55 protein-coding genes and 1 riboswitch (1 of these 56 cut by a window edge) are annotated in these 55969 nt (G+C 74.0%); of the genes, 30 read left to right on the top strand and 25 right to left on the bottom strand.

The genetic code is table 11. The features are described 5' to 3' along the window. Positions 1 to 694: the final stretch of an NADP-dependent succinic semialdehyde dehydrogenase gene (locus BLS70_RS00275; RefSeq protein WP_091763550.1), read on the top strand. The gene continues 731 nt to the left of window position 1, outside the view; 694 of the gene's 1425 nt are visible here — the last part of the coding sequence; the start codon falls outside the window, past its left edge; the stop codon is at positions 692 to 694. A gap of 4 nt (positions 695 to 698) precedes the next feature. Here the strand turns inward: BLS70_RS00275 and BLS70_RS00270 are convergent, their stop codons facing one another. Further along, complete coding sequence (locus tag BLS70_RS00270; RefSeq protein WP_091763549.1) at positions 699 to 1277, bottom strand: hypothetical protein; 579 nt, start codon at positions 1275 to 1277, stop codon at positions 699 to 701. A gap of 191 nt (positions 1278 to 1468) precedes the next feature. On the opposite strand from BLS70_RS00270, the gene BLS70_RS00265 reads away from it, so the two are divergent. Then, a complete protein-coding gene (locus BLS70_RS00265; RefSeq protein ID WP_091763548.1) occupies positions 1469 to 3127 on the top strand; it encodes an FAD-dependent oxidoreductase in 1659 nt (552 codons plus the stop codon). Continuing rightward, on the top strand, positions 3124 to 4563 hold the full coding sequence (locus BLS70_RS00260) for an ATP-binding protein (protein ID WP_255362128.1): 1440 nt from the start codon (positions 3124 to 3126) through the stop codon (positions 4561 to 4563). Before BLS70_RS00265 ends, BLS70_RS00260 begins: the two co-directional genes overlap by 4 nt. A 5-nt stretch (positions 4564 to 4568) precedes the next feature. Here BLS70_RS00260 and BLS70_RS00255 read toward each other — a convergent pair whose 3' ends face one another. Beyond that, entirely contained in the window at positions 4569 to 5129 is a 561-nt protein-coding gene (locus BLS70_RS00255; protein ID WP_091763547.1) for a dihydrofolate reductase family protein, read from the bottom strand. A gap of 94 nt (positions 5130 to 5223) precedes the next feature. Here BLS70_RS00255 and BLS70_RS00250 point away from each other — a divergent pair, with 94 nt between their 5' ends. Genes BLS70_RS00250 through BLS70_RS00235 form a run of 4 tightly spaced genes read left to right on the top strand, consistent with a single transcriptional unit; the run spans position 5224 to position 9739 of the window. Beyond that, positions 5224 to 6048, top strand: a complete 825-nt coding sequence (locus BLS70_RS00250) for a hypothetical protein (RefSeq protein ID WP_091763546.1) — start codon at positions 5224 to 5226, stop codon at positions 6046 to 6048. 51 nt (positions 6049 to 6099) lie between these two features. Further along, entirely contained in the window at positions 6100 to 6633 is a 534-nt protein-coding gene (locus BLS70_RS00245) for a 2Fe-2S iron-sulfur cluster-binding protein (RefSeq protein WP_091763545.1), read from the top strand. Continuing rightward, complete coding sequence (locus BLS70_RS00240; protein WP_091763544.1) at positions 6630 to 7643, top strand: FAD binding domain-containing protein; 1014 nt, start codon at positions 6630 to 6632, stop codon at positions 7641 to 7643. Before BLS70_RS00245 ends, BLS70_RS00240 begins: the two co-directional genes overlap by 4 nt. Then, positions 7640 to 9739, top strand: coding sequence for a xanthine dehydrogenase family protein molybdopterin-binding subunit (locus tag BLS70_RS00235; protein ID WP_255362127.1), 2100 nt, complete (start codon positions 7640 to 7642; stop codon positions 9737 to 9739). Before BLS70_RS00240 ends, BLS70_RS00235 begins: the two co-directional genes overlap by 4 nt. Before the next feature lie 10 nt (positions 9740 to 9749). On the opposite strand, the gene BLS70_RS00230 is transcribed toward BLS70_RS00235, so the two are convergent. Both BLS70_RS00230 and pdxY read right to left on the bottom strand, forming a co-directional pair. After that, positions 9750 to 11369, bottom strand: a complete 1620-nt coding sequence (locus BLS70_RS00230) for a peptide chain release factor 3 (RefSeq protein WP_091763543.1) — start codon at positions 11367 to 11369, stop codon at positions 9750 to 9752. A gap of 112 nt (positions 11370 to 11481) precedes the next feature. After that, positions 11482 to 12333, bottom strand: coding sequence for a pyridoxal kinase PdxY (gene pdxY, locus BLS70_RS00225; protein ID WP_091763542.1), 852 nt, complete (start codon positions 12331 to 12333; stop codon positions 11482 to 11484). A gap of 150 nt (positions 12334 to 12483) precedes the next feature. On the opposite strand from pdxY, the gene BLS70_RS00220 reads away from it, so the two are divergent. After that, positions 12484 to 13335, top strand: coding sequence for a formate/nitrite transporter family protein (locus BLS70_RS00220; RefSeq protein WP_091763541.1), 852 nt, complete (start codon positions 12484 to 12486; stop codon positions 13333 to 13335). A gap of 6 nt (positions 13336 to 13341) precedes the next feature. On the opposite strand, the gene BLS70_RS00215 is transcribed toward BLS70_RS00220, so the two are convergent. After that, positions 13342 to 15009 (bottom strand): Na+/H+ antiporter, encoded by a 1668-nt coding sequence (locus BLS70_RS00215; protein ID WP_091764053.1) that lies wholly within the window; start codon positions 15007 to 15009, stop codon positions 13342 to 13344. Between the two features lie 231 nt (positions 15010 to 15240). Here BLS70_RS00215 and BLS70_RS00210 point away from each other — a divergent pair, with 231 nt between their 5' ends. Genes BLS70_RS00210 through BLS70_RS00195 form a run of 4 tightly spaced genes read left to right on the top strand, consistent with a single transcriptional unit; the run spans position 15241 to position 17750 of the window. Further along, complete coding sequence (locus BLS70_RS00210) at positions 15241 to 15876, top strand: sigma-70 family RNA polymerase sigma factor (RefSeq protein WP_091764052.1); 636 nt, start codon at positions 15241 to 15243, stop codon at positions 15874 to 15876. Beyond that, entirely contained in the window at positions 15873 to 16700 is an 828-nt protein-coding gene (locus tag BLS70_RS00205; protein ID WP_091763540.1) for an anti-sigma factor, read from the top strand. The genes BLS70_RS00210 and BLS70_RS00205 overlap by 4 nt, the downstream gene beginning before the upstream one ends. A gap of 23 nt (positions 16701 to 16723) precedes the next feature. Continuing rightward, on the top strand, positions 16724 to 17302 hold the full coding sequence (gene mug / locus BLS70_RS00200) for a G/U mismatch-specific DNA glycosylase (RefSeq protein ID WP_218122209.1): 579 nt from the start codon (positions 16724 to 16726) through the stop codon (positions 17300 to 17302). A 7-nt stretch (positions 17303 to 17309) separates the two neighbouring features. Further along, complete coding sequence (locus BLS70_RS00195) at positions 17310 to 17750, top strand: flavodoxin family protein (RefSeq protein ID WP_091763539.1); 441 nt, start codon at positions 17310 to 17312, stop codon at positions 17748 to 17750. Positions 17751 to 17820: 70 nt separating this feature from the next. Here the strand turns inward: BLS70_RS00195 and BLS70_RS00190 are convergent, their stop codons facing one another. Beyond that, positions 17821 to 18024, bottom strand: coding sequence for a cold-shock protein (locus BLS70_RS00190; protein ID WP_040339557.1), 204 nt, complete (start codon positions 18022 to 18024; stop codon positions 17821 to 17823). A gap of 199 nt (positions 18025 to 18223) precedes the next feature. Beyond that, positions 18224 to 19726, bottom strand: a complete 1503-nt coding sequence (gene mqo / locus BLS70_RS00185) for a malate dehydrogenase (quinone) (protein WP_091763538.1) — start codon at positions 19724 to 19726, stop codon at positions 18224 to 18226. Positions 19727 to 19965: 239 nt separating this feature from the next. On the opposite strand from mqo, the gene BLS70_RS00180 reads away from it, so the two are divergent. Continuing rightward, complete coding sequence (locus BLS70_RS00180) at positions 19966 to 20838, top strand: tryptophan 2,3-dioxygenase (RefSeq protein WP_091763537.1); 873 nt, start codon at positions 19966 to 19968, stop codon at positions 20836 to 20838. Between the two features lie 247 nt (positions 20839 to 21085). After that, the gene (locus BLS70_RS00175) at positions 21086 to 22429 is read left to right on the top strand and encodes an RNA polymerase sigma factor (protein WP_091763536.1); all 1344 of its coding nucleotides are present in this window, start codon (positions 21086 to 21088) and stop codon (positions 22427 to 22429) included. A 74-nt stretch (positions 22430 to 22503) separates the two neighbouring features. Here BLS70_RS00175 and BLS70_RS00170 read toward each other — a convergent pair whose 3' ends face one another. The 3 genes from BLS70_RS00170 to BLS70_RS00160 form a co-directional block, all read right to left on the bottom strand. Next, the gene (locus BLS70_RS00170) at positions 22504 to 23601 is read right to left on the bottom strand and encodes a hypothetical protein (RefSeq protein ID WP_091763535.1); all 1098 of its coding nucleotides are present in this window, start codon (positions 23599 to 23601) and stop codon (positions 22504 to 22506) included. Continuing rightward, positions 23598 to 24092, bottom strand: coding sequence for a SigE family RNA polymerase sigma factor (locus BLS70_RS00165; protein WP_091763534.1), 495 nt, complete (start codon positions 24090 to 24092; stop codon positions 23598 to 23600). Before BLS70_RS00165 ends, BLS70_RS00170 begins: the two co-directional genes overlap by 4 nt. A gap of 192 nt (positions 24093 to 24284) precedes the next feature. Continuing rightward, positions 24285 to 26129, bottom strand: coding sequence for a phosphoenolpyruvate carboxykinase (GTP) (locus tag BLS70_RS00160; RefSeq protein ID WP_091764050.1), 1845 nt, complete (start codon positions 26127 to 26129; stop codon positions 24285 to 24287). A 275-nt stretch (positions 26130 to 26404) separates the two neighbouring features. On the opposite strand from BLS70_RS00160, the gene BLS70_RS00155 reads away from it, so the two are divergent. The 3 genes from BLS70_RS00155 (at position 26405) to BLS70_RS00145 (ending at position 29185) form a co-directional block, all read left to right on the top strand. After that, a complete protein-coding gene (locus BLS70_RS00155; protein WP_218122207.1) occupies positions 26405 to 27253 on the top strand; it encodes an SGNH/GDSL hydrolase family protein in 849 nt (282 codons plus the stop codon). A gap of 128 nt (positions 27254 to 27381) precedes the next feature. Next, positions 27382 to 27544, top strand: a riboswitch (cyclic di-AMP (ydaO/yuaA leader). 286 nt (positions 27545 to 27830) lie between these two features. Then, complete coding sequence (locus BLS70_RS00150) at positions 27831 to 28733, top strand: VldE C-terminal domain-containing protein (protein WP_255362126.1); 903 nt, start codon at positions 27831 to 27833, stop codon at positions 28731 to 28733. A gap of 128 nt (positions 28734 to 28861) precedes the next feature. Next, complete coding sequence (locus BLS70_RS00145) at positions 28862 to 29185, top strand: hypothetical protein (RefSeq protein ID WP_091763532.1); 324 nt, start codon at positions 28862 to 28864, stop codon at positions 29183 to 29185. A 93-nt stretch (positions 29186 to 29278) separates the two neighbouring features. Here BLS70_RS00145 and BLS70_RS00140 read toward each other — a convergent pair whose 3' ends face one another. The 4 genes from BLS70_RS00140 to BLS70_RS00125 all read right to left on the bottom strand — a co-directional run bounded on the left by BLS70_RS00140 (position 29279) and on the right by BLS70_RS00125 (position 31941). Next, positions 29279 to 30250, bottom strand: a complete 972-nt coding sequence (locus tag BLS70_RS00140) for an NADPH:quinone oxidoreductase family protein (RefSeq protein WP_091763531.1) — start codon at positions 30248 to 30250, stop codon at positions 29279 to 29281. 77 nt (positions 30251 to 30327) lie between these two features. Continuing rightward, positions 30328 to 31197: a siderophore-interacting protein gene (locus BLS70_RS00135; protein WP_091763530.1), complete on the bottom strand. Its 870-nt coding sequence runs from the start codon at positions 31195 to 31197 to the stop codon at positions 30328 to 30330. A 153-nt stretch (positions 31198 to 31350) separates the two neighbouring features. Then, on the bottom strand, positions 31351 to 31713 hold the full coding sequence (locus tag BLS70_RS00130; protein WP_091763529.1) for a DUF1330 domain-containing protein: 363 nt from the start codon (positions 31711 to 31713) through the stop codon (positions 31351 to 31353). 36 nt (positions 31714 to 31749) lie between these two features. Next, positions 31750 to 31941: a hypothetical protein gene (locus BLS70_RS00125; RefSeq protein WP_091764048.1), complete on the bottom strand. Its 192-nt coding sequence runs from the start codon at positions 31939 to 31941 to the stop codon at positions 31750 to 31752. Between the two features lie 84 nt (positions 31942 to 32025). On the opposite strand from BLS70_RS00125, the gene BLS70_RS00120 reads away from it, so the two are divergent. Both BLS70_RS00120 and BLS70_RS00115 read left to right on the top strand, forming a co-directional pair. Beyond that, positions 32026 to 33675: a bifunctional 3'-5' exonuclease/DNA polymerase gene (locus tag BLS70_RS00120; protein WP_091763528.1), complete on the top strand. Its 1650-nt coding sequence runs from the start codon at positions 32026 to 32028 to the stop codon at positions 33673 to 33675. A gap of 180 nt (positions 33676 to 33855) precedes the next feature. Further along, positions 33856 to 34680, top strand: a complete 825-nt coding sequence (locus BLS70_RS00115; RefSeq protein ID WP_091763527.1) for a sulfite exporter TauE/SafE family protein — start codon at positions 33856 to 33858, stop codon at positions 34678 to 34680. 7 nt (positions 34681 to 34687) lie between these two features. Here BLS70_RS00115 and BLS70_RS00110 read toward each other — a convergent pair whose 3' ends face one another. The 4 genes from BLS70_RS00110 to BLS70_RS00095 form a co-directional block, all read right to left on the bottom strand. Next, positions 34688 to 35254, bottom strand: a complete 567-nt coding sequence (locus BLS70_RS00110; RefSeq protein WP_091763526.1) for a hemerythrin domain-containing protein — start codon at positions 35252 to 35254, stop codon at positions 34688 to 34690. A gap of 112 nt (positions 35255 to 35366) precedes the next feature. Further along, positions 35367 to 35654, bottom strand: coding sequence for a YciI-like protein (locus tag BLS70_RS00105; RefSeq protein WP_091764047.1), 288 nt, complete (start codon positions 35652 to 35654; stop codon positions 35367 to 35369). Between the two features lie 58 nt (positions 35655 to 35712). Beyond that, positions 35713 to 37557 carry a helicase-related protein gene (locus tag BLS70_RS00100; RefSeq protein WP_255362125.1) on the bottom strand — a complete coding sequence of 615 codons (1845 nt, stop codon included), beginning with the start codon at positions 37555 to 37557 and terminating at the stop codon, positions 35713 to 35715. A gap of 325 nt (positions 37558 to 37882) precedes the next feature. Then, positions 37883 to 38932 carry a zinc-binding dehydrogenase gene (locus tag BLS70_RS00095; RefSeq protein WP_091763525.1) on the bottom strand — a complete coding sequence of 350 codons (1050 nt, stop codon included), beginning with the start codon at positions 38930 to 38932 and terminating at the stop codon, positions 37883 to 37885. Between the two features lie 130 nt (positions 38933 to 39062). Between BLS70_RS00095 and BLS70_RS00090 the strand changes: the two genes are divergently transcribed. Both BLS70_RS00090 and BLS70_RS00085 read left to right on the top strand, forming a co-directional pair. After that, complete coding sequence (locus BLS70_RS00090) at positions 39063 to 39890, top strand: acyl-CoA thioesterase (RefSeq protein WP_255362124.1); 828 nt, start codon at positions 39063 to 39065, stop codon at positions 39888 to 39890. 26 nt (positions 39891 to 39916) lie between these two features. Further along, the gene (locus tag BLS70_RS00085) at positions 39917 to 40648 is read left to right on the top strand and encodes a dienelactone hydrolase family protein (RefSeq protein ID WP_091763523.1); all 732 of its coding nucleotides are present in this window, start codon (positions 39917 to 39919) and stop codon (positions 40646 to 40648) included. On the opposite strand, the gene BLS70_RS00080 is transcribed toward BLS70_RS00085, so the two are convergent. Further along, the gene (locus BLS70_RS00080; protein ID WP_091763522.1) at positions 40645 to 41649 is read right to left on the bottom strand and encodes a YihY/virulence factor BrkB family protein; all 1005 of its coding nucleotides are present in this window, start codon (positions 41647 to 41649) and stop codon (positions 40645 to 40647) included. The genes BLS70_RS00085 and BLS70_RS00080 overlap by 4 nt on opposite strands. Before the next feature lie 146 nt (positions 41650 to 41795). On the opposite strand from BLS70_RS00080, the gene BLS70_RS00075 reads away from it, so the two are divergent. The 4 genes from BLS70_RS00075 to BLS70_RS00060 are packed head-to-tail and all read left to right on the top strand — an operon-like array spanning position 41796 to position 44919. Continuing rightward, entirely contained in the window at positions 41796 to 42827 is a 1032-nt protein-coding gene (locus tag BLS70_RS00075) for an LLM class flavin-dependent oxidoreductase (RefSeq protein WP_091763521.1), read from the top strand. Beyond that, positions 42824 to 43633 carry an alpha/beta hydrolase gene (locus BLS70_RS00070; RefSeq protein WP_091763520.1) on the top strand — a complete coding sequence of 270 codons (810 nt, stop codon included), beginning with the start codon at positions 42824 to 42826 and terminating at the stop codon, positions 43631 to 43633. Before BLS70_RS00075 ends, BLS70_RS00070 begins: the two co-directional genes overlap by 4 nt. After that, positions 43630 to 44376, top strand: coding sequence for a PIG-L deacetylase family protein (locus BLS70_RS00065; RefSeq protein ID WP_091763519.1), 747 nt, complete (start codon positions 43630 to 43632; stop codon positions 44374 to 44376). Before BLS70_RS00070 ends, BLS70_RS00065 begins: the two co-directional genes overlap by 4 nt. A 9-nt stretch (positions 44377 to 44385) precedes the next feature. Next, complete coding sequence (locus BLS70_RS00060; protein ID WP_091763518.1) at positions 44386 to 44919, top strand: GNAT family N-acetyltransferase; 534 nt, start codon at positions 44386 to 44388, stop codon at positions 44917 to 44919. Between the two features lie 29 nt (positions 44920 to 44948). Here BLS70_RS00060 and BLS70_RS00055 read toward each other — a convergent pair whose 3' ends face one another. Then, positions 44949 to 46493: an ATP-dependent DNA ligase gene (locus BLS70_RS00055; RefSeq protein ID WP_091763517.1), complete on the bottom strand. Its 1545-nt coding sequence runs from the start codon at positions 46491 to 46493 to the stop codon at positions 44949 to 44951. A gap of 82 nt (positions 46494 to 46575) precedes the next feature. On the opposite strand from BLS70_RS00055, the gene BLS70_RS00050 reads away from it, so the two are divergent. Further along, on the top strand, positions 46576 to 47805 hold the full coding sequence (locus BLS70_RS00050; protein ID WP_091763516.1) for a saccharopine dehydrogenase family protein: 1230 nt from the start codon (positions 46576 to 46578) through the stop codon (positions 47803 to 47805). Here the strand turns inward: BLS70_RS00050 and BLS70_RS00045 are convergent. Next, positions 47792 to 48301, bottom strand: a complete 510-nt coding sequence (locus BLS70_RS00045) for a VanZ family protein (RefSeq protein ID WP_143030304.1) — start codon at positions 48299 to 48301, stop codon at positions 47792 to 47794. The two genes, BLS70_RS00050 and BLS70_RS00045, sit on opposite strands and share 14 nt — an antisense overlap. A 384-nt stretch (positions 48302 to 48685) precedes the next feature. Here BLS70_RS00045 and BLS70_RS00040 point away from each other — a divergent pair, with 384 nt between their 5' ends. From BLS70_RS00040 to BLS70_RS00030, 3 genes are all read left to right on the top strand, one after another. After that, positions 48686 to 49102 (top strand): hypothetical protein, encoded by a 417-nt coding sequence (locus tag BLS70_RS00040; RefSeq protein WP_091763515.1) that lies wholly within the window; start codon positions 48686 to 48688, stop codon positions 49100 to 49102. Between the two features lie 172 nt (positions 49103 to 49274). Then, entirely contained in the window at positions 49275 to 50438 is a 1164-nt protein-coding gene (locus BLS70_RS00035) for an acyl-CoA dehydrogenase family protein (RefSeq protein ID WP_091763514.1), read from the top strand. Positions 50439 to 50581: 143 nt separating this feature from the next. Next, on the top strand, positions 50582 to 52978 hold the full coding sequence (locus tag BLS70_RS00030; protein ID WP_176946209.1) for an ATP-binding SpoIIE family protein phosphatase: 2397 nt from the start codon (positions 50582 to 50584) through the stop codon (positions 52976 to 52978). Positions 52979 to 52982: 4 nt separating this feature from the next. On the opposite strand, the gene BLS70_RS00025 is transcribed toward BLS70_RS00030, so the two are convergent. The 3 genes from BLS70_RS00025 to BLS70_RS00015 all read right to left on the bottom strand — a co-directional run bounded on the left by BLS70_RS00025 (position 52983) and on the right by BLS70_RS00015 (position 54492). Continuing rightward, positions 52983 to 53432, bottom strand: a complete 450-nt coding sequence (locus BLS70_RS00025; RefSeq protein WP_091764045.1) for a nitroreductase family deazaflavin-dependent oxidoreductase — start codon at positions 53430 to 53432, stop codon at positions 52983 to 52985. Positions 53433 to 53630: 198 nt separating this feature from the next. Further along, positions 53631 to 53819 carry a hypothetical protein gene (locus BLS70_RS00020; RefSeq protein ID WP_091763512.1) on the bottom strand — a complete coding sequence of 63 codons (189 nt, stop codon included), beginning with the start codon at positions 53817 to 53819 and terminating at the stop codon, positions 53631 to 53633. 202 nt (positions 53820 to 54021) lie between these two features. After that, positions 54022 to 54492 (bottom strand): hypothetical protein, encoded by a 471-nt coding sequence (locus BLS70_RS00015; protein ID WP_091763511.1) that lies wholly within the window; start codon positions 54490 to 54492, stop codon positions 54022 to 54024. Positions 54493 to 54738: 246 nt separating this feature from the next. On the opposite strand from BLS70_RS00015, the gene BLS70_RS00010 reads away from it, so the two are divergent. Continuing rightward, positions 54739 to 55401 carry an alpha/beta fold hydrolase gene (locus tag BLS70_RS00010; protein WP_176946208.1) on the top strand — a complete coding sequence of 221 codons (663 nt, stop codon included), beginning with the start codon at positions 54739 to 54741 and terminating at the stop codon, positions 55399 to 55401. Positions 55402 to 55424: 23 nt separating this feature from the next. Here the strand turns inward: BLS70_RS00010 and BLS70_RS00005 are convergent. Further along, the coding region (locus BLS70_RS00005) for a DUF222 domain-containing protein (RefSeq protein WP_143030302.1) at positions 55425 to 55969 on the bottom strand (545 nt) is incomplete at its 5' end.

Below are 55969 nucleotides of genomic sequence, written 5' to 3'. Positions count from 1 at the left end.
GCACCTGGACCGCGCGGCGGAGGTTGCGGTCACCTCCCGGAACCAGAACAACGGCCAGAGCTGCATCGCCGCCAAGCGGTTCTTCGTGCACCGCGACGTCGCCGAGGAGTTCACCCGGCTGTTCGCCGCGAAGATCGCCGACCTCACCGTCGGCGACCCGATGGACGAGGGGACGCAGGTCGGCCCGCTGGCCACGGAGTCCGGGCTGGAGGACGTCGAGAAGTACGTGCAGGACGCCGTCGGCAAGGGGGCGACCGTGCTGGCCGGCGGGAAGCGGGTGGACCGGCCCGGCTGGTTCTACGAGCCCACACTGCTGGCCGACATCACCCCCGAGATGGACCTCTACGCCGAGGAGGTGTTCGGGCCGGTGGCCGCGCTCTTCGTCGTGGACTCGCTCGACGAGGCGATCGAGATCGCCAACAGCCACCCCTACGGCCTGGGCAGCAACCTCTGGAGCGAGGACGAGGACGAGCGCGCGCAGTTCGTCCGCGACATCGAGTCGGGCATGGCCTTCATCAACGGCATGACCACCAGCTACCCGGAGCTGCCCTTCGGCGGGGTGAAGCAGAGCGGCTACGGCCGCGAGCTGACCGAGCTCGGGATGCGGGAGTTCACGAACGCCAAGACGGTCTGGGTCGGCCCGCCCAGCAGCGAGCAGGGCGAGGGCGACACCGCCGGCGCTGCGGCGGAGTAGCGCGCTACCGGCCGTCGGCCGCCGGGCCGGCGGCCGGCGGTCGGTCGGGGGCCAGCTCGTCGGTGAGGCCCTGGAGCAGCCCGTGCACCTCCGCCGGGAAGCCCCGGCGGGGTCGGCGTGCCTCCCAGCGCACCACGGCCACCGCGCCGACGACGAGCAGCAGCAGGAGGATCCGAGCGACGTTCCCGTCGGTGTCCAGCCCGAACAGCGCGGTGAGCCCGGCGAACAGCAGCGGTACGCCGGCCACCGCCATGCCCGCGGTGGTGCGGACGTGGAAGCGCGACGGGCGGGCCTCCCCGACCAGGTGCACGGCGGCCGGCTCGGCCACGAGCCGGCCGGTCACCGTCGGGTAGACGATCGGGAAGCGCGAGTTCGCCTGGTGGGTACGGGTGAGCCGCACCTCGCCGGACCGCCGGACCGTCAGCTCGAGCAGCCCGTGGTGCCTCGGCCGCTGCTGCGCCAACCGCCGGGAGAGCTCGGTCAGCGTCGCCGTCGCCTCGGCGACGTCGGCGCCCGGCACGGGCAGCCGGACCGGCAGAGGAGGGCGGGCGGCGTCCGTCTCCGTGGTGGGCACGTCGGGCACGCCGAGCAGCCTGGCACAGGCGCCGAGGCGGGTCGGGCGATGCAGGGCGGCGCCCCCACCGGAGAGGTGCGCAGCAGGCATCCGTCGGACTAGCGTCATCGCCGGCACGCGAGGGACAGCCTCCTGCTCGCACCTCCGGAGGCCGGCCCGGCGGGTGGCCGGGACGAGGCCGGCGCGGGACAGGAGCGCACGTGGGCAGACCGGTCCTCCTCAGCGTGGACGACGACCCCGGGGTGTCCCGCGCCGTCGCCCGGGACCTCCGGCGCCGGTACGGCGAGGAGTACCGCGTGCTGCGCGCGTCGTCCGGGCCGGAGGCGCTCGACGCGCTGCGGGAGCTGAAGCTGCGCGGGGACACGGTGGTCGCGGTCCTGGCCGACTACCGGATGCCGGAGATGAACGGCATCGAGTTCCTCGAGCGCGCCATGGATCTCTTCCCGCGGGCACGGCGGGCCCTGCTCACCGCCTACGCCGACACCGACGCCGCCATCCAGGCCATCAACGTCGTCGACGTCGACGCCTACCTGCTCAAGCCGTGGGACCCGCCCGAGGAGAAGCTCTACCCGGTCGTCGACCAGATGATCGAGGCGTGGCGGGAGAGCCTCGAGGCCGTCGTCGGCGAGGTCAAGCTCGTCGGCCACCGGTGGTCGGCGCCGTCGTTCCGGGCGCGTGACCTGCTGGCCCGCAACGCCGTCCCGTACCGCTGGTACGGCGCCGACGAGGCGGAGGGCGAGCGCATGCTCGAGGCGGCCGGCGCCACCGCCGACGACGTGCCGGTGATCATCACCCCGGACGGGGTCGTGCTGAAGGCGCCGACGGAGAGCGAGCTCGCCTCGGTCGTGGGCCTGAGCGTCTCCGCCGAATCCGAGTTCTACGACCTCGTCGTCGTCGGCGGGGGGCCGGCCGGGCTGGGCGCGGCGGTCTACGGCGCCTCGGAGGGCCTTCGGACGGTGCTGGTCGAGCGCGAGGCCACCGGCGGCCAGGCCGGGCAGAGCAGCCGGATCGAGAACTACCTCGGCTTCCCGAACGGGATCTCCGGCGGCCAGCTGGCCGACCGGGCCCGCCGCCAGGCCCGGAAGTTCGGCGCCGAGCTGCTGCTCACCCGGGACTGCGTGGCCCTGGAGGCGCACGGCTCCAAGCGGGTGCTGCGCTTCGACGACGGCAGCACCATCGCCGCGCACGCCGTCGTCCTGGCCACCGGGGTGTCCTACCGGAGCCTCGGTGTGCCGGGCGCCGACGGGCTCACCGGCCGCGGCGTCTACTACGGCTCGGCCATGACCGAGGCCGCCGCGTGCGCCGACCGGGCGGTCTTCATCGTCGGCGGCGCGAACTCGGCGGGGCAGGCAGCGGTGTTCTTCGCCCGGTACGCCCGCTCGGTGCACCTGCTCGTCCGCGGGCCCTCGCTCGAGGCATCGATGTCCCAGTACCTCGTCGAGCAACTGGCCGCGATCGACAACGTGCGCGTGCACACCTGCACGACGGTGGCCGAGGCGCACGGCACCGACCACCTCGAGCAGGTCACCCTGCTCGATGCCGGGACCGGCGAGCGCACCACCTACGAGGCCAGCCACCTGTTCGTCTTCATCGGCGGGGAGCCGCGCACGCACTGGCTCGACGGTGCGCTGGTGCGTGACGAGCGGGGATTCATCCCCACCGGTCCCTCGCTGCTGGGCGATGGCCGGCGTCCGCACGGCTGGACGCTGGACCGCGACCCCTACCTGCTGGAGTCCAGCGTGCCGGGCGTCTTCGTCGCCGGTGACGTCCGGGCGGAGTCGGTCAAGCGGGTCGCCTCGGCCGTCGGCGAGGGTGCCATGGCCGTCACCCTGGTGCACCGGTACCTGGGGGAGCGGTGACCACGCCGGGCACGCCCCTGCCGCGGCTGGCGCCCGCCGAGCTGCGGGAGCTGTTCCTCTTCGAGGACCTCGACGAGGGGCAGCTGGAGTGGGTGGCCGGCAACGGCGACGTCGTCGAGTGCCCGGCGGGCACCGACGTGTCGGTCGAGGGCGAGCCGGCGGAGTGCTTCTTCGTCCTGCTCGAGGGGACGATGACCATGTCCCGCCTCGTCGGCGGCAGCGAGGTCGAGACGGTGCGGACGTCGCACCGCGGCGTCTACTCCGGCGCGGTGCAGTTCTACTTCGGCGACCGGCTGGAGCAGCGATACCCGGCCACGGTCCGCGCGGTCACCGACTGCCGCTTCCTGGCCCTGCCGGCCGGACCGTTCGCCGAGGTCTTCCGGCAGTGGTACCCGATGGCCGTGCACCTGCTCGAGGGCATGTTCGTCGGGCAGCGGAACTCGGCCGAGCTGGTCGGCCAACGGGAACGGCTGCTGGCGATGGGCAAGCTGACCGCCGGCCTCACCCACGAGCTGAACAACCCGGCGGCGGCGGCGTCCCGTGCGGCGGACGCGCTGCGCGACCGATTCGCCGGCATGCGCCACAAGCTGGCGATGCTGGCCGACGGCAAGCTCGACGGCGAGGTGCTGCGGTCGCTGACCGGCCTGCAGGAGGAGTTCGTCGCCCGCGTCGGTACCGCACGGGAGCTCACCGCGCTGGAGCGCTCGGACCTCGAGGACGGGCTCGGCGAGTGGCTCGAGGACCACGACGTCCAGCAGGCGTGGGAGATGGCCGGGGTGTTCGTCGCGGCCGGGCTGGGCCCCGAGGACCTCGACCGCGTCCCTGCGGCGGTGTCGGCGTCCAACCTGGAGCCGGCGCTGCGCTGGCTGGCGTACACCGTCGAGGCCGAGTCGCTGCTGGTGGAGATCGCCGACAGCACGCACCGGATCTCCGGCCTGGTCGACGCGGCCAAGCAGTACTCGCAGATGGACCGCACCCCGCACCAGCCCACCGACCTGCACGCCGGGCTGGACGCCACGCTGGTGATGCTCAACGGGAAGATCAAGCCCGGGATCACCGTGGTCAAGGAGTACGACCGGACCCTGCCGCAGGTGCCGGCCTACGCCGGCGAGCTCAACCAGGTGTGGACCAACCTGATCGTCAACGCCCTCGACGCGATGGACGGCGAGGGCACGCTCACGGTACGGACGGGCCGGGACGGCGACTGCGCGCTGGTGGAGATCGCCGACACCGGCCCCGGCATCCCGGAGGAGCTGCGATCGCGGGTGTTCGAGCCGTTCTTCACCACCAAGCCGGTCGGTCAGGGCACCGGTCTCGGTCTCGACGTCTCGTGGCGGGTCGTGGTCAAGCGGCACGGCGGTGACCTGCGGGTGACCTCGCGACCCGGCGACACCCGCTTCCAGGTGATGCTGCCGCTGTCCGAACCGGCCGGTTGACCGGTTCACCGCGTCCGGTAGCGCGCGTAGACCAGGCCGCTGGCGAAGGCCCGCTCCTCGACCAGCTCCAGGTCCAGACGGACGCCGTCCGGGAAGAACCGTTTCCCGCTCCCGACCAAGGTGCTGGTCACGAACAGGTGGTACTCGTCCACCAGGCCCGCGGCGACCGCCTGGGCGGCCAGGGTCGGGCCGTCGACGGTGAGGTCGGCGTCGGCCTCCTCCTTGAGCCGGCGCACCGTGTCCGGATCGAAGGTCCGCTCGATCCTGGTCCGCTCGCTGGACACCGACTCCAACGTCGTCGAGAAGACGACCTTCTCGGCGGCCTGCCAGTCGCGCGCGTACTGCACGATGTGCGGGGGCGCGCCGGGCTCGGCGTGCGCGGTCTCCCAGAAGACCATCGTCTCGTACATCCGCCGGCCGTAGAGGTACGTGCCGACGTGCCGGAAGACGTCGCCGACGAAGGTGTGCACCTCCTCGTCGTCGGCTCCGGTGCCGAGGCCGCCGCCGTCGGCGGCCTCCGCGTAGCCGTCCAGCGAAGTGATCATCGAGTAGATCAGCTTGGCCATGTCGTCTCCTCCGGGTAGGGGCGGCGGGTCGCTGCACGGTCCGACCGCACGCGGTCCCGGAACTCACCGGCCCCGCGCGTGGACACTGGAGCGCGTGTTCGACGTCGACTGGATGGGGCTGCTCGTCCGCGAGGTGCTGCGGGAGCGGACCCCCGCGCTGATCGCGGAGTCCTGCGCCTGGGCGGTGGGGCTGTCCGACCGGCCGCACCTGCGACGGCGCAACGGGCTGCCGCAGCCCACCGGGCCCACGCTCGGGGAGCGCGCCGCGGGCGGGCTGCCGCTCAGCAGCGACGACGGCGGGCGTCTGGACCTCGGCGACGCGGTGCCGGGCAGCTTCCAGGACGCGCTGAACGCCCTGGCCGACGACGGCAGCGTGCACGCCGAACGGTTCGACGACGAGGTGCTGGTGCCCTTCGTGCACGACACGTGCGTGACGGCGGCCGAGCGCGCCCGCACCGACCGTCCGGCGGCGTGGGCGGAGCTGGCCGACGACGTCGGCGAGGACGGCGGCGACCTCGCCGCGGTCGTGCGTGCGGGGGAGTGGGAGGCGCCGCTGCGGATCGACGCCGAGCAGCTGGTGCTGGCCGCGCTCGGGACCCAGCCGCTGCTGGAGGTGGAGACCGAGGGGCTGCCGCTGTCGCTGGTGCGCGCCGCCGAGGCAGCGACCCGGGCGGCGGTTCCCGCACCTCCGGCGAGGGGGCTGCCGGACGACAGCCTCGCCGGTGCGCTGTTCCTCGCCCGGGCGGCACTGGAGGAGTCCGGGTGCACCGTGCCGGTGCCGCCGACCGAGGCCGACCTGCTGCTCGCCGCCCTCGCCGACGCCGGGCTCGAGGCCGAGGAGGTGCCGGTCGTGCTGCCGCACCTGCCGGTCGAGGACGGCACGATCGAGCGGATCACGGCGAACCTGTCCGCCGACTGACGACTGGCGGGTCGCGTTTGCCGTCGTGACCCGGATGGGCACCGGGGGCCCGTGGACGCCGAGATCTCCCTGACGGTCGACGGCGTGCCCCGCCGCCTGACGGTCGACACCCGCACGACCCTGCTGGACGCGCTGCGCGAGCGGCTCGGCAATCCCAGCCCGAAGAAGGGGTGCGACCACGGCCAGTGCGGCGCCTGCACGGTGCTGCTGGACGGCGACCGGGCGCTGAGCTGCCTGGCGCTGGCGGTGGCCCACGACGGCGCGGAGATCACGACCGCCGACGGCCTGGCTGCCGGGGGCGAGCTCCACCCCGTGCAGCAGGCGTTCATCGACCGTGACGCCTTCCAGTGCGGCTACTGCACGCCGGGGCAGATCTGCTCCGCGGTGGGGCTGCTCGACGAGGTCCGCCGAGGCTGGCCCAGCTCGGCGACCCCAGACCTGGGTGCCGCCCCGGACCTGTCGCACGCGGAGGTGGCCGAGCGGATGAGCGGCAACCTGTGCCGCTGCGCGGCCTACGTGAACATCGTCCCGGCCGTGCAGCAGGCCGGGGGCGCGGGCGGGTCGGGTCGGGGGACCGGACGATGAAGCCGTTCTCCTATGCCCGCCCGGCCGACGTCGCAGAGGCCGTCCGCACCGTGGCCACCGAGCCGGGGGCGGTCTTCCTGGGCGGCGGCACCAACCTCGTCGACCACCTCAAGCTCGGCGTCGCCCGCCCCGAGCTCGTGGTCGACGTCCGTCGGCTCACCTCGCGCGCGGTCGTGGACCTGGAGGACGGCGGCCTGCGGATCGGCGCGGCGGTGACCAACGCCGAGCTCGCCGCCGACCGGCGGGTGCGCGAGCGCTACCCGGTGCTGGCGCAGGCGCTGCTCTCCGGTGCGACCGGCCAGCTGCGCAACATGGCCACCACCGGCGGCAACCCGTTGCAGCGCACCCGGTGCGTGTACTTCCAGGACGTCACGACCGCCTGCAACAAGCGCGAGCCCGGCAGCGGCTGCACGGCCGTCGGCGGGTCGACGCGCAACCACGCGATCCTCGGCACGCCGGGCGTGCTGCCCGACCCCACGGCCGCGGAGACCTGCATCGCCACCCATCCCTCGGACATGGCCGTGGCGCTGGCGGCGCTGGACGCGCTGGTGCACGTCCAGGGGCCGGCGGGCGAGCGGCTGGTCCCCTTTCCCGAACTGCACCGGCTGCCGGACGACGACCCCTCGCGCGACACCGTGCTCGAGCACGGTGAGCTCATCACGGCCATCGACCTCCCGCCGCTGGCGGCCGGTGCGCGGTCGGCCTACCGCAAGGTGCGCGACCGCGCGTCGTACGCCTTCGCCCTGGTCTCGGTCGCCGCGGTCGTCCCGGGCGACGGGGAGATCCGGCTCGCGCTGGGCGGTGTCGCCCACAAGCCGTGGCGGGCACGTCGCGCCGAGGAGATCCTGCGCGGCGCACCGCTGACCGAGCACGCCGTGCGCGGCGCCATGGAGGCCGAGCTGACCGCCGCGCAGCCGCAGCCCGGGGTCGACGGCGGCAACGGCTTCAAGATCCCGCTTGTGCAGCGCACCGTCGTCGCCACCGTGCGCGACCTCGCCCTGGAGGCATGACCGTGCCCGAACTGCTCGACCCGCGCGCCATCGGCACCGACCTCGCCCGCCGCGACGGCGCGGCCAAGGTGTGCGGCACCGCCACCTACGCCTTCGAGACCCCCGTCGAGCGGCCCGCGTTCGCACACATCGTCCAGGCCACCGTCCCGCTGGGCCGGATCACCGCCGTCGACACCTCCGCGGTCGACGCCCTCGACGGCGTGCTCGCCGTGCTGACCGCCGGCAACGCCGAGCGCCTGGCCTGGACCGACGACCGCGAGCTGGCCGTGCTGCAGGACGACGAGGTGGCCTTCCGCGGGCAGCCGGTCGGCGTCGTGATCGCCGAGACCTCCGAGCTGGCCCGCCAGGCCGCGGACCTGCTGCGCTTCACCTACGACGAGCGCGAGCACGACAGCGAGCTGACCGTGGACCACCCCGGGCTGTACAAGCCTGACAAGGTCAACGCCGGCTTCCCGACCGACACCGCCGAGGGGGACGTCGCCGGGGCGATGGCCACCGCGCACGCCACGGTCGAGCAGACCTACGCCACGGCGATGTACCACAACAACCCCCTCGAGCCGCACGCGACGACGGCGCTGTGGGACGCCGAGGCCGAGGTGCCGCTCACGCTCTGGGACTCCACCCAGGGCGTGCACCCGGCCCGGTCGACGGTGGCGAAGATCTTCGGCCTGGAGCGGGAGCGCATCCGGGTCGTCTGCCCCTACGTGGGCGGTGGCTTCGGCTCGAAGGGCACCCCTCACGCGAACCTCGTGCTCGCCGCGATGGCCGCGCGGGCGCTGCCGGGCCGCCCGGTGCGGCTGGCGCTGACCCGCCAGCAGATGTTCTTCCTGGCCGGGTACCGCACCCCCACCATCCAGCGGATGCAGGTCGCCGCCGACCGCACCGGACGGCTGCAGGCCATCGCGATCGACGTCGTCGAGCAGACGTCGCGGATCAAGGAGTTCGCGGAGCAGACCGGCGTCCCGACCCGGATGATGTACGCCTCGCCGAGCCGGCGGACGACGCACCGGGTCGCCGCGCTCGACGTCCCGGTGCCCTCGTGGATGCGGGCGCCGGGGGAGTGCCCGGGCATGTTCGGCCCCGAGGTCGCCCTCGACGAGCTGGCCGAGGCGCTCGAGATGGACCCGGTCGAGCTGCGCATCCGCAACGAGCCGGAGAAGGACCCGGAGTCCGGGAAGCCCTGGTCCAGCCGGAACCTGGTCGCCTGCCTGCGCGAGGGGGCCGAGCGGTTCGGCTGGGCCGACCGCCCGCCGGCGGGTCACCGCGACGGCGACTGGCTGGTCGGCACCGGCGTCGCCTCGTCGGTCTACCCGACGTACCGCCAGGCCAGCTCGACCGCGACCGTCCGGTTCGAGGCCGGCCGGTACGCCGTGGAGATCGGCGCCGCCGACCTGGGCACCGGCGCGTGGACGGTGCTGCCGCAGATTGCCGCCGATGCCCTCGACGTCCCGGTCGACGACGTCGAGGTGCGCATCGGGGACACCCGGTACCCCCGAGCCTCCGTCGCCGGGGGCTCGTCGGGCACCAACACCTGGGGGTCGGCGATCGTCGTGGCCGCCGGGGCCTTCCGCGACAAGTTCGGCGGCGACCCGGCCGACGGCGACGAGGTCTCCGGGGACGTCGACCAGGCGGAGAGGGACTCCGACCACGCGGCCTACGCCTTCGGGGCCCAGTTCACCGAGGTGCGCGTGCACGCCGACACCGGGGAGCTGCGGGTCCCGCGCCTCTACGGCGTCTTCGCCGCCGGCCGCATCGTCAATCCGCGCACCGCCCGCTCGCAGCTCATCGGCGGCATGACCATGGGCCTGTCCATGGCCCTGCACGAGAACAGCGTCTGGGACCCGCGAGTCGGCCAGGTCGTCAACCACGACCTCGCCGAGTACCACATCTCCGTCAACGCCGACGTCGCCGACGTGCAGGCGCACTGGATCGACGAGCACGACCCCTGGGTCAACGTCATGGGATCCAAGGGCATCGGCGAGATCGGCATCACCGGCACCGCCGCCGCCGTCGTCAACGCCGTCCACCGCGCCACCGGTATCCGCGTACGGGACCTGCCGGTGACGCTGGACAAGGTGCTGGCCGGCCTGCCCTGAGTGCGCCGGCTCAGAGCTGGGCGGCGACCAGCGGCTCGAGGGTCAGCTCGGGCTTGTTCTGCTGCAGCACCCGCAGGCCCCACTTGTCCGGGAAGACGGCGAGCAGCTCGCCGTCGCCCCGGCGCAGGATCTCGGCGTTGCGGGCGGCCGCGAGGATGCCGGGCGCGGAGGCCTCGTCGGTACGCAGCGCCAGGCTGTAGGGCAGGCGGTCCAGGTCGACCGGAGCCCCGAACTCGTGCTCCATCCGGTGCGTGGCCACCTCGAACTGCATGGGCCCGACGACGGCGAGCACCGGTGCCCCGTCGCCGCGTCGGTCGGACGTCAGCACCTGCACCACGCCCTCGCTGTCGAGCTGCGCGATGCCCTTGCGGAACTGCTTGTGCTTGGCGGCGTCCCGGCTGTGGCAGACGGCGAAGTGCTCGGGGGCGAAGGTGGTCAGCGGCGGGAACTGCACCGGCTGCTCGGCGTACAGGGTGTCGCCCACACCCAGCGCGTTCGCGTTCACCAGGCCGACGACGTCCCCGGGGTAGGCGAGGTCGATGCTCTCGCGGTCGCGGCCGAACACGTGTTGGGCGTACTTGGTCGCGAACGGGCGGCCGGTGCGCGCGTGGGTCACGACCATGCCACGCTCGAAGACCCCGGAGGCGATCCGGATGAAGGCCAGGCGGTCGCGGTGCGCGGTGTCCATGCCGGCCTGCACCTTGAACACGAAGGCGCTGAACGGGTCGGTGAGCGCCCGGACCCCGCCGTCGGCCGTCGGCATGCCGGTCGGGGCCGGGGCGAGGTCGACCAGGGTGTCCAGCAGTGCGCCCACGCCGAAGTTGGAGACCGCCGAGGCGAACAGCACCGGGGTGGTGACGCCGTCGAGGAACAGCGACTGCTCGTGGTCCTGGCCGCTCGCGCCCAGGAGCTCGACCTCCTCGACCGCCTGGCGCCAGGCGTCGCCCTCGCGGGCCAGCGCGGCGTCGGCCGGCAGCGTCTCCTCGGGGGCGATGGTCGCGCCGCCGGCGGTGCGGGTGAAGCGGCGGTAGGAGCCGTCGGAGCGGTCGAGGACGCCGCGGAAGTCACCTGCGATGCCGACCGGCCAGGTCAGCGGCGTGGGGGTCAGCCCGGTGCGCTCGTTGATCTCGTCCATGAGCTCGAGGGCGTCCTTGCCCGGGCGGTCCCACTTGTTGATCACGGTGAGCACCGGGATGCCGCGGTGCCGGCAGACGGCGAAGAGCTTCATCGTCTGGGCCTCGAGGCCCTTGGCGGCGTCGACCAGCATCACCGCGGCGTCGACGGCGGTGAGGACGCGGTAGGTGTCCTCGGAGAAGTCGGCGTGGCCGGGGGTGTCGAGCAGGTTGATGACCGCGTCGCGGTACTCGAACTGCAGCGCCGCGGAGGTGATGGAGATGCCGCGCTGCTTCTCGATGTCCATCCAGTCCGACACCGTGCCGCGCCGGCCCGCCTTGCCGTGCACCGCGCCGGCCTGGCCGATCACCCGGGCGTGCAGGGCGAGGGCCTCGGTGAGCGTGGACTTGCCGGCGTCGGGGTGGCTGATGACGGCGAAGGTCCGCCGACGGCCGGCCTGGCCCACCGCCTCGCGCGCCGTCCGGTCCGCACCCGGGCGCTCGTCGACCACGCTCATCGGGACGTCGTCCGGGCAGCGCGGGGCAGGGCGGGGTTCACGGGGGGCACGACTGGACAGTATCCGCGCCCTGCGGCCCCGCCGGGGTGCGGCGTCGGTCACCCGTGGGCCGTCAGACCTCCTCGACGGGGAAGGTGCGGCTGGGGGTGACGTACTCGTCCTGGGCCGCGACGAGCAGGATCTCGCGCGATCCGGCGGCCTCGGTGCGGGCCAGCAGTCCGAACACCGACGCCGCGGCCGCGCCGAGCGCCTCGGCGGGGGAGTTCGTCCGGAGCAGGTGCGCGAGGAACAGCGCCGCGATCGCGTCGCCCGCGCCGTTGACCGACACGTCCAGCTTCGGGGTGCGCACGCGGTAGTGCCGGCCCCCCTCGGAGGCCAGCAGGTCGACCGCGTCGTCCGGGGTGTCCTCGGCGTCCAGCGAGGTCGTGAGCACCACCCGCGGACCGAGTTGCTGCACCGCGGCCACGGCGTCCTTCACCGAGGTCAGCGAGCGGGTCGTCGTCCCGGCCAGCAGGTCCAGCTCGTAGTGGTTGGGCGTGACGACGTCGGCGGCCGGCACGGCGACCTCCCGCATCAGCTCCTCGATGCCCGGCCGCACGAACACCCCGCGGCCGACGTCGCCGATTACCGGGTCGCAGCAGTAGACGGCGTCGGGGTTGGCCGCCCGGACCCGGGAGACGGTCTGCACCACGGCGTGCCCGATGTCGGCCGAGCCCAGGTAGCCCGACAGCACCGCGTCGCAGGAGGACAGGACCCCGCGGTCGGCGATGCCGTCGACGACCTCCTCGACCGCCTGGCCGTCGAAGACCCGCCCCGTCCACTTGCCGTAGCCGGTGTGGTTGGAGAACTGGACGGTGTGCACCGGCCAGACCTCGATGCCCAGGCGCTGGAGCGGGAACACGGCCGAGGAGTTGCCGACGTGCCCGTAGGCGACGTGCGACTGGATGGAGAGCACAGCGGTCACGAAGAGTCACCCTGGCACACGGGCGACCGCCCGGGGGTGCCAGTGGTCGCGGTCCTCCGGTTACGGGACGGCGAACCTGGTCACACCACGCCCGTGCCGCCGGCGGCGTGCCGGCCGGACTCCCACCGGTAGGTCCCAGGAGAGGTCGCCATGACCGCACGCGAGCCGCAGGAGATTGCCCGGGTGGCGGCCGAGGCCGGCGCCAAGAAGTCGCACCGGACGTGGGACAAGGTGCTGGTCAGCGCCTTCCTGGCCGGGGCGTACATCGCCTTCGGCGGGCTGGTCGCGATCGCGGTCTCCTCCGGCCTGGACCCGGAGACCTGGGGGACGCTGCCCACCCTGTTCACCGGCGCCACGTTCACCCTCGGGCTGGTGCTCGTGCTCATCGCGGGCTCCGACCTGGCCACGGGCAACATGGCGCTGGTCCCGCTGAGCGCCATGCGCGGCAAGCTCGGGCTGGGCGACGTGGCCAAGAACCTCTCGCTCGTGCTGCTGGGCAACCTGGTGGGGGCCCTCGTCGTCGCCTTCTTCCTGGCCGTGCAGACCGGCGTCATCGGCGACGCGGACGCCGGCGGCAACGCCGGGCTGACCTACGAGCGGCTGGCCGGCATCGCCGAGGGCAAGGCGCTGGGGGAGTCGCCGTGGCAGACCTTCCTGCGGGCGGTCGGCTGCAACTGGCTGGTTTGCCTGGCCGTGTGGATGTCGCTGGCGGCCACCGACGTGGCGGGCAAGATCCTGGCGATCTTCTTCCCGATCATGGCGTTCGTGGCGATGGGCTTCGACCACGTCGTCGCCAACATGTTCTTCCTGCCCGCGGCGATCTTCGCCGGGGTGCCGGACGTCGGATGGGGCGAGACGCTGCTCAACTGGCTGCTGGCAGGTGCCGGCAACCTGGTGGGCGCCGTGGTCTTCGTCGCCAGCTCGTACTGGTACCTCTTCCTCAAGGACGCCCCCACCGACGAGCCGGCGCCCGCGGGGGCGGAGAGCGCCGAGCGGACCTGACCCCGGTCAGCGCTCCGGGCGCTCCGGGCGCTCCGGGCGCGCCGGGAGGAGCCGCTCCTCGTGGTCCAGCTCCCGTTCCAGGGCGCGCAGGCTCTCGTCAGGGAGCCGGCCGGTGTCCCGCCAGTCGAGCAGCTCGGCGCGCTGGGCGTCCAGCACCGAGCGGCGCACCCGGAGGGTCGCCTCGTACTCCGGGGACAGCGGGATCTGCCCGCCCTCGGCGCCCTCCAGCGCGTCCAGCCGCTGCTGGTACCGGGCCAGCCGGGTGGTCAGCTGACCGCGGATGGCGGCGATCGCCGCGTCGTCGACGTGGTCGTGCCGCTCCGTCTCCAGCTCCCGGAGCCGGGCCAGCCCGGCCTCCGCCGACGCGGCCCGGGCCTCGTTGCGCAGCCGCGCCTCGTCGGCCTGATCGGCGCGCAGCCCCAGGGCGCGCACCACCGGGGCGAAGGTGAGCCCCTGCCCGACGAGGGTGACCAGCACCGCGAGCAGCGCGCAGAACAGCAGCAGGTCCCGATCGGGGAAGGGCGCGCCCGACTCGGTGAAGCGTGGCAGCGAGAAGATCGCGGCCAGGCTGATCACCCCTCGGGTGCCGGCCCAGCTCAGGGCCACGATCTCCTTGCCGGTCAGCCGGCCGTGCTCGTGCGCGCCGGGCTCGTCGGCGGCGTCCTGGCTGAGCCGCAGGTGCAGCGACTGGGGCAGGTGCTCGGTGAGCCAGAGCCACAGCGGGCGCAGCAGCAGGACCACGCCGACGGTGACGAGCGACGCCGTCCAGATCGTCGAGGTCTCGTAGGCGCCCAGCCCGTCCAGGATGTCCGGCAGCTGCTGGCCGATCAGCAGGAAGACGATGCCCTCGAGCAGGAAGTCGACCAGCCGCCACACGGCGTTGGTCTGCAGCCGGCTGGCCCCCGACGCCCAGCTGGGGTTGTGGTGGCCGATGACCAGCCCGGCGATGACCACCGCCAGCACGCCGGAGACGTGCACCGCCTCGCCCAGCAGGTAGGCGACGAACGGTGTGGCCAGGGAGATCGAGTTGGACGACAGCGGGTCGCTGCGCAGCCGGCGCAGCGGCCGGACGCCCACGGCGACGGCCAGCCCGACGGCGACGCCGCCCACCGCGGCGACCAGGAACTGGCCGACCGCGCCGGGGGCGGAGAAGCCGTCCCCCTGGGCGGCGGCGATGGCGACGCCGAGGATGGTCAGCGCGGTCGCGTCGTTGAGCAGGCCCTCCCCCTGGATGAGGGTGACCAGGCGGGGCGGGAGCCCGACCTTGCGCCCCACGGCGAGCGCCGCTACCGGGTCCGGCGGGGCGACGGCGGCGCCCAGCGCGATGCCGGCGGCCAGCGTGGCCCCGGCGACGAACAGGGAGAAGCCCACGCCGACCAACAGCGCCGTGACCAGGACCAGCAGTACCGAGAGGCTCACGACGGTGCGCAGGTTGCGGCGGATGGCGGTGAGCGAGGAGTCCAGCGCCGCGCTGTAGAGCAGCGGCGGGAGCACCAGGGTGAGCACCAGCTCGGGGTCGAGGGCGACGTCGGGCCCGGGCAGCACGGCGTAGCCGATGCCGACGAGGGTGAGCAGCGCCGCCTCCGGCAGTCCGGTCCGGGCGGCGACCCAGTGGGCGGCGACGATGAGCGCCACCGCGCCGAGGACCAGGACCAGGACCGTCTCGGCGTGCACCGCCACATCCTTCCCGACGCGCGCCCGGCGGGCCCGGTCGACCGGGGTCACCGATGCCGGGGCGGACCTGCCGGCACGGATGAACCGATCGGGCCCCGGACACGAATGCTGCTCGAGAGACCGACGACCGACCACGAGGAGGAGCCCGTGCGCGCATCGGCAGGCACCGATCTGCTCGTGGCCCGCGCTCCGGGCGCCGCGTGGGAACGATCGCCGGATACCGTGGCGATCATGGACGAACCGGCACGCCGGCCGGAGAACCCGGCCGCCGCGGCGCTGCTGGTCCGCATCCGGGCGGGGGACCGGGGCGCCGTCGACGAGCTCTACGAGCTGTTCGGCCGGCAGGCATTCTCGCTGGCCCGGCGCATCCTGCTCGACGACGGGCTGGCCGAGGACGTCGTCCAGGAGGTCTTCCTGTCGGTGTGGCGCAACCCGGGCGCCTTCGACGCCGCCCGCGCCGGCGTCTCCTCCTGGCTGCTGGCCATGGTGCACCACAAGGCGGTGGACGCCGTGCGGCGCGAGGAAGGGCACCGGCGCCGCAGCCGCCGGGCGGAGGACGACATGGCGCTGAGCGCGCCGACCGCGACCCGCGACGCCGAGGAGCAGGCCGTCGACCGGGTGGTCTCCGAGCAGGTCCGCGCGGCCCTGGGCGAGCTGCCCGCCCCGCAGCGCGAGGCGCTCGCGCTGGCGTACTACGGCGGCTACACGCAGCGGGAGGTGGCCGCCCTGACCGGTGTGCCGCTGGGCACGGTGAAGACACGGATGTTGTCGGGAATGCGGAAGCTGAAGACGCAGCTGGCAGGCAGCGGCGGAGCCGCCGGCGAGGGCCGGGGAGCGGCCGCGCCGACGGACGGGAGCACCCGATGAGCACGACCCGGCCGGGTCCCGGCCACGACGAGGGCTTCGAGGAGCTGGCGGTCGGCTGGGCGCTGCACGCCCTGGAGCCGGAGGACGCCGACGCGTTCCTCCCGCACCTGGCGGACTGCGCACGCTGCCGCCAGGTCGTCGACGACACCACCGAGGTGATGGCCGACCTCGCCACCGCCACGCCGTCCGCCGAGCCGCCGCCCGGGCTTGGCGAGCGGTTGCGGGCCGAAGTGGCCCGCACCCCGCAGGACGGGTCCGCGGAGCTGCCGGTGACGGCCGCTCCGCGGACCGCTGCCCGCCCCGCGCCGCCCGCGCCCGAGCCCGCGCCGGTTGCGGTACCGGTGCCGCGCCGCCGCTGGACGTCGGTGCTCGTGGCGGCCGCGGTGGCCGCGGTCGTGGGCCTCGGCGGCTGGACGGTCGTGCTCGTGGACGACCGCAACGAGGCGCGCGATGCCGCTGCCGCGGAGGCGGCGATGCTCGAGGAGCTGCTGCGCCCGGGCCCGGCGACGGTCGTCCCGGTCGCCGGCGACGACGGCCGGACGGTGGCCACCCTGCTGGCCCGCGACGACGGCGTGCAGGTGGTCAGCCACGCGCTCGAGCCCAACGACCGCGATGCCGAGAACTACGTGCTCTGGGGGCTGGAGCAGGGGACGCCCAAGGCGCTGGGGACCTTCGACGTCGCCGGGTCGGGGCTGGAGCTGAGCACCCTGGAGGTCGAGGGCGCGGACGACTTCCCGAGCTACGGGCTGACCGTCGAACCAGGGGACACCGCTCCCGAGGCGCCGACGACCGACGTGGTCGCCCGGGGATCGCTGCCCAGCTGAGCTGCCGGGCGGAGGATCGGGCCGTGCCCGCCGAACCGCTCCCCGCCGAACCGCCGCCTGCCGGGTCACCGCCCGGCAAGCCGCTGCCCGACGTCGTCGCGCCCGGCCTCGACGTGCTGTTCTGCGGGATCAACCCCTCGCTGATGTCGGCCGAGCGCGGGCACCACTTCGCCCGCCCCGGCAACCGCTTCTGGCCGGCGCTGCACCTCGCCGCGCTCACCCCGCGGCGGCTGACCCCTGACGAGGACCGCGAGCTGCCCCGGTACGGGCTCGGGGTGACCAACCTCGTCGACCGCCCGACCCGGACGGCGGCGGAGCTGGGTCGCGAGGAGCTGACCGCCGGCGCAGCAGCCCTGGCGGAGCTGGTCGCCCGGTACCGGCCGGGAGTGCTCGCCGTCTTGGGCATCGGCGCCTACCGGCTGGCCTTCGAGCGCCCGCGTGCCGGCCTGGGGAGGCAGCCGGAGCAGATCGGGGGCGCGCGCACCTGGGTGGTGCCGAATCCGAGCGGGCTCAACGCGCACTTCCAGCTGCCCGACCTCGCCCGGCTGTACGGGGAGCTGCGGGGAGCGGCCGGGGGAGGGGCGGACGAGGGTGCGGGATGATCCGCGCATGCCTCGCCTGATCGTCGTCCACCACACGCCTTCGCCCGCCCTGCAGGCGGTGCTCGAGGCGGTGAAGGAGGGCGCGGCCCTCGTCGAGGAGGTGGAGCTGGTGCTGCGGCCGGCGCTGTCGGCCGGTCCGGCCGACGTGCTCGCCGCTGACGGGGTGCTGCTCGGCACACCGGCGAACATCGGATACATGTCCGGGGCGCTCAAGCACTTCTTCGACACGGTCTACTACCCGTGCCTGGACGCCACGGTCGGGCTGCCCTACGGCGTCTACGTGCACGGCAACGACGACACCGCGGGCGCGCTGACCGCCATCGGGCGGATCACCGGGGCGCTGCGCTGGAAGCAGGTCGCGGCGCCGCTGAGCCTCACCGGAGCGGGCTCGCCGGCCGACCTGGACGCCGTGCGCGAGCTGGCCGCGACGGTGGCCGTGAGCCTGTAGGACCGCGTGGAACGCCGACGGGGGCCACGGCGCACGAAGCGCCGTGACCCCCGGCGGGGATCAGTTCAGATCAGATGGGGCGAACGTTCTCCGCCTGGGGGCCCTTCTGGCCCTGCGTGACGTCGAACTCGACCTGCTGGCCCTCGTCGAGCGAGCGGTAGCCGTCGCTGACGATGGCGGAGTAGTGGCAGAAGACGTCGGCGCCGCCGCCGTCCTGGGCGATGAACCCGAAGCCCTTCTCCGCGTTGAACCACTTCACAGTGCCCTGAGCCATGTCGATCTTCTTCCGTGCTGGGGGTGACCGGATCGGCACTCGCTGATCCGGGGCCGCCGCACCGACCGGCAGGACCGAGAGGAACGTCAGGGCAGAGACGACTGCGGACGTTCGAGAACGAGCAGAGGTACAACAGCGACCGAGGAGAACCCTACCCTGCTCGGGGCTCCGGGCGGTAGCCCCCGTCCCCGACGGCCGGTCAGCCGTCGAGTTCGAGGGTCTCCATCGTGTCCTTGCGCACCTGCGCGAGGAGCTCGGGCTCCTCCGACAGCTTGTGGCCGTAGGAGGGGATCGCCTCCTGGATCAGCGGGCGCCAAGCCTGGGTCCGGTCGGGGAAGCAGCGCTCGAGGAGCGTCAGCATCGCCGCCACGGCCGTCGACGCGCCGGGGGAGGCCCCGAGCAGGCCGGCGATGGTGCCGTCGGCGCCGACGATCAGCTCGGTGCCGAACTGCAGCATGCCCTTGCTGGTGGACGGGTCCCGCTTGATCACCTGGACGCGCTGCCCTGCGGTGATCATGTCCCAGTCGTGCTCCTCGGCCTCCGGCACGAAGCCCTGCAGGGTGCGGTGGCGGGCCGCGCGGGACTGCAGCAGCTCCTTGATGAGGTACTTGGTGAGCGCCAGCTCGGTGCGGGCGACGCCGAGCATCGAGCCGAGGTTGTTGGGGCGCACGCTCAGCGGCAGGTCGAACATCGATCCGGCCTTGAGGAACTTGGGCGAGAAGCCGGCATAGGGGCCGAACAGCAGCGAGTGCTCGCCGTCGATCAGGCGCAGGTCCAGGTGCGGCACCGACATCGGGGGAGCGCCCACCGCCGCCTGGCCGTAGACCTTGGCCTGGTGCATGCGGACCAGTTCCTGCGAGGTGGTGCGCAGGAACATGCCGCTCACCGGGAAGCCGCCGAAGCCGGCGATCTCCGGGATGCCGGTGCGCTGCAGCAGCGGCAGGGCGCCGCCGCCGGCGCCGACGAACACGAAGCGGGCGCGGACCGTGCGCGGCTCGCCCGACCGGGTGTCGCGGACGGTGACCTTCCAGCGGCCGTCGGTCTCCCGTTCGATCTCCTCGACGCGCTGGTGGGTGTGCGCCGCGACGCCGCGGTTCTCGGCGTCCGCGAGCAGCAGCTTGGTCAGGGCGCCGAAGTTGACGTCGGTGCCGGCGATCGAGCGGGTGGCCGCGACGGCCTGCTCCGGGTCCCGGCCGGCCATGACGAGCGGGATCCACCGGGCGAGCTCCGCGGGGTCCTCGGTGTGCTCGAGCTCGCCGAACAGCGGCTCGGCCTTGAGCGCGGAGTAGCGGTTGCGCATGTAGCGACGGCCCTCGTCGCCGGTGACGAAGCTGACGTGGGGCACCGGGGAGATGAAGTCCCTGGGCGAGGCGGTCATGCCGCGGCGCACCAGGTGGGACCAGAACTGCCGGGAGACCTGGAACTGCTCGTTGATCCCGACGGCCTTGGACGCGTCCACCCGGCCGTCAGGTCCGGCAGGGGTGTAGTTCAGCTCGCACAGGGCGGAGTGACCGGTGCCGGCGTTGTTCCAGGCGTCCGAGCTCTCGCCGGCCAGCGCGGGTCCGGCCTCGAACACCGTCACCGACCAGTCGGGCGCGACGATGCCGAACAGCGCGGCGAGGGTGGCGCTCATGATGCCGCCACCCACCAGCACCACGTCGGGGTTCGCGCTGTCAGCTACTACGCCGTGATCCGAAGTCACTTCTGCCTCTCTGGCCTACCGGGGGAGGGCGCCCGGAAGCGCGCCACCCTAGATGGTCGGCCGAAACCGCCGTGAACACGAAGCCACCGCGGTGTGAGCTATGTCGCCTCCGGGGCGGCGGCGTCCCCGCGGGCCCGACGCGGAGGTGATTCCCCGGCGACGGCCCGCGCATGCCCGGCGTCGGCGTCCCCTTCCGGAGGAGGGGCGGCCCGCCGGGCCGGGAGGGCTAGCGTGCGGGCATGGCGACCGATCCCGACGACGACGACGGCCGCGCCGAGCGCGCGCTGGAGGAGTCCATCCGGACCGATCTGGCCCCCGACAGCAGCTACGGCGGCTACCTGGGCCTGGACCGGCTGCTCGGCGCGCAGCATCCCCGCAGCCGCCCCGAGCACCACGACGAGTTGCTCTTCATCGTCCAGCACCAGACCAGCGAGCTCTGGCTGAAGCTCGTGCTGCACGAGCTGATGGCAGCCCGGCGCTACCTCGCCGCGGACGGGCTCGACCAGGCGCTCAAGTGCCTGGCCCGGGTCAAGAACATCCAGCGCACGCTCACCGAGCAGTGGTCGGTGCTGGCCACGCTCACCCCGCGGGAGTACGCCGAGTTCCGCGGCGCCCTGGGCAACGCGTCGGGGTTCCAGTCGCACCAGTACCGGGCCGTGGAGTTCGTCCTCGGCAACAAGAACGGGGCGATGCTGCAGGTCTTCGAGGGCGAGCCCGCGGCCCGGCAGCTGCTGGCCGAGCTGCTGGAGGCGCCCACGCTCTACGACGAGTTCCTGCGGCTGCTGGGCCGCACCGGCCTGGACGTCCCCGAGAGCGTGCTCAGCCGCGACGTCCGCGAGCCGTGGCGGTTCGAGGCCGGGCTCGTGCCGGTCTTCCGGCGCATCTACGAGTCCACCGAGACCCCCTGGGGCGTGTACGAGGCGTGCGAGAGCCTCGTCGACATCGAGGACAACTTCCAGCTGTGGCGGTTCCGGCACCTGCTCACAGTGCAGCGGACCATCGGGGCGAAGACCGGGACCGGTGGTTCGTCAGGCGTGGGGTTCCTGAGGCGTGCGCTGGACCTCACGTTCTTCCCCGAGCTGTACGCCGTCCGGACGGAGATCGGCACCTGACCAGGGCGGTCGGGGGCGCCGTCACCCCACCCCGACGGGTCGGCTCCGCGGACGGGTTCCAGCACCGGCGGACGGCGAGGGCTAAAATGGCATGTCGTCCCCGGGAACGCGCCGAACAGGCCGGTCCCGCCGGACATCCGCTCTCCATCCTCAGCGCGTGCCCGGCTCCCCGTCGTGCACGTGCCGGCCTCTCCGCAAGGACTGCAGGTTCTCGCGACGCCGTCCGATCCCGTCACGAGAGGCGACGATGACCGCGACCGACATCGCCCAGCCGGCCCCGAACGTTACGGACGAAATCATTCCCACACCCCAGGCCGCGACCGAGACACCGGCCGCCGCCACGCCCGCCGCCAAGACCAAGGCCGCCGCGAAGCCGAAGGCCGCTGCCAAGCCCAGGGCAGCCGCCAAGCCCAAGGCGGCCGCCAAGCCCAAGGCAGCCGCCAAGGCCGAGCCCGCCCCCCTCGTGGACGACGCAGCGGCGATCGCCGACGACGTCGTCGATCCGGCTGTCGAAGGCGAGACCGTCACCATCGCCCCCGCGGGCGTCGAGGAGGACGACGACACCGACGCCCCCGAGGCCGAGGGCGACGCCGCCGCACCGGGCTTCGTGTGGGAGGACGAGGAGGAGTCCCTCGCCCTGCGCAAGGCGCGCAAGGACGCCGAGATGACGGCCTCCACCGACGCCGTCCGCGCCTACCTCAAGCTCATCGGCCGCGTGAAGCTGCTGACCGCCGAGGAGGAGGTCGACCTCGCCAAGCGGATCGAGGCCGGTCTCTACGCCAGCCACAAGCTCGCCGACGCCGCCGCCGCGGGGGAGACGCTGCCGATCACCCGCCGCCGCGAGCTCACCTGGGTGACCCGGGACGGCGAGCGCGCCAAGGACCACCTGCTGGAGGCCAACCTCCGCCTCGTCGTCTCGCTGGCCAAGCGCTACACCGGCCGCGGCATGGCGTTCCTGGACCTGATCCAGGAAGGGAACATGGGCCTGATCCGTGCGGTCGAGAAGTTCGACTACACCAAGGGCTTCAAGTTCTCGACCTACGCGACGTGGTGGATCCGCCAGGCGATCACCCGCGCGATGGCCGACCAGGCGCGCACGATCCGCATCCCGGTGCACATGGTCGAGGTCATCAACAAGCTCGGCCGCATACAGCGTGAGATGTCGCAGTCCCTCGGCCGCGAGCCCACGCCGGAGGAGCTGGCCAAGGAGCTGGACCTCACCCCGGAGAAGGTGCTGGAGATCCAGCAGTACGCCCGGGAACCGATCAGCCTCGACCAGACCATCGGCGACGAGGGCGACAGCCAGCTCGGCGACTTCATCGAGGACTCCGAGGCCGTCGTCGCCGTCGACGCGGTGAGCTTCGGCCTGATGCAGGACCAGCTGCTGAGCGTGCTGCAGACGCTGTCCGAGCGCGAGGCCGGCGTCGTCCGCCTGCGCTTCGGCCTCACCGACGGCCAGCCGCGCACCCTGGACGAGATCGGCCGCGTCTACGGGGTCACCCGCGAGCGCATCCGGCAGATCGAGTCCAAGACGATGAGCAAGCTGCGCCACCCCAGCCGCTCCCAGGTGCTGCGCGACTACCTGGACTAGAAGACCGATCGAACCACGAAGGCCCCGACCCACCCGGTCGGGGCCTTCGCCGTTCCTCGCGCCGGTCCGTGCCGTCAGTCCGTGGCGGCAGCCCATTCCGTGGCGGTGGCCTCGTCGTAGTAGCGCGTGAAGCCGCAGCTCTGGGCGATGAGCCCACGCCCCGCGACGTCGCTCAGCCTGCCGGCGACGAGGAGGCGGGTGCCGATGGTGTAGGTCTCGATGGAGTCGCCCTCCGGCGTCGTCAGGTAGGGCGACTCCATGTGCAGCGTCACCGTCTCGCCGGGTCCGCCCCGGTACCAGCCGTGCACCTGGAACGTGACCGAGAAGTAGCCGTCGGCCTCGGTCTCTCCCGGCAGCCGGGGGAAGCGCTGCTCGCCGATCTCGATGACGGTGCCGTCCAGTGCGACGTCCTGCTGACCCACGAGGGCGGGTGAGTACCCGGTGCAGCTCTCGGCGCCGGTGGCCGGCAGAGGACCCGTCGGCAGCTCGCCGGCGACGACGGCGGCCCACTCGGCTGCGGTGGCCTCGTCGTGGTAGCGGGTGGCGCCGCAGGAGAAGCCGAAGTAGGCCTCGTCCCCGTCCACGGTCATCGCACCCGAGGCCCGCTCGGTGGAGGTGAGCAGCCCGGACACGAGCAGGCGGGTACCGACCCCGTAGGACTTCACGTCGGAGGTCTGGGAGCCGATGTCCGGAGGGTCGAGGAGGACGTCCACCGTCCCGCCGGAGCCACCGTGGTACCAGGTGTGCACCCGGAACCGCACGGTCGCGTACTGGCGGGGCATCTCCGGGCCCAGGTCGGGGCCCGGCTCGATCTCCGCGACGGTGCCGTCGAGAGCGAAGGCGCCCTCGCGGGTCAGGTCGGCAGAGAGCCCGACGGTCGAGTACCCGCCGGCGCAGTCCGCGGCGGCGTCACCGGCGAGCGCCCCGACGCCCGTGGGAGCCGCCGCGTCCGAATCGGCGGAGCCCGCGGCGCCTCCGGGGTCCCATGCTGCGACGGTCCCGCCTCCGACGACCACCACAGCGGCGATCAGTCCTGCCGCCGCGGCCGCCCGCGCGCGACGACGGCGCCGTGCCGTGTGCAGGGCGAGAGCGGTGAGGCCACTCGCGTCGGGCGCGCCCGCGGCGTCGGCGGCGAAGAGCTCGCGCAGCTGGCGTTCGGTCGGGTCGGTCATGGCGCCTCCTGGACGGTGTCGACGACGGCGGTGGCGCGGAGACCGGCCAGCGCGCGGGAGGCGGTCGCCCGCACCGAGCTGGCGCTGACCCCCATCGCCTCGGCGATCGCGGCGTCGTCGAGGTCGGCGTAGTAGCGCAGCACCAGGACCGTCCGGGCCCGTGGCGCCAGATCGGCCAGCAGCGTGCGCATCTGCTCCCGGGCCGCGAGGGCGTCACCGGGTGCGGCTGCCGTGTCCACCGACGTGTCGGCCAGCTCGGTGGGGCGCTCGGTGCTCGACCGGCGGCGTCGCCAGCTCAGGTGTGCGTTCACGAGCATCCGCCGGACGTAGGCCGCGGGATCCTGCGCCGCCGTCACTCTTCGCCAGTGCCGGTAGGCGTCGGCGAGCGCCGTCTGGGTCAGGTCCTCGGCGAGGTGCCGGTCCGCGGTCAGGACGAACGCCAGCCGCAGCAGGGGAGCCCCCTGTGCCGCCACGAACTGCTCGAACGTCACGCCCTGCTCCTGTCTGTGGTCTCCACCCGTCCAGACGCATCGGGGGCTCCCGGATGCTGCACGCGGCGGGAGCGGATCCTTCCGGGTGCGGCGGCAGCGGTGCCGGCAGGCGCGCGCCGGAGAGACGACGAAGGCCCCGACCGTGCGGTCGGGGCCTTCGTCGTCGTCAGCGGGGGAGCAGCCCCCTGCGGATCACTTCGCCTCGGCGTCCAGTGCGTCGGAGACGCGTCGGTGGGCCGCCCAGATCTCCTCGGGCATGTCGCGGAACAGCGAGAGGTGCTGCTCGCGGTGCGCCATCTCCTGCTGCCAGCGCGGGACGTCGATCGACAGGATCGTCTCCAGGTCGTCCGGGCGGAGGTCCTCCATGCCCTCGAGCTGCAGCTCCTCCTTGGTCGGCACGATGCCCACCGGCGTCCGGCGTCCGGTGACCTCGCCGTTGCGCAGCTGCATGAGCCACAGCAGCGGGCGCAGGTTGTCCCGGTACCCCGGCCACAGGAAGCGGCCGTCCTCGCCCCGCTGGAACCAGTTCACGTGGGCGAAGACCGGCTGGTCCTTCGCGGCGCCGATGATCTTCATCCAGTGCGCGGCGTACGCGCCTTCGGAGTAGGCCATGAACGGGCGCATCGACATCGGGTCGTACCGCAGCACGCCCTCGGTGCCCTCGGCGGCGAAGGTCGCCTCCGCGCCCAGGGTGAGGCCGTCGTAGACGCCCTCGGCGAGGTCGGTGATCGCGCGGACCAGCGGCTCGCGGTCCCGGGTGCGCCCACCGAAGATGATCGCGTCGACCGGCACGCCCTTCGGGTTCTCGTAGTCCGGCGCGATGTTCGGGATGTTGGCCAGCGTCGTGGTGAAGCGGCTGTTCGGGTGCGCCCAGGGAGCGTCCTTCTCGTCCTCGGAGCGCTCCGAGATCAGCTCGCCCTTCCAGTCGCGCCAGCCGGTGACGTCGGCGGGCCGGTTCTTGGTCTTGCCCTCCCACCAGACATCCTGCGTCTGCTCGTTGTAGGCGACGTTGGTGAAGATCGTCCCGGTGCCCTCGGCGATCGCTTCGACCGCGGTGGGGTTGGTGACCTCGTTGGTGTCCTTGGCGACGCCGAAGGCCCCGTACTCGGGGTTGATCGCGTAGACGCGGCCGTCCTCCTCGTCCACCCACAGCCAGGCGATGTCGTCGCCGTAGAAGTGCACCTGGTAGCGGTCACCGAGGGCGTCGGGCGCCAGGATCATGGCCAGGTTCGTCTTGCCCGACGCGCTCGGCATGCCACCGCAGATGTGGTACGTGCGGCCGGTCTGCTTGTCGTCGATGCCCAGCAGCAGGAACTGCTCGGCGAGGAACTTGCCCGAGGCCCAGCCGTCGTAGGTCGCCTGGCGCAGGCCGTGGGCGATCTTGCCCAGCAGCGCGTTGCCGCCGTAGGACGAGCCGTAGTGGAGGATCGTGCGCTCGTCGGCGATGGTGACGAAGTAGCGCTGGTCGTCGGCGGTGCCCTGGCCCAGGTTGTCCAGGTCGCCGGTGACGTGCACGCCGCGGACGAAGTAGTCCTGGTCGGCGAGCTCGTTGACGTACTGCACGCCCACCCGCGCCATGCGGATCATGTGCAGCACCACCGTGCGCGTGTCGGTGAGCTCGACGCCCGTGGCGAAGGCCTGCAGCGGGGACCCGGGCGGGGCCATCACGTAGGGGACGACGTACATCGTCTTGCCCGCGGACTTGCCGGCCATCCGCTCCTCGAGCATCGGGCGCATCTCCGACGCCGGGCGCCAGTTGTTGTACTCGCCCTTGTCGTCGGGGTTGTTCGTCGCGACGACCGTGCGCTCCTCGGAGCGCGCCGTGTCCTTGGGATGACTCCGGGAGTAGTAGCGCCCCTCGCCCGCAGGGAGGAGCTCACCCGCGTCCAGTGCCTCCTGGACCAGGCGGGCGTCGTCGGAGGCGTTGATGACCTCGACGCGCTCCGCGCCGGTGTGCTGCGCCCAGTGCTTCACGTAGGACCGGACGGCTTCGTTCGTCAGTCCCGCTTCGTCCAGTACCGCGTCAATGGCAGTCACGAGGATCCTCTCCATCCGCTACGACCCACCTTCTCGTCCCGGGCACGATCCAGCCACCGCGCCACTCTTCGAGGGAGTGGTGTGGACCCTTGATCGGGAATAGTCCGGTGATGGTGTCAGGCGTGTTAACGCCGATGTACGGCGGGAGGCCTCCGGACCGATCCCGGCCATCCGGAAGGAGTACGTCCCACGCTCACCGGTGTGACGCGCGTAACCGTCCGCCGCGTTGGTCGTTGCACCCGTCGGCATCCCCCCGCGACGTCTGGAGTCCCCTCGTGCGCCGTCTCGCCGCCTGCCTGCTGGCCGTGTTCACGACCCTCGTGGTCGTCGCACCTCCGTCCCAGGCGACCGGCCCGGTCCGGTACGTGGCGCTCGGGGACTCCTACAGCGCCGCCTCCGGTGTCCTGCCGCCCGACCTCACCGCACCTCCGCAGTGCCTGCGCTCGACCGCCAACTACCCGCACGTCATCGCCGCGGCCACCGGCGCGCAGCTCACCGACGTGACCTGCGGGGGAGCGGACACCGGCGACTACCTGGCCGGCCAGTACCCGGGTGTGGCGCCGCAGCTGGACGCGGTCACCCGCGACACGCAGGTGGTCACGATGACGATCGGCGGCAACGACAGCGGCGTCTTCATCAACTCGATCCTCCGGTGCGGGGCGGCCGGGCTGACGACGCTCGGCAAGGGCAGCCCCTGCCGCGACCAGTACGGCTCGTCCTTCCAGGACACCATCCGGACGACGACGTACCCCTCGCTGGTCCGGGTGCTCAAGGCGGTGCGGGCCAAGGCGCCGCACGCGGAGGTCGCGATCCTGGGCTATCCCTCCATCCTCCCGGCCACCCGCGGCTGCTTCCCGCTGATGCCGGTCGCCGAGGGCGACGTCCCCTACCTGCGCGGCGTCCAGGCGACGCTGAACGACGCGATCCGCCGCGCGGCGAGGGCGACGGGTGTGACCTTCGTCGACCTGAGCCGGGTGTCGGAGGGCCACGACGCGTGCCAGCCGATCGGCGTCCGGTGGGTCGAGCCGGTCCTGGTGGGCACCAACCCGGTGATCGTCCACCCGAACGCCCTGGGTGAGGCCCAGATGGCGGCCCAGGCCATGAAGGTCATGCGGCGCCTCTGAGCTCCGCGACGCCCTGCACGACGGCGGCGTGTCCCCGGCGGGACACGCCGTCGCCGTTTGTCACGAAACCGTAACGCTGGTTACCGTGGTCGAGTCCGCCGGCCGACACGTCCCCACCCGGGGAGACCGGACGGACGCCGCTGAGTCGCCCTCGTCCCTCTGGGACGCGGGCGAGCCGGGGACCCACCGCACCACCGGGGTGAGTCCCGGACCGGACACCGCTCCGGCCGGGTAGGGCACTTCTGAGCCCGAATCCGTCAGCTAACTCGGTAAGCGGTATCGGAAGAACGGAGAGCCGCCGGATGGCGCGCCCCTGCACCACCGCACGACCCCGGACCACCCGCCACCACCAGCCCCGGGTCCGCCCGCACAGCTGAGCGCTCCTGCCGCTCCCTGCCGGCGCCGTCCTCCGACGGCGTCCCGGCGCGCCCTCGGGCACCGCACCGGCCTCGGCCGGCCGCCGTCCCGCGCGTCCTGGCCACCGGGGAGCCGCAGCCCACGCAGACCGCACACCCGTCGCAGCCCTCGTCGTCCTTGGTCGGACGCCGCTGCACGCACCCCCGGAGCACCCGCACACATGCACCCCCGCACTCTCGTCACCGCCCTCCGCCGCCGACCCCGGTCCGACCGGCGTCCCCCGGCCGCCGTCCGCCGGCCCGCCATCTACCTCGGTGTCGCCGCCTCCGGCGCCCTCGTGGTGAATCTCGTCGTCGGCACCGGTCCGGCCGCGCAGGCCGGGGCCGCCGGCACGGAGTCGGTCAGCGTCGCCCGCCAGCTCGGCCTGGAGGAGGTCCCCGAGGCGGCCGACGTCACCCGCGACCTCGGGTCGCTGAGCGACCTCGCTGCCTCCCGCAGCAGTCGCGAGGACGCCCGGGCCGCCGCCCAGTTCGCGCAGGCGGCCGCCGACCAGGCGGTCATCGACCGGCAGCGTGCCGAGGCCGAGGCCGCCGCCCGCAAGGCAGCCGAGGAAGCCGCCGCCCGGCAGGCCGCCGAGCGGGCCGCCGCCCAGGCGGCGGCGGCGGCGGCGAAGGCGGCCGCGCCGAGGACCGCTCCGGCACCGTCGGCGAAGGCCCCGGCCGCCGGCCTGGCGGAGGCCGCCCGTTCGGTGGCAGCCACCGTGCGCGCCCGGATCAGCAACACCGCCGGGGCCATCAACCCTCGGGCGCAGGCGGCCGCGGACGCCGTCGTCAGCAACGTCCCGGGGGCGGCCTCGATCACCCTCGGCGGCACCCGCGCCAGCGCCGCCGACCCGGGCGGGCACCCCTCCGGCCTGGCGGTGGACTACATGGTGATGTCGAACGGCGCGCTCGGCGATGCCATCGTGGCGTACCACGTGGCGAACTGGAACGCGCTCGGCGTCGACTACATCATCTGGAAGCAGCGGATGCTCAGCTCTCCCGGCGGGTCCTGGAAGCAGATGGAGAACCGGGGCAGCGCGACGGCGAACCACATGGACCACCCGCACGTGAACTACCGCTGACGCGGCCCCGGCGCCGTCGGACGGCGGCGGCGGGCCCGTCCCGGGGCGGCACTAGTGTCGACAGCTCCGGGCGGCGCCGCTCCACCGCTGCCGTACCGACCACCGAGCCCGACCTGGAGGAACCCGCCGTGTCGACCACCGGTCGTGGACGCGGGAACGACGAGGACGAGTCGCCCGCGGCTCCGCCCATCCCGTCCTTCGCGTCGCTGCGCGCGCCGCGCCGTACCCACGGGGCGCTGGACCTGCTCCTCCCGCCCGCGGACGACGAGCAGGGTCCGCTCCCGCCGGTGCCTCCGCCTGTGCGTGAGGTCCCGCCAGTGGTGGCACCGCGGCCGGCGGAGTGGCCCGACCTCCTGTGGTTCGGGGTCCGCATGGCCTCCGCGGCGCTGCGCCTGCCCGGCGTGCTGGTGCGCGAACCCGCGCGCCGGCTGCGGCGACTCCTGGGGGAGTAGCGCCGCAGCCGGTCGCGCGGAGCGGTCGGTCGCGCGGAGCGGTCGGTCGGGTGGAGCGGTCGGTCGGGCGGAGCGGTCGGTCGGGTGGCGCGGTCAGCCGCGGATGCGGAGCAGCACCTTGCCCGCGGCCCGGCGCTCGTCGAGCTCGGTGACCGCCTCGACGACGTCCTCGAGCGGGTGCACGGTGCCCAGCACCGGGTCCAGCGCGCCGCGCTCGAGCAGGGGGTAGAGCTCCTGCCACTGCTCCTGTGGGAAGCCGGGCGCGCCGCCGACCCAGAAGGCGCCCCAGCCGACACCGACGACGGAGACGTTGTTGAGCAGCAGCCGGTTCACCTTCACCGTGGGGATCTCGCCGCCGGTGAAGCCGAGCACCAGGATCCGGCCCTCGCGGCCCAGGCTGCGCAGCGAGTCGGTGAAGCGGTCCCCTCCGACCGGGTCGACGACGACGTCGACGCCCTTCCCACCCGTCAGCTCCTTGACCGCGTCGCGGAAGCCGTCGGCGGGCACGATCTCGTCGGCGCCGGCGGCGCGGGCCACCTCGCCCTTGGCGTCGCTGGACACGACCGCCAGCACGCGGGCGCCGTAGGCCTTGGCCAGCTGGACGGCCGCCGTCCCCAGACCGCCGGCGGCGCCGTGCACCAGCACCGACTCGCCCTCCTGCAGCTTGCCGCGGCGGCGCAGCGCGAAGTGCATCGTCAGGTAGTTCATCGGCAGGGCGGCGCCCTGCTCGAAGCTCATCCGGTCCGGCAGCGGGAACACCATCGACGGCGCGGCGGCGACGACCTCGGCGAAGCCGCCCAGCGACGGGAAGGCCGCGACGCGCTGGCCCGCGGAGACCCCGCTGCCCTCGGGCGCGGAGCGGACCACGCCGGCCGCCTCGCTGCCCGGGACGAACGGCAGCGGAGGCTTCATCTGGTACTCGCCTCGGCTCTGCAGCACCTCGGGGTAGGTGACCCCGGCGGCGTGCACCTCGATGAGGACCTTGTCGCCGGCCTCGGGCTCGGGGACGTCGACGACCTGGATCGCCCGGGGGCCGTCGAGGGTGGAGATCTGGGCGGCGCGCACGGGTCCTCCTGCGGTAGGGGTCGGTGGCCTGCGAGCTTGTCAGACGCCCCGTGGCCACCGCCGCCCCGGCCCGCGCCTCAGGCCGGCGCCGGGGCCTCCTCCGCCTCGATCTGCGCGTTCCACTCCTGCTTGGTCGACTGCCAGCCGTCCTCGGTGTCGCCGCGCCGCCAGTAGCCGGAGATCGACGTCCACTCCGGCGCCAGGCCGTACAGCCCGCGCAGGTGCCGGCGCAGCTCGCGGACGGCGTAGGCCTCGCCGTGCACGAACAGGTGCCCGCGGCCGGCCGGGAGCTCGGCGGCGCGCACGGCTGCCACGAGGACCTCGCCGGGCGCGGCGTCCCCGCGGTGCAGCCAGCGCAGTTCGGTGCCCGGGGACAGCGCCAGGTCGGCCTGCTCCTCCTCCGGGCCGGACACCTCGACGAAGGCCAGCGCCCGCGTCCCCGCGGGGAGGCCGTCGAGGGTCGCGGCGATGGCGGGCAGTGCGGCCTCGTCACCGGCGAGCAGGTGCCAGTCGGCGTCCGGGTGCGGGCGGTAGGCGCCGCCCGGGCCCATGAACTGGATGCGGTCCCCGGGCTTCGCGGACGCCGCCCACGGCCCGGCCACGCCGGCGTCCCCGTGGTGGACGAAGTCGATGGTCAGCTCGCCGACCGCCGCGTCCCAGGCGCGCACCGTGTACGTGCGGGTGACCGGCCACTGCTCCGGCGGCAGCTGCGCACGCAGCTCGTCGACGTCGTAGGGCGCCTGGTAGGAGGCGCCGGCCGGGGGCAGCTGGAGCTTCACGTAGTGGTCGGTGAACTCCCCGGCCGGGAAGCCGGCGAGGCCCTCGCCACCCAGCACGACGCGGACCATGTGCGGCGTGATGCGCGAGGTGCGCAGCACCTCCGCCACGCGCGCCGTCCGCTTGCGGGCCGGGCGGCCGCCGGGGCCGCCCCGTCGTGCCTCGGTCATGCCAGTTCCTCCGGAACGCTCGTGGGTACGACGGCGGCGCGCTCCGCGCCGGGCCCGACGCCCTCTCCCCGCACCGTAGTCCGGATCCGGATCCGAAGTTAGGGTGCCCTCACCAAGGTGTTCCGGATCACGCGGGACCTTCGCCGAGCGACGTCACCAGGGGGTGGTCGCCTGCAGCACGGCCTCGGTGAGCGCGCGGGTGCGGAACGCGGTGACCTGCTGGTACTCCGGGTCGGCCACCATCCGGCTGAAGGCCTGGCGCGAGGGGTACCGGATCAGCAGCACGGCGTCCCAGTCCTGGCCGGCCTCGGCGACCAGCGCGGTGGAGCCCTCCCCGGCGTAGAGGATCTCGCCGCCGTACCGGGGGAGGAACGTCGTCCGGAGCGCCTCGGCGTACTGCTCGTAGGACTCCCGGCCGCCCTCGGCGTAGCGCAGCAGGTTGAGCATCACGACAGGACCGCCGGGGTCCTCCTGCAGGTAGCGCTTGAGGTCCGTGCCACGGGGATCGACAGCCATGCCGCACGCTAACCGGCTGCCGCCGGCGCGGTGCCCTCAGGTCCGCTGGAGCTGCCGCACCGCCTGGACGACGTAGACGACGGAGAGCACGAAGAAGGCGGCACCCACCGCTGCCCGGACCTGCTCGTCGGTGAACGGGGAGCGCTGCGCGACGGGGCCCGCCACGGCGTCGGCGACCTTGGCGCGCCAGCCCTGCAGGCCGGCCTTTCCGAGCGAGACGGCATCCATGGGAGCGCGGTACCCCGGCACCGTCGCGATCACCCGCAGGTGTCGGCGCGGCCGGCTGTCGCACCCGTCGAGGACACTGCCCGGGTGAACCGGATCGTCCTCGTGCGCCGCGGCGAGGACGCCGAGGTGCACGAGCCGGCCGGGACGGTCCGGGTACCGGCCGCTGACCTGCCGGCGTTTGTCGCGGAGCGGGAGGCCGGGCCGGATCCGGTCCGCTGGGTGTGGGACGACACCACCCGCTGGTACCCGGCGCTGCTGGCCTCCGGGGTGCGGATCGCGCGGTGCACCGACCTGCGCTTGTGCCACGCGATCCTGCGGCGCTCCCCGTCGGTCGACCAGGGCCTGCTCGCGGCCGCGGACACGGCGGGCTGGGACGCGCTGCAGCCGGTCACCGCCGTCGACCCGGGGCTCTTCCCGCTCGAGGACCCCGCGGACCGCCTCGACCCTCCCGCCGAGCACGAACGCCAGCAGGCGGCCCTGGCCGAGTCGGCCGAGCGGGGCCGGCTGGCCCTGCTCCTGGCGGCCGAGTCCTCCGGTGCGCTGGTGGCCGCGGAGATGACGCACACCGGGCTGCCGTGGCGGGCCGACGTCCACGACCGGCTGCTCGCGGAGCTGCTCGGGCCGCGCCCACCGGCCGGCCAGCGGCCGGCGGTCCTGGAGCGCCTGGCCGGCGAGCTGAGGACGGCGCTCGGCGCGCCCGGGCTCAACCCGGACTCGCCGGCCGACCTGCTGCGCGCGCTGCGGGGTGCCGGACTGCCCGTGCCGGACACCCGCTCCTGGACCCTCGAGCAGATCGACCACCCGGCCATGCCGCCGCTGCTGGAGTACCGCAAGCTCTCCCGCCTCCTGACGGCCAACGGCTGGGCCTGGCTGGACGCGTGGGTGCGCGAGGGCCGGTTCCGGTCGTGGTTCGTGCCGGGCGGCGTCGTCACCGGGCGGTGGGCGTCCAACGGCGGAGGAGCGCTGTCGATGCCCGTCCAGGTCCGGCCCGCCGCGATCGCCGACGAGGGGTGGCGCTTCGTCGTCGCCGACGTCGCCCAGCTCGAGCCGCGGGTGCTGGCCGGCATGAGCCGCGACACCGCCATGGCCGCCGCCGCACGGGGCACGGACCTCTACCAGGGGATCGTCGCGGCGGGGGTGGTCGCGACCCGCGCCGAGGCCAAGGTCGGGATGCTCGGCGCCCTGTACGGCGCGACCCGGGGGGAGAGCGGGCGCATGATGCCGCGGCTGACCCAGCGCTACCCGCACGCCATCGGGCTCGTGGAGGAGGCCGCGCGGGCGGGGGAGCGCGGAGAGGTGGTGCGCACCCTGCTGGGCCGCGGCTCGCCGGTGCCCGGCGCCGCGTGGTCGGACGGTCCCGCGGACCTCGGCGAGGCCCCGGACGACGAGGACGGCGGTTCGCGCCAGGACCGCGACCGGCAGCGGCGGTCCTGGGGCCGGTTCACCCGCAACTTCGTCGTCCAGGGGACCGCGGCCGAGTGGGCGCTGTGCTGGCTGGCCGACCTCCGCAACCGGCTGTGGGAGCTGGGGGAGGGGGAGCTGCACGAGCGCCCGCACCTGGTCTTCTTCCTGCACGACGAGGTCGTCGTGCACACGCCCGGGCACCTGGCGAGCGAGGTGGGGGAGGCGGTGCGGCAGGCCGCGGCCTCGGCGGGCCGGCTGCTGTTCGGGGAGTTCCCGGTCGACTTCCCGCTGGACGTCGACGTCGTCCGCTCCTGGGCCGACGCGGGCTGAGTCAGGACCTGGTGATCCCGCGCACGGTCTCGTCGTCGCGGGCGACCCGGCGCTTCGAGCACGAGGGGTTGAACCTGACCTCCACGCGGCCGGCCCAGGGCGGTGCGCGGGACCTCCGGGCGCCGTGGTGGAGTGGTCGGCGCTCCGGCCGGACGGGGACGGCCGGACGAGGGGAGTGGGATGACCGACGTGCTGGCGGTGGACCTCCTGCCGGACGGCCTGGGCGTCACGACGCTGCTCCTCGTGCTGCTGGCCGGCCTGACCGCGGGCTTCATCGACGCCGTCGTCGGCGGTGGCGGGCTGGTGCAGCTGCCTGCGCTGCTCCTGGTGCCCGGCATCAGCCCGGTGGAGGCGCTGGCGACGAACAAGCTGGGCTCGGTGTTCGGCACGACCACCAGCGCCGTCACGTACTACCGCCGGGTCCATCCCGACCTGCGCACCGCGCTGCCCATGGCGGCGATCGCCCTGGTGGGCAGTTTCTGCGGCGCCTCGATCGCCGCCCTGCTGCCCGCGAGCGTCTTCAAGCCGGTGATCGTGGTGGCGCTCATCGGCATCGGGGCGTTCACGGTGCTGCGGCCGGCTCTGGGCGACGTCACCGCGCTGCGGCACACCGGGCGCCGGCACCACGGGACGGCGGGCCTCATCGGCGCGGCCATCGGCTTCTACGACGGCATCCTCGGGCCGGGCACCGGCTCGTTCCTCGTCTTCGCGATGGTGTCGCTGCTGGGCTACGCGTTCCTCGAGGCCAGCGCGAAGGCGAAGATCGTCAACTGCGCCACCAACCTCGGGGCGCTGCTGTTCTTCGTACCGAACGGCTACGTCTACTGGGGCCTGGGCCTGCTGCTGGGTGCGGCCAACATGGTCGGCGGCTACCTGGGCGCCCGGACGGCCACCGCCCGCGGCAGCCGCTTCATCCGCGTCGCGTTCCTCGTCGTGGTCAGCGCGCTCGTCCTGCGTGTCGGTTGGGACGTCTGGCAGGAGAACGTGCGCCCGAACCTCGGCTGACCCGCGCTCACAGCGAGTTGGGGCGGCCCGTCAGCTTGTCGCGCAACCGGTCCACGAGCCCGACGCCGGGACCGAGGGTCTTGTGGAACAGCTCGCTGTGCGGGGCCAGGGGGTGGGGCCGGGTCGGCGCCGCCTTCATCGCGGCCTCGACCTTCGAGCCGATCTCGACCAGCTGCTCGCGGCCGAGGTGGGCGCGCAGCAACGGGAACTGCTCGCCCTCCTCGTCCTGCACGTGGTCGCGCATGACCTGCTCGAGCCGGCCGAGCGTCTCGAGGAAGCGCGCTTCGTCCGCGTCGAGGGACTCGAGCTCCTTCATGACCTCGACGAGCTCCTGGTGCTCCTCGATGTCGTGCTCCACCCGGGCGGCGCCGTCGGGCAGGTGGTCGCGCATCGCCGGGTAGACGTGCATCTCCTCGGCGATGGCGTGGCGCATCAGCTCGGCGATGATCATGTCGGACATGTCCCGGCGCTGGTCCGGCGCCGCCGCAGGGACCTTGCTGATCAGCGTCAGCACCTCGTGGTGATCGGTGGTGAGGATGTCGACGACGTCCCGGTCGCCCGTGCTCGTGGTCATCTCGCGTCCCTCTTCCCTCTGCGCCCCGTCGTGGGCGGCCACTACCCGAGCGGGGACCGCACCACGCGTGCGGAGTCCGGCACCGGTCGGAGGCAGGCGACGGGTGCGGCGGCTACCGCGGCGTGGCGGCACCGCCCACGACCACGTTCCACTCGCGGACGGTCCAGGCGCTCACCAGTCCGTGGCGGACGTAGGGGTCCTGCGCGGCGAAGCGCTCGACGACCTCCCGCGGCGCCGTCCAGACCAGCAGCGCGCGGTCGAATGGGTCGGGGAGCGCCCCGGCGAGCAGGAGCTCGCCCCGCTCGTGCGCCGCCCGCGCCAGCGCCAGGTGTTCGTCCCGCAGGGCCACGCGGCGCTGGAGGTAATCGGGGACGAGTGAGTACTCCAGCAGCAGGTGCATGCCGACATCGTGCGCCACGGCTCCGCGCGCTGCCGCCTGTCGGGAAAGGGCGCTGCGGTCAGCCCCGGCGGGAGCGTCCGCGCGGTCCGCCCTGACGGCCGCCGAGCGCCCGGCCCGCGGCCCGGCCGGCGGTGCGCTGTCCCCCCGCGGCCCGCTGGCCACCGGGACGGCGGTCGCGGTCACCCCCGGACCGGCCGGCGGGCGCACTGCAGGGACGGCAGGTGGTGAACCACGGTGCGATCGCGCTGCCGCAGCTCGTGCACTTGCCCGAGCGACCCAGGGCGATGGCGTCGGGGAGCAGCTCGGTGATCATCTCCGCGCACTCCTCCTCGACCCAGGCGGCGTCGTCGCTGTCCAGGCCGGCCACGCCGGGGAACTGGCGGAGCAGCGTCTGCGCGTCACGGGCCGCCGCGGCCGCCTGCTCGTACTCCTCGACGGAGCCCCCGCGGGGGACGTCGGGCAGCACCGTCTCCGGCTGCACGGGCAGGCCGACGGCGTGCTCCAGCGCCGCGCGGGCGAGCACCAGCCAGCGGGTGCGCCGCGGCGGGTTGTAGTCGATGGCCAGGTTGACCAGGCGCCAGACCGTCTGCAGGTCGCCGGCCGCACCGAGGGGGCCGCGCAGCAGCGGGAGCAGCGCGTGCACCCGCAGCACCAGGGTGGTGACGTCGTCGGCGGTCATCGCCTCGTCGCGGGTGGCGGCCCGCGCCCAGGCCATCCAGCGCACGAGCGCCTCGGGCAGGTCGACGGCCTCGAAGGCGCCGAGGTCCTCGAGCTCGGGCCGCAGCCGCGGCGCGCGCTTGGGCAGGTCGCTCATCTCGTCGCCCCGGGCGACGGCGGCGCCGTTCGCGACCAGCGCCCCGATCGGCTTGAGCCCGCTGACGCCGATGAGGATGCCGACGGAGCCGTGCCCGGTGAGCCCGTAGCGGCCGGCCCGCCCGGCGATCTGGGCGGCCTCCCAGGTGCGCAGGGGGCGCACCTCCTGGCCGTCGAACTTCGTCGTCTCGGCGAACAGCACGGTGGTGGCCGGCACGTTGATGCCGTGGCCGATCACGTCGGTGGTGACGAGCACGTCCAGCTCGCCGCTGGTGAACCGCTCGATGACCTCCCGACGGGTGGCCGGGGGCAGCGCGCCGTAGAGGACGCCGACCTTGCCGGGTCGGTGCTGGTCGAGCTCGGCGGCGGCGGCGTAGACGGCCTTGCGGGAGAACGCGACGACCAGGGTCTGCGGGCGGACGGCGTCGGTCCGGACCGGCGCGCGCAGCACGTCCAGCCGCGACAGCCGCTTGTGGTTGACGACCTCGACGTGCTCGGCGTCGGACACCAGCGGCTTGAGCACGAGGTAGGCCTCTGCGGCGGAGATGAGGTGCATCGTCCGGTACTCGCCGGTGAGCAACAGCCGCGCCCAGTGGTGGCCGCGGTCGGGGTCGGTGACCCAGTGCGCCTCGTCGAGGACGAGCATCTCGCCGCGCGGCGGCGCCTTCTCGACGGTGCAGCAGACGATGGGCGCGAAGGGGTCGATCTCCTCCTCGCCGGTCGACAGCCCTACCGAGCCCTCGGGCAGCAGGGCCGAGAGCTTCTCGTAGGCCTCGTGCGCCAGTTGGCGCAGCGGCGCGGCGTAGACACCGGAGCCGGCCGCGGCCAGGGCCTGCAGCGAGTCGTACGTCTTGCCGGAGTTGGTGGGGCCGAGGTGGAAGACCACGTCCTCGGGCCGGGTGGTGCGGGTCGGCAGCGCCGGCTCGGCGCCCTCGACCCAGCTCTGCTGCGCGAGCTTCTCGGCGCGGGCGGCGGCGCGGTCGGCGTCGCGGGTCGCGGTCTGGCGACCGGCGGAGCGCTCGCGACGGCGGGCCGTCTGGGGCAGGGGAGTTGCGGTGCGCGGCGGGGGAGTGGACTGGATCTCGGGCAAGCAGTGTCCTTCGGAAGGGCTCGTCTGGAGCGCGGGGTCGACGCCGTCTCAGGCGGACCGTCGCTTGGAGCAACAGCGGAAAAGGCGCGTTCATGCCCGGGGCCCCGTTCCCGGGCCCGCGCGGACGACCCCCATTGTCCACTGCGCGCGCCTCCGACCTGCGGCCGCACCGCCGGGTGGGGCCCGTGGGACGTGCCGGAGCGGCGGGGGTCACACCTGCGGAGGCGCAGCGCTGGTGCGCACCCGCCAGGTGCCGCGGAACGGCAGGGCGAGCGACACCACCCCGGGAGAGGGCGTGTCGGCCTCCTGCCGTTCCGCGGTGTCCTCAGGGCTGGACGAGGATGCGGATCGGGTTGCCTTCGCGCTCGTGCAGGCGGCGGATGCCCTCGCCGACGTCCTCGAGGGAGACCACGCCGCTGATCGAGCGGGAGAGGTCCAGCCGGCCGCTGGCCACCAGCTCGGCCAGGATCGCGATGTCGGTGCCCTGGTAGCCGAGGTGGCCGAGCGCCTGCTTGCGGGAGAGGCCGAAGCCGAGCGTCGACCCCAGCGAGGCCTCGTCCCCGCTCAGCCCCACGACGACGACCCGGCCACCGTTGGCGAGCATCGCCAGCCCCTGCTCGAAGGTGCTCTTCACGCCGACGGCGTCGAAGGCGACGTCGAGCATGCGGCCCTTCGTCGCCTCGGCGATCTTCGCCTGGAGGTCCGGATCGCGGGAGTCGAAGGCGAAGTCCGCCCCGATCTCCAGCGCCCGCTCGCGGACGGCCTCCTCGAGGTCGAGGGCGATGATCGGGTTGGCGCCGACCAGGCGGGCGAGCTGCACGATGTGGGTGCCCACGCCGCCCACGCCCCAGACCCCGACCGCCTCACCGATGCGCACCTGCCCGGTGTGCACGACGGCGCCGAAGGGCGTGGACACCGCGTCGGCGAGGATCGCGGCCTGGTCCATCGGCACGCCGTCGGGCACCTGGGTGAGGCCGAACGCCCCCGCGAGCGTGTACTCGGCCCACGCGCCGTCGTAGGCGAAGGCCATGAGCTGGATGTTCAGGCACTGCCCGACCGGCCCGCGCAGGCAGTTGGCGCACGTGCCGCACGGGCGCCCGGCGGCGGGGATCACCCGGTCGCCGACCGACCAGCCGGTCACGCCCTCACCGAGGGCGGCGATCGTGCCGGACGCCTCGTGGCCCTGGGTGATCACGTCGGGGGTCCCCATGCCGCCGAACACGCCGTCGATCAGGCTGAGGTCGGAGTGGCAGATGCCGCAGTAGGCGACCTTGATCAGCACCTGGCCAGGACCGGGCTCGGGGATGGGCACGTCCTCGACGGCCCACTGGCCCGTGGCCTTGTAGAAGCGCTGGGCACGCATCGTTCCTGTCATGGAGCACTGCCTCCTGTCGGCGGGAGCCGCCGGATGGTTCGGTCACGTCCCCCGAGGTGGTGACGTCGGTCGCACTCGGCCGACCGTATCGTCGCGGCGGCGCGATCCGACACCGACCGAGGAGAACCCAGTGCGAAGCGAGCCCGGTGGCGACACGGGAGAGTCCGAGCCGTCGGTGCTCGACGTCCTCGACCTCGAGGAGATCGATCGCGACCTCTACCGCAGCAGGCTGGTCTTCGCCGACCCGTTCCCGCTGTACGGCGGTCAGGTGGCCGCGCAGGCGCTTCTCGCCGCGGGGCTGACCGTGGGCCCGGGCCGGCTGCCGCACTCGCTGCACGGCTACTTCCTCCGCAGCGGGGACGCCGCCCGGCCGACGATCTTCCGCGTCGAGCGGGACCGCGACGGTGGCTCGTTCTCCGCCCGCCGCGTGGTCGCGGTGCAGGGCGGCGAGGTCATCTTCAGCATGGCCGCCTCCTTCCACGCCGGCGGTGAGGGCCCGGACATCCCGGTGCAGCAGATGCCCGACACCGACGGTCCCGAGGGGCTGAAGAGCTACGGCATGCCGCGGCTGTTCACGATGGAGAGCCGCCGGCCCGGGCAGGCCGATCCGGGGTGGCGGCTGCCGACGCGGTTCTGGGCGCGGACGACGGTGCCGCTGCCCGACGACCACCTGGTGCACGCCTGCGTGCTCACCTACCTGTCCGACATCGGTACCGGACTGGCCAACATGCCGCAGGACGAGGCGAGCCCCGGGCCGACCCTCGACCACGCCGTCTGGTTCCACCGGCACGCGCCGCTGGACGACTGGGTGCTCATGGACATGGAGCCGGGCACGGTCTCGGGTGGACGTGGTTGGTACACGGGTGCGATCTTCACCGCGGGCGGCACGCTGGCCGCCAGCTTCACGCAGGAGACCCTGTTCCGGGCGGGCAAGAACCCGTTCCGTCCCGGCAGCTGACCAGCCCCGTCCCTCCCGGAGGTCCCGTGCCCGACATCCTCGTCCCCGGCGGCGAGAGCGCCCCGGAGCTGAAGGCCTACCTCGCCGTGCCACCGACGGGGGAGGGGCCCTGGCCGGCCGTCGTCGTCGTGCACGAGGCCTTCGGGCTGACGAACGACACCCGGCAGCAGGCCGACCGGCTGGCCGCCGCCGGCTACCTCGCCGTGGCGCCCGACCTGTTCACCGCCGGCGGGGTGCTGCGTTGCCTGCGCTCGACCTTCGGTGCGCTGATGCGCGGGCAGGGACCCGCGTTCGGCGACCTGGAGGCGACCCGCCGCTGGCTGGCCGACCGGCCAGACAGCACCGGACGCGTCGGCGTCCTCGGCTTCTGCATGGGCGGCGGCTTCGCGCTGCTGGCCGCCACCCGCGGCTTCGACGCCTCCGCTCCCAACTACGGCCAGCTCCCGGCGAACGCAGAGGAGGTCCTCCGTGGTGCCTGCCCGGTGATCGCCAGCTACGGACGGCGGGACGTTGCCCTGCGGGGGGCGGCGGACCGGCTCGAGGGCGTCCTCACCGGGCTCGGTGTGCCGCACGACGTCAAGGAGTATCCAGACGCCGGCCACTCGTTCCTGAACCGGCACAACGCCGGCCCGTTCAGCGTGCTGGAGAAGGTGGCCGGCTTCAACTACCACCAGCCCTCCGCCGAGGACGCGTGGGCGCGCATCCTGCGGTTCTTCGAGGTGCACCTGCGGGCGGAGCAGCCCGCGTCCCAGGGCTAGGCCGGTTCCTCGCCGCGGTAGGGCGGCACGCTGTCGGCGACGACGGCGCCGCGCTCCCCGGCGGGCCGGTCCGGGCCCACGGTGGAGTCCCGGGCCGTCTGCCGCTCGCTCTCGGCGTTCACCGCCGCGCCGGCGATGACGAGCAGGACGGTGAGCCACAGCCAGAACATGCTGATGGCCACGCCGCCGAGCGAGCCGTAGGTCGTCTCGTAGGACCCGAGGCTCTGCACGTAGGCGAAGAGCCCGACGGAGGCGGCCAGCCAGAGCACGATGGCGACCACCGCCCCGACGCTGATCCACCGCCAGCGGGCCCGCTCCCGGTCCGGCGCGAACCGGTAGAGGACGGCGAGGACGAGCGCGAGCACGACCGCCAGCGTCAGCCAGAGCAGCGCCGGGGCGAGCGGCCGCAGCGGATCGGGCAGGCGGCTCAGCTGCCGGGAGAGGGCGCCGGTCCCGGCGATCACCGCGCCCAGGACCAGCGCGCCGGCCACCACGAAGACGGCGGCCAGGCCGGTGCGGCGGAGGAAGCCACGGGTCTCGGTCTCGGAGTAGGCCAGGGTCAGCGCGTCGATGAGGTAGGTGGCCGCGGTCGTCGCCGTGACGAGTGCGGCGACCAGGCCGCTCAGGCCGCGCCAGGTCAGCACCTGCGCCGACGCCGTCGTGATCGTGGTCAGCTGCTCGGCCACCAGCGGTTCGAGCTCCGGAGGCAGCACCTCGGCGACCGACGAGAGCTGATCGAGCGCCTGGTCGGGGGTGTTGACGGCGCCGTACACCGACAGCGCCGTCACCAGCAGCGGCGCAATCGACAGGATCGCGAAGAACGACACAGCCGCGGCCAGCGCCATGAGCCGGTCGTCGAGGACGTGCCGCCCCGCCCGGCCGAGCACCTGCAGCCAGCCCCGCAGCGGGATGCGGTGCGGGGCGTGCGCGTCGTGCCCGTGCCCGGCGCGCCCGGTCTCGGGTCCGCCCGGCGCCGGCCGGCCCGGCGGCGCTGTCCTCATGGCTGCTGTACTGCCCGCCCGGCTGGGCCGCCACGCCGCCGGCACGGGAGCAGGTGCCGGCGGCCGGCGTCGCGGCGCCCTGCTTGACTGGGCCGGTCACGCGCCGGGAACCACCGGTGCGGGCGGCGGACATCGGAGGACGGTCCATGCACCTCGGCATCGACAGCTTCGTCTCGGCGGTGACCGATCCGGCCTCCGGCCGCCTCGTCGGGCCCGAGGAGCGGATGGAGCACCTCCTCGAGGAGATCGAGCTCGCCGACCGGGTGGGGCTGTACTCGTTCGGCATCGGCGAGCACCACCGTCCCGAGTACTACGACTCCGCGCCGCCGGTGATCCTGGCGGCCGCCGCAGCACGGACCAGCCGCATCCGGCTGGGGAGTGCTGTCGCGGTGCTCAGCGCCGCCGACCCCGTGCGGGTCTTCCAGCAGTTCGCCACGCTGGACCTCATCTCCAAGGGCCGGATCGACCTGGTCGTCGGGCGCGGCTCGTTCACCGAGGCGTTCCCGCTGTTCGGGCTGAGCCTGGCCGACTACGACGAGCTCTTCGCCGAGAAGCTCGACCTGCTGCTGCAGATCCGGGAGTCCGAGAAGGTCACCTGGTCGGGCCGGCACCGCCCGCCGCTCACCGGTCAGGGCGTCTACCCACGGCCGCTGCAGGACCCGCTGCCGATCTGGGTGGGTGTCGGCGGCACGCCGGAGTCCTTCGTGCGGGCCGGGCTGCTCGGCCTGCCGCTGATGGTGGCGATCATCGGCGGGGAGCCCCGCCAGTTCGGGCCGCTGATCGACCTCTACCGCCGCGCCGGGGCGCAGGCCGGGCACGCGCCGGAGACGCTCCAGGTGGGGCTGCACGTGTTCGGCTTCGTCGCGGACAGCACGCAGGCGGCGGCCGACACCATCTACCCCGGCTGGCACGAGATGTTCGAGAAGGTGTCGCGGGAGCGAGGGTTCTCCCCGCCGAGCCGCGCGCAGTTCGACGCGACGAGCGGACCGGACGGAGCGTTCTTCATGGGTGACCCCGACACGGTGGCTGAGAAGCTCGTCCGGATCTCCGGGCAGCTCGGCGGCGTCGACCGCATCTCGCTGCAGATGACCAACCCGCGGCTGGCGCACGCCGACCTGCTGCGCGGCATCGAGCTGCTGGGCACCGAGGTCGCCCCGCGCGTGGCGGCGTCGGCATGAGCGCGGCACGGGAGTGGACGCTCGACGGGCACGCCGGTCGGCTGGCCGGCCGGACCTGGGGTAGCGACTCGCCCACCCACGTCATCCTGCTGGCGCACGGGTACGGCGAGCACGCCGGGCGCTACGACCACGTCGCGGGAGCGCTCGTGGACGCGGGGGCCGTCGTGCACGCCGTCGACCACGTCGGCCACGGGAAGAGCGACGGCGACCGGGTGGTCGTCACGGACTTCGAGCGCGTGGTCGACGACCTGCACCTCGCCGACGAGCAGGCCCGCGCGCAGCACCCCGGGCTGCCGGTGGTGCTGATCGGCCACTCGATGGGCGGGCTGATCGCGGCGCGCTACGCCCAGCGGTACGCCGACTCGCTGGCCGCGGTGGTGCTCTCCGGGCCGCTGGTCGGACCCTGGGAGGCCGGTCCCCAGCTCCTGGCGCTGCCTGAGATCCCCGACGTGCCCCTGGACATCGCGACCCTCTCGCGGGATCCCGCAGTGGGCCGGGACTACGCCGACGACCCGCTGGTGTGGCACGGCCCGTTCAAGCGGCCCACGATCGAGGCCATCGTCCGCGGCACGGACGCCGTCCAGGGGGGGCCGTCGCTGGGCGCGCTGCCGCTCATGTGGGCGCACGGCGAGGCCGACCGGCTGGTGCCGATGGAGCGCAGCCGCATCGGCGTCGAACACCTCCGCGGTGAGCGCTACGTCGAGAAGATCTACCCCGGGGCGCAGCACGAGATCTTCAACGAGACGAACCGCGACGAGGTCCTCGCCGACGTCGTCGCGTTCATCCGGGAGGCACTGCGGCAGTGACCGGGGCCAGCGTGCTCGGCGTCTTCGCCCACCCGGACGACGAGTCCCTCTCGGCCGGCGGGCTGCTGGCCCGGGCCTCCGCGGCCGGCGCACGGACGGCGGTGGTCACGGCCACCTGGTCGCGGAACTCGATCCGCGCACCGGAGCTGGCGGAGGCGGTGCGGATCCTCGGAGCCGGTGAGCCGCGCATGCTGGGCTACGCCGACGCGCTCGTCCCCGAGTCGGCGCCCGGGAGTCCGCGCCTGCTCGACGCACCCCTGGACGAGGTGGTGGGCCGGCTGGTGGCGCACATCAGGGCGTTCCGCCCCGACGTCGTGGTGACCCACGACGCCTACGGCGGGATGACCGGCCACCCGGACCACCTGCACACCTACCGGGTCACCGTGCTCGCCGCCGAGGCGGCCGGGCTGGAGAAGCTGTACCCGGAGGCCGGCGCGCCCTGGCAGCCGCGCGCCCTGTACCTGGCCACCCACCCGGACTCCGTCGTACCGGCGCTGCGGGCGGCCATCGGCGCCCGGCGGGCGGTCTACAGCGTCCCGGACGAGCAGGTCACCGATCGCCTCGACGTCACCCCGTGGCTGGAGCAGAAGGTCGCGGCGGTCCTGGCGCACCGGAGCGAGATCGACCGGGGGGCCGTCCCGGGCCTGGTCGCCGCCCTGCCTCCGGAAGCGCGCGGCGCGATGCTCGCCACCGAGTGGTACATCCGCTGCAGCCCGGGACCGGCGACGACGGCCGGGGCCTAGCGTGCCGCCATGGGGATGCCCCTGTCGTTGAGCACCGAGCGCCTGGCCCTCCGGCTGCTGGGCCCGGACGACCTGGACGCCGTGCACGCGCTGTTCTCCCGGCCCGGTCGCGCCCTGGGCGAGGGGCCGGTCGCCGATCCGGCGGTCACCCGGGCCTGGCTCGAGCGCCGCGTCGTGCGGCACCGCGAGCACGGGCTTGGCTGGTACGGCCTCCGCCTTCGCGACGGCACGTTCGTGGGTACCTGCGGGGTGTTCACCGGCGACCGGTGCCGGGACGACCCCGAGATCGGGTACGAGCTCGGTGACGTGCACCAGGGGCGGGGGTTCGCCCGCGAGGCGGCCCGCCGGGTGACCGCGGCGGCGCACGCCGCCGGCCACCGGCGGTTGTGGGCGACGATCCGCCCGTCGAACGGGGCATCGATCCGGCTCGCCCGGTCGGTCGGGTACCGATGGGTCCGGCAGGAGGTGGACGCCAGAGGTGCGCTCGACTTCTACGTCAGCCTGGCGGGACCGGGGCGCAGCCTCGCGGAGCCGCACGGGTGAGCCGGGCGACCGGGCACGCCGCTCCCGGATCACGGTGCGAGGAGAGCCCGGACGGCGTCGATCGTGTCGGCGTCGGCCGCGCCCTTGTCCGGGCGGTAGCGCAGCACCCGGGCGAACCGCAGGGCGACGCCACCGGGGTAGCGCGTGCTGCGCTGGGCGCCGTCCACCGCGATCTCGACGACGAGTTCCGGCCGCAGCAGCACGCCCCACTCGGGGCGCTCCCGGGCCAGGTCGGGGAAGGTGCGCGTCTGCCAGTCCAGCAGCTCGTCGGTCATCCCCTTGAACGTCTTGCCGACCATCACCGGCTCGCCGCCGTCGGGGTCCCGGGCGCCCAGGTGGATGTTGGACAGCGAGCCGGTGCGGCGGCCGTACCCCCACTCCGCGCCGAGGACGACGAGGTCGAGGGTGTGCACCGGCTTGACCTTCTGCCAGGCCTTGCCCCGCCGGCCCGCGGCGTAGGGCGCGTCCAGCGCCTTGACGACGACGCCCTCGTGACCGCCGGCGAGCGCGTCGTCCAGCACCTGCGCGGCCTGCCCGGCCTGCGGTCGCCGGACCCCGGGCATCCGCAGCGCGGCGTGCGCGTCGTCGGCCAGCAGCGCCGCCAGCGCGTCGAGGCGGACGTCGAGCGGTTCGTCGAGCAGGTCGCGGCCGTCGAGGTGCAGCAGGTCGAAGAAGAACGGGCTGAGCAGCACTCCCTCGTCGGCCGCCATGCCGTCCGGGAGCAGGCTGCCGAAGCGGCTCATCGTGTCCTGGAAGGCGCGCGGCCGCCCGTCGTCGTCCAGGGCGAGGGTCTCCCCGTCCAGGACGGCGCTGCGGCAGGGGAGCGACCGCACGAGCGCCACCAGCTCGGGCACCGACTCGGTGATCTCGCGCAGCGTGCGGGTCCACACCCGGACGTCGTCGCCGTCCCGGTGCACCTGGATGCGGGCGCCGTCGAGCTTGAACTCCACGGTCACGTCGGAGCCGAGGTCGGCCAGCGCGGCGTCCAGCGACGATCCCGGGCTGGCCAGCATCGGCCGGACGGGGCGTTCGACCTCCAGCCGCACCTCCTCGAGGGCGGGCGTCCCGCCGTCCAGCGCCAGGGCAGCGGTCTCGGGCAGCCGGCCGGAGAGCATGAAGGCCCGGCGCACCGTCGCGGGCTGGACGCCGGCGGCTGCGGCCACCGCGTCGAGCACGACCCCCTCCAGCGCTCCCTGCCGGAGCTCGCCGGTGAGCAGGCTGCCGAGGAACCGCTCCTCCTCGGCGGTGGCGGCGGACAGCAGCGCGCCGAGGACGGCGTCGCGCCGGGCGGCCGACCCCGCGCCCGACGTCGTCGCCAGCTCGGTGAGGGCGGCGACCACCGAGGCCACGGTCAGCGAGGGCTTCTCCGCGACGGGTCCCGTCCGCGACGCGAGGGTGCGCCAGCCGACGCCGAGCCGGCCCTGCCCGGTATCGCCCGACAGCCACGCCGTGACCGGCCGGACCTCGTCGGCGTCGGCCCGCCGGAGCAGCTCGGCGATGGCGGCGGCCTTGGCCGTGCGGGACCGCGTGGCCGCGACCCGGACGGAGGCGGCGACGACGTCGGCGAGCAGCACGGGCCCATCGTGGCAGCCGACACCGACGGTCCGGCGCTGCCCGGCGTGCGCGGGAGGCGCCCGGCCCGGTAAGCATGCGTCCATGACCGCCAGCGCACGCGACTCCGACCTCGTCGTCTTCGGGGCGACCGGCTTCGTCGGGAAGCTGCTCGCCGCCTACCTGGCCGAGCACGCCCCCGTGGGTACCCGCATCGCCCTGGCCGGGCGGTCCCGCGCGCGGCTGGAGGAGGCGCGGGCGGCGCTGCCGGCGGCGGCCGCGGAGTGGCCGCTCATCGAGGCCGACGCGTCAGACCCCGCCTCGATGGCGGCGCTCGCCGCCGGGACGCGGGTCGTCGTCACCACCGTGGGCCCGTACGCGCGGTACGGCATGCCGCTGGTCGAGGCCTGCGCCGCGGCCGGCACGCACTACGCCGACCTCACCGGCGAGGTCCTGTTCGTCCGCGACGCGATCGACCGGGTCGACGCCGTCGCACGCGGCACCGGGGCGAAGATCGTGCACGCCTGCGGTTACGACTCCATCCCCTCGGACCTCACCGCGATGCTCCTGGCGGCCCGGGCCGCGGCCGACGGCGCCGGTGGGCTGCGCGACGTGCGGCTGGTGGCGACGCTCCGCGGCGGATTCAGCGGCGGCACGATCGACTCCATGCGCGCGCAGGTCGAGGCGCTGGAGAAGGACCCCGCCCGGCGCCGCGTGGTGGGCGACCCCTACGCCCTGAGCCCGGACCGGGCTGCCGAGCCGAAGACGCAGCAGCCCAGGGACGCCGGCCTGCCCGCGCACGGCCCGGACGGGCGGTGGACGGCGCCGTTCGTCATGGCCTCGTTCAACACCCGAATCGTCCGGCGGAGCAACGCGCTGCAGGACTGGGCCTACGGGCGGGAGTTCAGCTACGGCGAGGCGATGGGTGCGGGCAGCGGCCCCCGGGGCGCGGTGACCGCGGCGATCGTGACCGCGGGCCTGGTGGGCGCGGTGTCGGCCATGAGCTTCGGGCCGACCCGCGGCCTGCTCGACCGCGTGCTGCCCGCGCCGGGGACCGGGCCGAGCGAGGAGGTGCAGCGCAACGGCTGGTTCCGCATGGACGTCGAGGCGACGACCGAGAGCGGCCGTCGCTACACCGCCGTCGCCGCCGGGAAGGGTGACCCGGGCTACGCCGCGACCGCGGTGATGCTGGGGGAGTCGGCGCTCGCGCTCGCCCTGGACGGCGACCGGCTGCCCGACCGCGCCGGCTCGCTCACCCCGGCCACGGCGCTGGGCGACGTCCTCGTGGAGCGGCTGCGCGCCGCGGGGCACACCTACGAGGTCACCCCCGCCTGACCGCACCCACCGGCTCCGCCGTGCGCGCGGCGGCCGGGTGCCGACCCGCCTCCGGGCGGATGGCCGCGGATGCCCGCTGGACCTGGCGGACGAGCAGCCCCGCCGCCACGGCGCCCCCGGCGTTGAGCGCGGCGTCCAGCGGGGACACCACCCGGCCCAGCGGCAGGAGCCACTGGAGCAGTTCGATGCCGGCCGCCGCGCCGGCCGCGAGCCCGATCAGGTAGCCGATCCGCCCCGCGGCCGGCCACAGGGCGACGACGAGGCCGGCCGGGACGGCGAGCAGGCAGAGGTTGCCGACCAGCTGGAGCACGGTCGCCTCGGAGTCCAGACCGGTGGCGTACCAGCGCAGCTCGGCGAGCGGGGCGCCCCACGTCCAGCCGGTGCCCGCAGGCGTCAGCGTCAGGGCGGCCACCACGAGCAGGGCGACGGCCAGGACGAGCTGCCCACCCGGACGCGTCGTCGCGGGGTCTGCCGATCGGTACCGGTGGTCGTCCATGCCGCCACGGTCCCCGCCCGACCTGCGAAGCGGCTGGACGTCCGCTGGGCGGCAGGCGTGATCCAGGCCCCGGCCCACGCCGCCGGCGGGGACGCTCACTCACAGGGACACCCTCGGTCGGTGCCAGGTCCATCCCAGGAGGGCCGTCGAGGCTGCAACCGCGGCCGGACGGTCCGGCTGCGGACGAGGAGCCCTCATGCGCAAGGAGCTGATCATCGCCACCACCGCGGGGGTGCTGAGCCTGGGCGGCCTGGGCGGCCTGGCGGTCGCGGTTCCGGCGCTCGCGGACTCGGGGAACCCGCCGGGTCCGCGGTCGACCGGATCACCGAAGCCCTGTCCGGGCTGGTCTCCGACGGATCGATCACCCAGGAGCAGGCCGACGAAGTGGCGAGCACGCTCGACGAGGCGGGCATCGGCCACGGCGGCGGGCACCGCGGCGGCGGGTTCGACCTGTCCACTGCGGCGACGGCGCTCGGCATGACCGAGGACGAGCTGCGCACGGCGCTCGAGGCGGACGGCACCACGCTGGCTGACCTCGCCGGTGAGCGAGGCGTCGAGGTCGACGCGCTCGTGGACGCCCTGGTGACCGCGCAGCAGGAGCGCATCGCCGCCGCGGTAGAGGACGGCAGGCTCACGCAGGAGGAGGCCGGCGAGCGGCTCGCCGACCTGGAGGAGCGGGTCGCCGAGCGCGTGAACAGCGAGGCGCCGGCCGGCGGCCCGGGCCACGGTCCCCGCGGTGACGGGAGCGGGCGGCCCGGCGACGGTGCGGACGACAAGGCGACCTGGACGCCGGCCGACTGATCGGCATCGACGGCACGCGGCGCCGTCCCCTGAGGCGGCGCCGTTCGCTGCCCAGCCGGCGGACGGGCTGCGCCGAGGTGCCGGGCCGGCACGGCCGGCTGCTGGGGTGTCGAGGTGTCGACGACGTCCCGTGCCCGACGAGCCGCAGGGCGGTCCCCTAGGCTTCCCCGTTGTGACCGCGCCCCCCGTCAGTGTCGCGGAGGCGACGCTCCGCGCCACGGAGATCGCCGAGGCCGTCGCCCGCCCGCTGGTCGACCGCACCGACTCCGGGGTCTGGCCGGCCGAGCCCCTGCGCGCGCTGCAGGAAGCCGGACTGGGTGGCCTGGCGGCTCCTCGGTCCCTCGGCGGGGCGGGGCTCGGCCTCGGTGGCGTCGCAGCCGTGGGAGAGGCGCTGGGTCGGGTGTGCGCCTCGACCGCGCTGTGCTTCGGGATGCACTCCGTGGCCACGGCGGTGATCGCGGCCAAGCCGACCGACCGACAGCGCGCGGACTTCCTCGACGCCATCGTGGCGGGGGAACACCTCACCACCCTGGCGCTCTCCGAGCCGGGAACCGGCGCTGCCTTCTGGCTGCCGCAGACCCGGATGACCCAGGCGGGCACGGGCATGCGGATCGACGGCGAGAAGTCGTTCGTCACCAACGGCTCGCATGCCGACTCCTACGTCGTCAGCACCGTGGCCGCCGACCCGGATGCGCCCGTCGGTGAGTTCTCCTGCGTCCTGGTTCCAGCCGGGGTCGGGGGCATGACGTGGGTCGACGCGTGGAACGGCGTCGGCATGCGGGGGAACTCCTCGAGGCGGGCGCTGCTGGACGGCGTCCTGGTGGGTGCCGATCACCTGCTGGGCGCCGAGGGCGACCAGATCTGGTACGTGTTCGAGGTCGTGGCTCCCTACTTCCTGATGGCGATGGCCGGCAGCTACCTCGGGGTGGCGCAGGCCTCGCTGGACGAGGCGACGGCGCACCTGACCCGTCGGGCCCACGGGCACACCGGCCGACGACTCGCGACCGAGCCGATCCTGCAGCACCGCCTCGGTGAGCTCTGGGCGCAGGTCGAGCGGACCCGGCGCCTCGTCTACTGGGCAGCCGAGGAGGGCGATGCCGGCGGACCCAAGGCGCTCCTCGGCCTCACCGCTGCCAAGGCGGAGGTGGCCAAGTGCGCGGTGGAGGTCACCAACGAGGCCATGACGCTGGTGGGAGGCATCGGTTACCGGGACAGATCGCCACTGGAGCGGCACCTGCGGGATGCCCGGGCCGCCGAGGTGATGAGCCCGACGACGGACATCCTGCGCACCTGGACCGGGCGAGCGGCGCTGGGCCTGCCGCTGCTGGGCGATTGACCGGGGCCGGGTCTCCGGGCCGCTGTCTCCTCGTCGGTGTCCCCGGCACGGACACGGCGCTGGTCGAAGGCCTGGCCGGGGCCGAGCGGGTCCCGAACCTGGCCGTGGCGCAGGATGCACCGGGCCGACCGATGGACCTGGTGGTGATCGGACCTCTGGTCGCCTCGGCCGTGGCGGCGGTGCAGCGGGCGCACCGGCGATGGCCGGACGCCAACATCGCCGTCATCGCCCCGGATCCCGACGCCGTCCGGCGGCAGGCGTCCTTCGCTCCGGGGGTCCCGTTGGACCTGCTGGTCGCGGGCGCCGACGCCGCGGATCTCCCGGTCCGGTTGCAGGAGCTGCGCTCGGCGGGTGTCGGGCGGCGCCGGCACAGCGCCGTCCTCGCCGCCGTCGTCCACGGAGTGGATGTGGCGGAGGCTCCTGCGCCCTCGCGCGTCACCGCCGTCGGGGCGCTCCTGGAGCACGCCCCCCTGGCCGTGCTCGTCACCGGCGAGGGCGGCGACCTGCTGGGCTGGAACCGCCGTGCCGAGCACCTGTTCGGTCTGCGACCGGGGATGACCGGGCAACCGGTGGACGACGTCGTCCCCGGTGCCCTGTCCCTGGTGATGGCGGGCCCGCCACCCGCCGCCTCCGGCGTCGCGCCCGGGGCCGTCCGGCCCCCGTTGCACCTACGCGTCGCCGATCGGGTGGATGTCGAGCTCAGCGCCGCGAGCAGCCAGGACGACGTGGGCCGCCCGGTCGTCCTGCTGCTCGCCGTCGATGTGACCGATCAGCGGCGCGCCGAGCGGGAGCGGGACCGACTGGCGGCCCAGGTCGAACTGCTGGGGCAGATCTCCCAGTCGCTCATGGGATCCCTCGACCTCGCGGAGTCGCAGTCCCGGCTGGCCGACGCGCTGGTCCCGGCGCTCGCGGACTGGGTCGGCGTCCATCTCCGCGACGAGCACGACCAGGCCGCCGGCGTCGTGATCCGGCACCGTGATCCGGCGCTCGACGTCGTGGTCCGGAAGACGGAGCGGTTGCAGTCCCGGACGGGCTCGAGCACCGAGCCCAGCCGCCGGGCGGCCGGTGGCGAGCAGGTGCTGCTCCCTGACGTGGGCCCCGAGGACCTCCTCGCCCAGGTGCCTGATCCCGCGCTGCGCTCGCTGGTACGGCTGCTGGGCGCCCGGAGTTTGATCGCCGTCCCCATCCCGGGCCGTACGGGCCTCCTTGGCTCGCTGCTTCTGGCGAAGGGCGCCGGCAGCGTCCCGTTCGGCGCGGCCGATCTCGACCTCGCCGTCGAGATCGGCCGCCGTGCAGGCATCGCCCTGGACAACGCACGGCTCTACTCCGGTCAGCGCCACCTGGCCACGGAGCTGCAGCAGAGCCTGCTCACCGAGCCGCCGGTCGTCGCCTTCGCCGACATCGCCGTCCGCTACGTCGCGGCGGCCCGGCAGGCCCAGGTCGGAGGGGACTGGTACGACGCCTTCCGCCACCGCAGCGGGGACCTCGTCCTCGTGATCGGCGACGTGGTGGGCCACGACACCCGCGCCGCGGCCGCAATGGGGCAGATCCGCGGGCTGGTCCGCGGCATCTGCTTCAACTCCGGCGACGTGCCGAGCGGGCTGCTGTCATCGGTGGACGAGGCGATCGTCGGCCTGGAGCTCAACACCATGGCGACGGCCGTCCTGGCTCAGCTCTCGCTCCCCACGGCGGACGACGGCCGGGACGGGGTGCAGATGCAGTGGTCGAACGCCGGCCACCCCCCGCCGGTGCTGCTGGACGCGTCCGGTGGGGCCCGGCTCCTCGACCCCGGCACCAAGGCCGACCTCCTGCTGGGCGTCGACGCGTCGGCCCGGCGGACGACCGAGGCGACGACGCTCCCGGCCGGATCGACCCTGCTCTTCTACACCGACGGGCTGGTGGAGCGCCGCGGCGAGGACCTCGACGAAGGGCTGCGACGACTGCTGGCCACCGTCGAGGAGCACGCCTCGGAGGAGCTCGGCGCGCTCTGCGACGCGATCCTCGAGGCCATGGTCCCGCGCGCGGGTGAGGACGACGTCGCCCTGGTGGCCGTCCGGCCCGGGCCCCCGGCCGCTGCCGGCGCCGGCCGGACGTCGTGGCGCCGGACCAGTCCCGTACCCGACGTCCCGCCCACGGACGTGCTGGAGCTGACGTCCCTCCGGCACCTCGGGGCCGTCCGCCGGCGTGCGAGGGCGTTCCTGACCGCGTCCCTCGTGGCCGACGGCATCCTGGACGAGGTCGTGCTCGACGAGGTCGTCGAGCGGTCGATCCTGGTCATCGACGAGCTCGCCTCGAACGCGCTGCGCCACGGGCGACCTCCGGCCACCCTCGACCTGCGGGAGGCGGGTGATCACTGGATCGTCGTCGCCACCGACTCGGCGGGCGACGTGCTCCCCACGCCGGCTGTGGCCCGGCCCGCGGGGCAGGGTGGGTACGGGCTCTACGTCATCGCGGATCTCGCGTCCGCGCACGGTGTCCAGGTCGACGGTGACCGGAAGCGCGTGTGGGTGGAGCTCCCCAAGCACCCGCTCGAGCGGTGACCGGTCAGGCGCGGCCGGGCTCGGGGGCCGGGGAGGCCGGCTCCAGCAGGAGCACCGGGATGCGCCGGCTGGTCCGGCGCTGGTACTCCACGTAGGACGGGAACACGGTGCACGCGCGGGACCACCACCCCGCGCGCTCGACGCCGGTGATCTCGCGGGCCACGAGGGAGAGCACCTGGTCCCCGTCGCGCAGCTCGACCTTCGGGTGGGCCAGGGCGTTGCCGTACCAGTGCGGGTGCCGGTCGCCGCCCCTGGTCGAGGCGACGGCGGCGTAGACCCCGGCGTGCGAGACCCGCATCAGCGGCGTCTTGCGCAGCAGACCGCTGCGCGCACCCACGGTGGTGAGCAGCACGACGGACCGCCCGCGCAGCCCTTCGCCGGTGCGCTCGAGGTGCTCGACCTCCTCTCGCACCCACGGGACGGTGCTGGGCTCGTACTCGCCGAGCAGTGCCATGCCAGCAGTCTCCCAGGCCAGCCGGGCCACGACCGTCCGGATGTTCCCCCGCGTCCCTCGAGCCCCCGTCTGGTCAGCGTGCAGCCGTGCTCACGGTGAGCCGATGTAGCAGCGCGCAACGGGCCATTCCCCGGACTGCCGAATGCACCCCGCGACGACGGTGGCGCTCGTGTCGAAGTACAGGTTCGCGGTCGCGTCTCAGGGCTGGAAGAAGATGTCCGCCGGCACCTCGAGCGTCTCCTCGCTCGTCGGCGCGCCCGGCGGGCCTACGACCCGGCGGATGACCCCGTCGGCCACGAGGACGAACGCCTGGTCGCTGTAGCCGAGGGCGACGGGCTCGGGGGCCACCGCGATGTCCGGGGGCCGCTGGTAGTCGCGCCGGTCCACCCGACGGGGCGCGGGGGTCCACCCCGAGGGTGCGCTGTCGGGGCGAGCGGTGTCCGCCTGCCCGATGTCCGGGTCGTAGACGGTCGACCCTTCAGGCGTGTCGATCCAGGCGGTACGCCATCGCCCCAGGTGCAGGCAGACGTGACGGCGATCAGGAAGGCGGAGAGCGCCGCACGAGGTGATCAAGGCCGCTGGGATCCGCTCAAGCGCAGGGAGCGCCGCTCGAGAGGGCCGGCCACGCCTCGACCGTGTCACCGTCCACGGCGTAGGCCGTCGAGAGGTCGTTCGCCAGCCACAGCTCGACCCCGGGGCCGTTCTCCCAGCCGGTCGGGATCGCGTCGTCGGGCAGCTCAGCATCGGGAACGAACGACCCGACGGTGCGCTCGGCGAAGACACCCTCTGGGTCGCGTACGAACGAGTGCCCGGCGCGCTCGGTGCTGCCACCGTCACGCGGCCAGTGGATCTCCAGGATCAGGGCACTGTCCATGTCGCAGTGGGTCTCGCCCTCGTAGATCCGGATCACGGATGACGGGACCCCCTCGTCGCGCTCCCACCCCGCCGACGGGCGGCCGGGATCGTCGCCCGTCAGCAGTCGCTCGTCATCGTTGCTGCCGCAGGCGGACGCGGCGAAGACGAGCAGTGCAGGGAGCAGAGCCCGGCTACGAGCGGTCACGCGATCATCATGGTGTCCGGCTATCAGGTCGCTCTGCATCGCAGCCTGATCGCCGCCGAATGGAGACCTCAGGATGTGGACGTAGGTGTCCGTGAAGCCGCCCTGTGTCCCAGAACGGCCCGACGAGGCACCGGACAGCGGGGACCGCGGGGTCCAGACCTCGATCGCCCGGGGCTCCCCCTGATCCAGGGGTGATGACTCGGCCGACAACAGTCCCCAGCTGAGCCTCACGGCACGATGGATAGCGTGACGGGGACGGCCGAGTCAGCGGGCGGAGCTGAGCGCCTGATCCTGGTCCACGGGGCGACCAGCGGGCCGTGGGTGTTCGACCAGTGGCCCGTGGCGTTCCCCGGCTACGACGTCCGCGCTCCGGACCTGCAGGAGGGACTCGACGTCGCCCAGGCGCGGATGAGCGACTATGTCGACCGGGTGCTCGTCGCGGCCGCTGGCCGCCCTTCGGTCGTCTGCGGATGGAGCATGGGGGGCCTCGTGGCATTGATGGCCGCGCAGCAGTCTCCGTTGGAGGCAGTGGTCGTCCTCGAGCCGAGCCTTCCCCTGGAGCTCTCAGGTGGAGATGCCCTTCGGGCACTCCGCTCGGGCACCTACGATGCCGAGTCCGCGTACGGCCCGCTGCCCCCTGGTACGCGGTGCCGCCCAGAATCCCTGCGCGCCCTGGATGAGCGAAAGCGGGGGATCTCGGTTCCATCGGTCACCTGCCCCGTGCTCGTGGTGGCGGGCCGCAGTGGTCACCCACAGGGGCGGATGGTGGCCAGGCACTACGGCGCTGACCTTCTGGAGTTCTCAGACTTGGAACACTCCGATCTGGTCGTCGACCCGGGCGTCCTGGCGGGCGTCGCGTCCTGGCTCCGGGAGCCGCCGCCCTTTCCTGAGTGGGGCAGCCGGAGGTGACCCACGTCGGTCAGGGGCGCGGGTCAGGCGGAGACGAGGAACGATTCGTGGACGACGATCTCGGTGCCGTCGGGGCGCCAGGTGCGCCATCGCCCGTCGGGTCGTCGCTCCACCCGGAACCCGTGGTGCACCTCGGTGTGGTGCCGTTCGCAGAGCAGGGCTGAGTTCTCGAGGCTCGTCGGCCCCTGGTCCTGCACCCATTCGGCGACGTGGTGGGTGCGACCCAGGTCCAGCGGCTGGCCGTCCGGGCCCATCACCACGCGGATGACCGTGCTGTCGCAGGCCGGCCAGCGGGCCTTGGCCGCGGAGATGACGCCGCCGAAGCCGGTGCGGCCGGCTCCCGCTCCGGGGGGAGGTTTTATGAGGTCCTCGAGCGGGATGGTGATGATCACCTGCGGCTTGACCGTCCGCATCGTCGGCAGATCGCCGGATGAGAGGACGTTGTCGGCGAGCTGCACCAGGGCATCGGCCAGCTGCTGGGCGCGGGTGCGGGTGTCCCCCGCGGGGCGGGATGCCTGCAGGATCGACTCGACCGCGGCCTGGAGCTTCTCCCCGCCGATGGCGTCGA

It is taken from the genome of Blastococcus aurantiacus, assembly GCF_900102425.1.
GTDB lineage: Bacteria > Actinomycetota > Actinomycetes > Mycobacteriales > Geodermatophilaceae > Blastococcus > Blastococcus aurantiacus.
This window is presented reverse-complemented; position numbering and strand designations above follow the sequence as displayed.

Coding starts and splice junctions, on each gene's coding strand:
- BLS70_RS00180 (WP_091763537.1), top strand. CDS start 19,966: ATGGCGACCGATCCCGACGACGACGACGGCCGCGCCGAGCGCGCGCTG.
- BLS70_RS00195 (WP_091763539.1), top strand. CDS start 17,310: ATGCCTCGCCTGATCGTCGTCCACCACACGCCTTCGCCCGCCCTGCAG.
- BLS70_RS00205 (WP_091763540.1), top strand. CDS start 15,873: ATGAGCACGACCCGGCCGGGTCCCGGCCACGACGAGGGCTTCGAGGAG.
- BLS70_RS00045 (WP_143030304.1), bottom strand. CDS start 48,301: ATGGACGACCACCGGTACCGATCGGCAGACCCCGCGACGACGCGTCCG.
- BLS70_RS00095 (WP_091763525.1), bottom strand. CDS start 38,932: ATGACAGGAACGATGCGTGCCCAGCGCTTCTACAAGGCCACGGGCCAG.
- BLS70_RS00125 (WP_091764048.1), bottom strand. CDS start 31,941: ATGGATGCCGTCTCGCTCGGAAAGGCCGGCCTGCAGGGCTGGCGCGCC.
- BLS70_RS00105 (WP_091764047.1), bottom strand. CDS start 35,654: ATGCACCTGCTGCTGGAGTACTCACTCGTCCCCGATTACCTCCAGCGC.
- BLS70_RS00075 (WP_091763521.1), top strand. CDS start 41,796: ATGCACCTCGGCATCGACAGCTTCGTCTCGGCGGTGACCGATCCGGCC.
- BLS70_RS00230 (WP_091763543.1), bottom strand. CDS start 11,369: ATGAGCGTGGTCGACGAGCGCCCGGGTGCGGACCGGACGGCGCGCGAG.
- BLS70_RS00110 (WP_091763526.1), bottom strand. CDS start 35,254: ATGACCACGAGCACGGGCGACCGGGACGTCGTCGACATCCTCACCACC.
- BLS70_RS00220 (WP_091763541.1), top strand. CDS start 12,484: ATGACCGCACGCGAGCCGCAGGAGATTGCCCGGGTGGCGGCCGAGGCC.
- BLS70_RS00190 (WP_040339557.1), bottom strand. CDS start 18,024: ATGGCTCAGGGCACTGTGAAGTGGTTCAACGCGGAGAAGGGCTTCGGG.
- BLS70_RS00255 (WP_091763547.1), bottom strand. CDS start 5,129: ATGGCCAAGCTGATCTACTCGATGATCACTTCGCTGGACGGCTACGCG.
- BLS70_RS00130 (WP_091763529.1), bottom strand. CDS start 31,713: ATGGCTGTCGATCCCCGTGGCACGGACCTCAAGCGCTACCTGCAGGAG.
- BLS70_RS00025 (WP_091764045.1), bottom strand. CDS start 53,432: ATGGCACTGCTCGGCGAGTACGAGCCCAGCACCGTCCCGTGGGTGCGA.
- BLS70_RS00080 (WP_091763522.1), bottom strand. CDS start 41,649: ATGAGGACAGCGCCGCCGGGCCGGCCGGCGCCGGGCGGACCCGAGACC.
- BLS70_RS00060 (WP_091763518.1), top strand. CDS start 44,386: ATGGGGATGCCCCTGTCGTTGAGCACCGAGCGCCTGGCCCTCCGGCTG.
- BLS70_RS00050 (WP_091763516.1), top strand. CDS start 46,576: ATGACCGCCAGCGCACGCGACTCCGACCTCGTCGTCTTCGGGGCGACC.
- BLS70_RS00070 (WP_091763520.1), top strand. CDS start 42,824: ATGAGCGCGGCACGGGAGTGGACGCTCGACGGGCACGCCGGTCGGCTG.
- BLS70_RS00170 (WP_091763535.1), bottom strand. CDS start 23,601: ATGACCGACCCGACCGAACGCCAGCTGCGCGAGCTCTTCGCCGCCGAC.
- BLS70_RS00175 (WP_091763536.1), top strand. CDS start 21,086: ATGACCGCGACCGACATCGCCCAGCCGGCCCCGAACGTTACGGACGAA.
- BLS70_RS00240 (WP_091763544.1), top strand. CDS start 6,630: ATGAAGCCGTTCTCCTATGCCCGCCCGGCCGACGTCGCAGAGGCCGTC.
- BLS70_RS00115 (WP_091763527.1), top strand. CDS start 33,856: ATGACCGACGTGCTGGCGGTGGACCTCCTGCCGGACGGCCTGGGCGTC.
- BLS70_RS00210 (WP_091764052.1), top strand. CDS start 15,241: ATGGACGAACCGGCACGCCGGCCGGAGAACCCGGCCGCCGCGGCGCTG.
- BLS70_RS00235 (WP_255362127.1), top strand. CDS start 7,640: ATGACCGTGCCCGAACTGCTCGACCCGCGCGCCATCGGCACCGACCTC.
- BLS70_RS00135 (WP_091763530.1), bottom strand. CDS start 31,197: ATGACCGAGGCACGACGGGGCGGCCCCGGCGGCCGCCCGGCCCGCAAG.
- BLS70_RS00150 (WP_255362126.1), top strand. CDS start 27,831: ATGCACCCCCGCACTCTCGTCACCGCCCTCCGCCGCCGACCCCGGTCC.